This window comes from Proteiniborus sp. DW1 (assembly GCF_900095305.1).
Taxonomy (GTDB): Bacteria; Bacillota; Clostridia; order Tissierellales; family Proteiniboraceae; genus Proteiniborus.
In genome coordinates this window covers 1-57,671 of record NZ_FMDO01000030.1, presented here as the reverse complement: position 1 = coordinate 57,671, position 57,671 = coordinate 1, and the positions used below count along the sequence as shown (strand labels likewise).

The 57,671-nt window shown below is 33.9% G+C and carries 49 protein-coding genes, 1 other RNA gene, 1 pseudogene and 2 riboswitches (1 of these 53 running past the window's edge); of the genes and pseudogenes, 4 read left to right on the top strand and 47 right to left on the bottom strand.

What is annotated here, in order from left to right; all coding sequences use genetic code 11:
* From DW1_RS07250 to DW1_RS07195, 12 genes are all read right to left on the bottom strand, one after another.
* Window positions 1-175, bottom strand: the 5' portion of a protein-coding gene (locus tag DW1_RS07250; RefSeq protein ID WP_074349945.1) for a DUF5714 domain-containing protein. It extends 548 nt beyond the left edge of the window; the window shows 175 of its 723 coding nt (coding positions 1-175); the start codon lies at window positions 173-175; its stop codon lies beyond the left edge, outside the window.
* Window positions 176-769: 594 nt separating this feature from the next.
* Window positions 770-1,426, bottom strand: a complete 657-nt coding sequence (locus tag DW1_RS07245; RefSeq protein WP_074349944.1) for an HAD family hydrolase — start codon at window positions 1,424-1,426, stop codon at window positions 770-772.
* Complete coding sequence (thiE, locus tag DW1_RS07240) at window positions 1,416-2,066, bottom strand: thiamine phosphate synthase (RefSeq protein ID WP_200800486.1); 651 nt, start codon at window positions 2,064-2,066, stop codon at window positions 1,416-1,418. Before thiE ends, DW1_RS07245 begins: the two co-directional genes overlap by 11 nt.
* A gap of 14 nt (window positions 2,067-2,080) precedes the next feature.
* The gene (thiD, locus tag DW1_RS07235) at window positions 2,081-2,881 is read right to left on the bottom strand and encodes a bifunctional hydroxymethylpyrimidine kinase/phosphomethylpyrimidine kinase (RefSeq protein WP_074349943.1); all 801 of its coding nucleotides are present in this window, start codon (window positions 2,879-2,881) and stop codon (window positions 2,081-2,083) included.
* 349 nt (window positions 2,882-3,230) lie between these two features.
* Window positions 3,231-3,878, bottom strand: coding sequence for a TenA family protein (locus DW1_RS07230; RefSeq protein ID WP_074349942.1), 648 nt, complete (start codon window positions 3,876-3,878; stop codon window positions 3,231-3,233).
* Window positions 3,879-4,463: 585 nt separating this feature from the next.
* Window positions 4,464-4,563, bottom strand: a riboswitch (TPP riboswitch).
* 236 nt (window positions 4,564-4,799) lie between these two features.
* Entirely contained in the window at window positions 4,800-5,618 is an 819-nt protein-coding gene (locus DW1_RS07225) for a MerR family transcriptional regulator (protein ID WP_074349941.1), read from the bottom strand.
* Window positions 5,619-6,077: 459 nt separating this feature from the next.
* Window positions 6,078-6,473, bottom strand: a complete 396-nt coding sequence (locus DW1_RS07220) for a DUF3899 domain-containing protein (protein ID WP_074349940.1) — start codon at window positions 6,471-6,473, stop codon at window positions 6,078-6,080.
* Window positions 6,473-7,591: an ABC transporter ATP-binding protein gene (locus DW1_RS07215; RefSeq protein ID WP_278335729.1), complete on the bottom strand. Its 1,119-nt coding sequence runs from the start codon at window positions 7,589-7,591 to the stop codon at window positions 6,473-6,475. Before DW1_RS07215 ends, DW1_RS07220 begins: the two co-directional genes overlap by 1 nt.
* A complete protein-coding gene (locus DW1_RS15155; RefSeq protein WP_083605577.1) occupies window positions 7,569-9,020 on the bottom strand; it encodes an oligopeptide/dipeptide ABC transporter ATP-binding protein in 1,452 nt (483 codons plus the stop codon). Before DW1_RS15155 ends, DW1_RS07215 begins: the two co-directional genes overlap by 23 nt.
* On the bottom strand, window positions 9,020-10,915 hold the full coding sequence (locus tag DW1_RS07205) for an ABC transporter permease (protein WP_074349939.1): 1,896 nt from the start codon (window positions 10,913-10,915) through the stop codon (window positions 9,020-9,022). Before DW1_RS07205 ends, DW1_RS15155 begins: the two co-directional genes overlap by 1 nt.
* Window positions 10,915-11,991, bottom strand: coding sequence for an ABC transporter permease (locus tag DW1_RS07200; RefSeq protein WP_074349938.1), 1,077 nt, complete (start codon window positions 11,989-11,991; stop codon window positions 10,915-10,917). The genes DW1_RS07205 and DW1_RS07200 overlap by 1 nt, the downstream gene beginning before the upstream one ends.
* A gap of 204 nt (window positions 11,992-12,195) precedes the next feature.
* Window positions 12,196-14,463, bottom strand: coding sequence for an ABC transporter substrate-binding protein (locus tag DW1_RS07195; RefSeq protein WP_074349937.1), 2,268 nt, complete (start codon window positions 14,461-14,463; stop codon window positions 12,196-12,198).
* A 418-nt stretch (window positions 14,464-14,881) separates the two neighbouring features.
* Between DW1_RS07195 and DW1_RS07190 the strand changes: the two are divergent.
* Together DW1_RS07190 and DW1_RS07185 are read left to right on the top strand one after the other, a co-directional pair.
* A pseudogene (locus DW1_RS07190) lies at window positions 14,882-15,276 on the top strand (transposase); the annotation flags it as partial.
* Window positions 15,277-16,199: 923 nt separating this feature from the next.
* Window positions 16,200-16,400, top strand: a complete 201-nt coding sequence (locus tag DW1_RS07185) for a hypothetical protein (protein WP_074349936.1) — start codon at window positions 16,200-16,202, stop codon at window positions 16,398-16,400.
* A 42-nt stretch (window positions 16,401-16,442) separates the two neighbouring features.
* On the opposite strand, the gene ssrA is transcribed toward DW1_RS07185, so the two are convergent.
* The 31 genes from ssrA to DW1_RS07020 all read right to left on the bottom strand — a co-directional run bounded on the left by ssrA (window position 16,443) and on the right by DW1_RS07020 (window position 54,260).
* Window positions 16,443-16,791: a transfer-messenger RNA gene (ssrA, locus tag DW1_RS07180) on the bottom strand.
* 133 nt (window positions 16,792-16,924) lie between these two features.
* Window positions 16,925-17,389, bottom strand: a complete 465-nt coding sequence (gene smpB, locus DW1_RS07175) for an SsrA-binding protein SmpB (RefSeq protein ID WP_074349935.1) — start codon at window positions 17,387-17,389, stop codon at window positions 16,925-16,927.
* Window positions 17,390-17,461: 72 nt separating this feature from the next.
* Window positions 17,462-19,573, bottom strand: a complete 2,112-nt coding sequence (rnr, locus tag DW1_RS07170) for a ribonuclease R (protein WP_074349934.1) — start codon at window positions 19,571-19,573, stop codon at window positions 17,462-17,464.
* Between the two features lie 21 nt (window positions 19,574-19,594).
* Entirely contained in the window at window positions 19,595-20,146 is a 552-nt protein-coding gene (locus DW1_RS07165) for an HD domain-containing protein (RefSeq protein WP_074349933.1), read from the bottom strand.
* 153 nt (window positions 20,147-20,299) lie between these two features.
* Window positions 20,300-21,469, bottom strand: a complete 1,170-nt coding sequence (locus tag DW1_RS07160) for a D-alanine--D-alanine ligase family protein (RefSeq protein ID WP_074349932.1) — start codon at window positions 21,467-21,469, stop codon at window positions 20,300-20,302.
* Between the two features lie 102 nt (window positions 21,470-21,571).
* Entirely contained in the window at window positions 21,572-23,221 is a 1,650-nt protein-coding gene (gene murF, locus DW1_RS07155; RefSeq protein WP_074349931.1) for a UDP-N-acetylmuramoyl-tripeptide--D-alanyl-D-alanine ligase, read from the bottom strand.
* A gap of 216 nt (window positions 23,222-23,437) precedes the next feature.
* Entirely contained in the window at window positions 23,438-24,211 is a 774-nt protein-coding gene (locus DW1_RS07150) for an alpha/beta fold hydrolase (protein ID WP_074349930.1), read from the bottom strand.
* A gap of 548 nt (window positions 24,212-24,759) precedes the next feature.
* Window positions 24,760-26,784, bottom strand: coding sequence for a sodium-translocating pyrophosphatase (locus tag DW1_RS07145; protein ID WP_074349929.1), 2,025 nt, complete (start codon window positions 26,782-26,784; stop codon window positions 24,760-24,762).
* 31 nt (window positions 26,785-26,815) lie between these two features.
* A complete protein-coding gene (gene secG, locus DW1_RS07140; RefSeq protein WP_074349928.1) occupies window positions 26,816-27,046 on the bottom strand; it encodes a preprotein translocase subunit SecG in 231 nt (76 codons plus the stop codon).
* A 173-nt stretch (window positions 27,047-27,219) separates the two neighbouring features.
* Window positions 27,220-28,515 carry a phosphopyruvate hydratase gene (gene eno, locus DW1_RS07135; RefSeq protein ID WP_074349927.1) on the bottom strand — a complete coding sequence of 432 codons (1,296 nt, stop codon included), beginning with the start codon at window positions 28,513-28,515 and terminating at the stop codon, window positions 27,220-27,222.
* A 106-nt stretch (window positions 28,516-28,621) separates the two neighbouring features.
* Window positions 28,622-30,154, bottom strand: a complete 1,533-nt coding sequence (gpmI, locus tag DW1_RS07130; RefSeq protein ID WP_074349926.1) for a 2,3-bisphosphoglycerate-independent phosphoglycerate mutase — start codon at window positions 30,152-30,154, stop codon at window positions 28,622-28,624.
* 12 nt (window positions 30,155-30,166) lie between these two features.
* Window positions 30,167-30,910 carry a triose-phosphate isomerase gene (gene tpiA / locus DW1_RS07125; protein WP_074349925.1) on the bottom strand — a complete coding sequence of 248 codons (744 nt, stop codon included), beginning with the start codon at window positions 30,908-30,910 and terminating at the stop codon, window positions 30,167-30,169.
* A gap of 12 nt (window positions 30,911-30,922) precedes the next feature.
* A complete protein-coding gene (locus DW1_RS07120; RefSeq protein WP_278335732.1) occupies window positions 30,923-32,119 on the bottom strand; it encodes a phosphoglycerate kinase in 1,197 nt (398 codons plus the stop codon).
* Between the two features lie 81 nt (window positions 32,120-32,200).
* A complete protein-coding gene (gene gap, locus DW1_RS07115; RefSeq protein WP_074349923.1) occupies window positions 32,201-33,211 on the bottom strand; it encodes a type I glyceraldehyde-3-phosphate dehydrogenase in 1,011 nt (336 codons plus the stop codon).
* A gap of 29 nt (window positions 33,212-33,240) precedes the next feature.
* Complete coding sequence (locus DW1_RS07110) at window positions 33,241-34,278, bottom strand: sugar-binding transcriptional regulator (protein WP_074349922.1); 1,038 nt, start codon at window positions 34,276-34,278, stop codon at window positions 33,241-33,243.
* Between the two features lie 409 nt (window positions 34,279-34,687).
* Complete coding sequence (locus tag DW1_RS07105; RefSeq protein WP_074349921.1) at window positions 34,688-35,524, bottom strand: YjjW family glycine radical enzyme activase; 837 nt, start codon at window positions 35,522-35,524, stop codon at window positions 34,688-34,690.
* Window position 35,525: 1 nt separating this feature from the next.
* Window positions 35,526-37,010: a YjjI family glycine radical enzyme gene (locus DW1_RS07100; protein ID WP_074349920.1), complete on the bottom strand. Its 1,485-nt coding sequence runs from the start codon at window positions 37,008-37,010 to the stop codon at window positions 35,526-35,528.
* Window positions 37,011-37,254: 244 nt separating this feature from the next.
* Window positions 37,255-38,634 carry an RNA polymerase factor sigma-54 gene (rpoN, locus tag DW1_RS07095; RefSeq protein ID WP_074349919.1) on the bottom strand — a complete coding sequence of 460 codons (1,380 nt, stop codon included), beginning with the start codon at window positions 38,632-38,634 and terminating at the stop codon, window positions 37,255-37,257.
* Between the two features lie 241 nt (window positions 38,635-38,875).
* Window positions 38,876-39,808 carry an ABC transporter permease gene (locus DW1_RS07090; protein WP_200800490.1) on the bottom strand — a complete coding sequence of 311 codons (933 nt, stop codon included), beginning with the start codon at window positions 39,806-39,808 and terminating at the stop codon, window positions 38,876-38,878.
* Window positions 39,805-40,911 carry an ABC transporter permease gene (locus tag DW1_RS07085; protein ID WP_074349917.1) on the bottom strand — a complete coding sequence of 369 codons (1,107 nt, stop codon included), beginning with the start codon at window positions 40,909-40,911 and terminating at the stop codon, window positions 39,805-39,807. The genes DW1_RS07090 and DW1_RS07085 overlap by 4 nt, the downstream gene beginning before the upstream one ends.
* A 21-nt stretch (window positions 40,912-40,932) precedes the next feature.
* Window positions 40,933-42,453 carry an ABC transporter ATP-binding protein gene (locus DW1_RS07080; protein ID WP_143474376.1) on the bottom strand — a complete coding sequence of 507 codons (1,521 nt, stop codon included), beginning with the start codon at window positions 42,451-42,453 and terminating at the stop codon, window positions 40,933-40,935.
* A 115-nt stretch (window positions 42,454-42,568) separates the two neighbouring features.
* Window positions 42,569-43,573 carry a BMP family lipoprotein gene (locus DW1_RS07075; protein WP_074349916.1) on the bottom strand — a complete coding sequence of 335 codons (1,005 nt, stop codon included), beginning with the start codon at window positions 43,571-43,573 and terminating at the stop codon, window positions 42,569-42,571.
* Window positions 43,574-43,887: 314 nt separating this feature from the next.
* Window positions 43,888-45,072: a glycine/sarcosine/betaine reductase complex component C subunit alpha gene (gene grdD / locus DW1_RS07070; RefSeq protein ID WP_074349915.1), complete on the bottom strand. Its 1,185-nt coding sequence runs from the start codon at window positions 45,070-45,072 to the stop codon at window positions 43,888-43,890.
* A gap of 12 nt (window positions 45,073-45,084) precedes the next feature.
* Window positions 45,085-46,623, bottom strand: a complete 1,539-nt coding sequence (grdC, locus tag DW1_RS07065) for a glycine/sarcosine/betaine reductase complex component C subunit beta (RefSeq protein ID WP_074349914.1) — start codon at window positions 46,621-46,623, stop codon at window positions 45,085-45,087.
* 167 nt (window positions 46,624-46,790) lie between these two features.
* Window positions 46,791-48,101: a glycine reductase complex selenoprotein B gene (gene grdB / locus DW1_RS07055; RefSeq protein ID WP_083605576.1), complete on the bottom strand. Its 1,311-nt coding sequence runs from the start codon at window positions 48,099-48,101 to the stop codon at window positions 46,791-46,793.
* A gap of 43 nt (window positions 48,102-48,144) precedes the next feature.
* The gene (grdA, locus tag DW1_RS07050; RefSeq protein WP_083605575.1) at window positions 48,145-48,621 is read right to left on the bottom strand and encodes a glycine/sarcosine/betaine reductase complex selenoprotein A; all 477 of its coding nucleotides are present in this window, start codon (window positions 48,619-48,621) and stop codon (window positions 48,145-48,147) included.
* A gap of 50 nt (window positions 48,622-48,671) precedes the next feature.
* Window positions 48,672-49,958, bottom strand: a complete 1,287-nt coding sequence (locus tag DW1_RS07040; protein ID WP_074349909.1) for a glycine/sarcosine/betaine reductase component B subunit — start codon at window positions 49,956-49,958, stop codon at window positions 48,672-48,674.
* A 119-nt stretch (window positions 49,959-50,077) separates the two neighbouring features.
* A complete protein-coding gene (locus DW1_RS07035; RefSeq protein WP_074349908.1) occupies window positions 50,078-50,395 on the bottom strand; it encodes a thioredoxin TrxA in 318 nt (105 codons plus the stop codon).
* Window positions 50,396-50,434: 39 nt separating this feature from the next.
* Window positions 50,435-51,382, bottom strand: coding sequence for a thioredoxin-disulfide reductase (trxB, locus tag DW1_RS07030; protein ID WP_074349907.1), 948 nt, complete (start codon window positions 51,380-51,382; stop codon window positions 50,435-50,437).
* A 152-nt stretch (window positions 51,383-51,534) separates the two neighbouring features.
* Window positions 51,535-52,098: a GrdX family protein gene (locus DW1_RS07025; RefSeq protein WP_242942449.1), complete on the bottom strand. Its 564-nt coding sequence runs from the start codon at window positions 52,096-52,098 to the stop codon at window positions 51,535-51,537.
* Window positions 52,061-52,163, bottom strand: a riboswitch (glycine riboswitch). Its footprint overlaps the gene before it by 38 nt.
* Window positions 52,164-52,616: 453 nt before the next feature.
* Window positions 52,617-54,260 carry an ATP-binding cassette domain-containing protein gene (locus DW1_RS07020; RefSeq protein WP_074349906.1) on the bottom strand — a complete coding sequence of 548 codons (1,644 nt, stop codon included), beginning with the start codon at window positions 54,258-54,260 and terminating at the stop codon, window positions 52,617-52,619.
* A gap of 173 nt (window positions 54,261-54,433) precedes the next feature.
* Between DW1_RS07020 and DW1_RS07015 the strand changes: the two genes are divergently transcribed.
* Both DW1_RS07015 and DW1_RS15280 read left to right on the top strand, forming a co-directional pair.
* Window positions 54,434-55,093, top strand: coding sequence for a transposase (locus DW1_RS07015; RefSeq protein ID WP_074349905.1), 660 nt, complete (start codon window positions 54,434-54,436; stop codon window positions 55,091-55,093).
* A 243-nt stretch (window positions 55,094-55,336) separates the two neighbouring features.
* Window positions 55,337-55,564, top strand: coding sequence for a hypothetical protein (locus tag DW1_RS15280; RefSeq protein WP_143474375.1), 228 nt, complete (start codon window positions 55,337-55,339; stop codon window positions 55,562-55,564).
* Window positions 55,565-55,917: 353 nt separating this feature from the next.
* On the opposite strand, the gene DW1_RS07010 is transcribed toward DW1_RS15280, so the two are convergent.
* The 4 genes from DW1_RS07010 to DW1_RS07005 form a co-directional block, all read right to left on the bottom strand.
* Window positions 55,918-56,268, bottom strand: a complete 351-nt coding sequence (locus DW1_RS07010) for an ATP-binding protein (protein ID WP_278335731.1) — start codon at window positions 56,266-56,268, stop codon at window positions 55,918-55,920.
* Window positions 56,269-56,281: 13 nt separating this feature from the next.
* Window positions 56,282-56,425, bottom strand: a complete 144-nt coding sequence (locus DW1_RS15525; RefSeq protein WP_159433567.1) for a hypothetical protein — start codon at window positions 56,423-56,425, stop codon at window positions 56,282-56,284.
* Between the two features lie 195 nt (window positions 56,426-56,620).
* A complete protein-coding gene (locus tag DW1_RS15520) occupies window positions 56,621-56,758 on the bottom strand; it encodes a hypothetical protein (protein WP_159433566.1) in 138 nt (45 codons plus the stop codon).
* Between the two features lie 72 nt (window positions 56,759-56,830).
* On the bottom strand, window positions 56,831-57,118 hold the full coding sequence (locus DW1_RS07005) for a hypothetical protein (protein WP_074349904.1): 288 nt from the start codon (window positions 57,116-57,118) through the stop codon (window positions 56,831-56,833).
* Between the last annotated feature and the right edge of the window lie 553 nt (window positions 57,119-57,671).

Sequence of the window (57,671 nt, the reverse complement as noted above, 5' to 3'; positions counted from 1 at the left end):
AATCTATTGAATGACATATATCACAAATATAATGCCCATCTAAACAAGTAACATTAGATTTAAATGTTTTATGGCAATATACACATTCTACTTCTTTATAATATTCAAAATACATTAATTCTTTGCCACATATCATGCAATCATTCCTATGTTTCGTCTTATTTACTTTTTCCATATCATTCAATCACCTTTCTATCTCATAGTAAACAAATTTCAAAATAACTTAAATAGCATTATTCTAAGTATTAACTGTAGATTGAAACTTGAAGTTATGGTTTCTTATTATCCTATTTTATTCCTAATTACTTTATTTTGCAGTCAAAAAAACTACAGTAATCCCGGACCAATTTCAGCTATACCTCGATTATATATTAAAGGGATATAATGTTCAAGTTACCCTAATATAGTCCAAGTCAATTACATCTTAAATTTCTCTGTTTGCAGCAGGAGAAACTCACTCATATTTAGAACATCTTAGAGCTCTGGACGAGGTAATTGTAGAAGAAAAAAATTGTGTTTTGTATTATTCTATGAAAGAGTTGAGTTACATATGAAATCTACTGTATTATAAAAGTCTTGACTAGAAAAAATCTAATCAAGACTTTTATGTCTTGTTAACATTCCAAGTTGATCCAAAGTATGCAATTACATCTTTGTTTTTTCATTTTTAACTGCACATCTATTACTTCATCACATTATAATATTAAATCCTTAAACGGTATATCAGAGTGAAAAAGCCATATATCATAGAAATCCCATAGCTCTAACATCATCTCTCCTTTTGAGGCAAAGGCGCATTACGAAAGTCATAAATATAACCATCTGCAATTGCTCTAATTTTCTCCTCATTATGTGCTGAATATTTGTCATATACCCCATATGTAATCATTCCTACTTGTTTGGCGCTTCTAACAGCCGGTAAAACATCTTCAAAAACAATACATTTCTGCGGAGAGACTCCTAATCCATTAGAAACAAACAAAAATATATCAGGGTATTCTTTGCCTCTTTGTACCTGTTCGGTAGAACACAAAAAATCAAACATATTATATATGCCATTATTTATCAGACAGGGCTTGTACAATTCTTCGGGCAATCCAGTTGCAACTGCCAGCTTTATGTGGAGAGCCTTCAATCGCAAAAGATATTCATAAGTATATGGCATTAAACGAACATGGTGAGCATATTCATATGCCGCCATAGCGTTCCATTCTTCAATAATGTCTGGAACAGTTTCATTCAGTTCAAATAGTTCAATTGTGTATTGTGCCGCTTCCTCAAAACTTAGGGCACAGATATCCATTACATAATCAGGATGAACTGGCAGGCCTCGCTTGGATAGAAAAGCAATATCAATTTTTTCCCATACATCCATAGAATTCAGTAAGGTGCCATCCAAATCAAAGATAGCTGCTTCAAAATTCATTGCCACCAGCCCCCCCTTTTTGGAATAAGCGCTTTAATTCCTCGGCGGCAGTTTTTATATCAGGCTGTGAAATAATAGCAGATACTACAGCCAAGCCATCTATACCTGCATCCCGAAAAGAGGTAGCGTTTTCCTTGTTAATACCTCCGATTACAACTATGGGAAGAGATACTGCTTGCCGAATATTCAGCAATTCTTCCATTGAAACAGCTTGTGCATCTGTTTTTGTGCCTGTCGGAAACATGGCTCCCACGCCTAGATAATCAGCTCCATCGCTTTGCGCTTTTAGAGCTTCCTGGACGGTAGAAACTGACACGCCTAAAAGTCTATCTTTGCCAATGATTTTCCGAGCCACCGATGCAGGAATATCACTTTGTCCAAGATGTACCCCTGAAGCGTTTACCGACAAGGCAATATCAATCCGATCGTTGATGATAAGTGGAACTTGATGACTATCCGTAATCTGTTTAATGTCTTTTGCCAATGTAAAAAAGTCTAGGGATCCTATATTCTTTTCTCTTAACTGCACCATTGTACATCCGCCTGCTATTGCTTGTTCAACAGCCTCTTGTAAGGTTTTGGTACTCATCAGACTCCGGTCCGTCACAAGATAAAGTGTATAATCATTTTTCATTTTCATTCGACCTCATTTCTTTATATGCGCAGGCCATGCTGATAAAGCTCATAAAAATGATGTGTTGGACCGTTTCCTTTTCCAATGGCAAGGGAATGTTCAATCGCTGTCGTGACATAAGCCTTTGCCTTTTGAACAGCATCTTTTATCGATAATCCATTTGCAAGCTGCGAAGCTATAGCAGATGAAAAAGTGCATCCTGTACCGTGTGTGTTCTTTGTAGCAATACGTGGAGTTTCAAAATGATATAAATCTTTTCCGTCATATAAAACATCCAATGCGCTGCCAGAAGCGTGCCCCCCCTTTACCACAATAGCTTTACAGCCCATTGCACAGATTTTTTTTGCAGCAGTTTCCATATCTGCCACAGATGTAATTCGCATATTAGCAATTTTTTCGGCTTCAGGGATATTTGGTGTCAACACATCTGCAAGTGGAATAATCACCTTAATTAATGTATCCACTGCGGTAGGTTCCATTAGTGGACAACCATTTTTCGCATACATTACCGGATCAATGACCACATTCGCAGGATGGTATTCTTTAAGCTTTTCAGCAACGGCGTTCATACAGGCCGGAGTAGAAAGCATACCGATTTTTACCCCATCCACCTCAATATCCTCAAATACAGCGTCAATCTGTTTCTTGATCATATCCGGCGTTATATCCTGTATATCTATAACTCTACTCGTATTTTCCGCAACAACAGAAACAATGACACTCATACCAAAAACGCCATGGGCCGAGAATGTCTTTAAATCTGCTTGTATTCCTGCACCACCGCTACAATCAGATCCAGCAATGCTCAAAACTTTTTTCATTATAAAGATTCCTCCTTTATTTTCTTTGAAAAAACAACCAGCCTTGTGCCACTTGTGACGATAATAACACTTTTTTCCTACAAATTCATTGTTCACACCAATAGGGATAGCGGAAAGGATATCCATATCATCTTTTTCTTCGCTTAATGTGATAGTATTAGGGTGATTAGGCTTAAAGTGCAGGGTTCAAGCTCACCAATCACCAAATCAGCTTTGATACCGCTCTACTCTAAATATCTCAGACCTCCATTTGCGGCAATCACATAGTCGCCAGATTACAAAACAAAATCCAAACCATATTTCTCACCTGCGACAAGAAGATAACAAATTCCATTTTTCATATACTTTATTAATTATAAGCCATCTTCCAGAAATCAAGCTCCAACAAACTTGCCTTTTCAAAAATGCCTATGAGTTCTTTCTTTTTATGATTTGGTAAGATAGCACATTTTTCTTCGGCAAAGTCACTCCACAGTTTACAGCTCTCTACAAAGCGTTCGTCAGCATAATCCTCAATGAAATCCCAATACCTTGATTTTTTGGTCTCAGGTTCAGCAGCTATTTTTCTGAATATATAACTGTAACTTAACATACAGGGCAAAACCGCCATCAAGATTTTACATATATTACCTTCCTCGGCCATATCCATCATAAAATCTATATAATTTTGATTCTCAGGAAGCGGCTCAATACCTTCGATATCACTGTCTGTTAATCCAAATCGCTTTAAATAGCTTAGCCGAATAGCTGATTCTGTATCAGTTACAAAGCAGAGTGCAGAATAAAATAGTTGAATATCTTTTAATGTTGTGGAATGGTACATAGCTTTTCCATAGATTCGAGCATAGTGTTTTAAATAAATGCTATCCTGAATCATGTAATTCTTAAATTTCTCCATTGGTAAGATCCCATTTTTTACTTCCTGTACAAAAGGAGTTTCTATGCAGCTATCCCAAATAGGTAAAACACTCTTCAATGTTTCTTCCATAAATGACATTTAATTTCCCCCCTTAAAATAAAAGCTTCCAAATAAACACAGAAGCTCTTTAATACATAATGATGGCGTAAGAAATTGCTTCCCTACGCGGTATTAGCCGACAGTTCTGGAAGCCAGGTCCTACCTTTTTCAACTTGTTCAGTTCCCCCTCAAACATATCAACGATATTTATTTTCAATCGAGTAGAAGGTAAGTAATTATTTTTATTTGCCGTTCTCACTGTATGAGTTGTCATTTAGATATTTCATCTTTTAATGACATATCTATCAGACCTCCCTAGGTAAGAACGTAAACTTTCACTCCATATATCTGCCACATTTACTTTCCCTGTTTCGGATAGTTTAGGACTTTGGTTTGTTGTGCAACCTCATCCACAGGGTTAAGCCTCGAATGTGATTCGTGTACCTCAGACCGGAGTTTTGCCACCGACTTCCTTCAGATTCCACCTCACGATGGACACCCTTGTCTTAAGCTAACGGTTGCACTATCAACCCCCGTATCGGACTTTCACCGACTAGTTTATACTCATGCTGGGCACACCACAAAAAGGACGCTATCCTTTCAGGAAGCGTCCTCATAAAATACAATATCGTATTAAATGCTTCCCTACGTAGGTTTTAACCAACAGGTTCAAAGGGTCAGGTTTTACCTTCTCAACTGCCAAGCAGTCCCCCCGCACGATAAGAGTATATCATTCCGACTTCTAACTGTCAAGATTAATTGATATATACCATCATACACACATACACAGACATTATAGGAGCACTATCTACGTAACATTCCAAATAATGCAGAACAGGTCTGTTTCAATACAAAACAGAAGGGCTTCATCTTCCTTTATATTTTACCTTCTAACATCTAAGAAAAGACATAAAGATGCCGCCTGCTTTTTTAAACAGACGGCACATAAACAAGAAAGAGTTATTTCTTTCTCACTGGGTAGCATACCTCAGTAACTAATTCGTTAGGATTCTGGGTTTCTGCAGGACTGACATGGTAAATACAGAACATTGCTCCGTTGAACTCATAACCGTTATCACGAATCCACTTGGCAACAGCCCTATGAACCGATGTAAGCTGCTCATAGCTTCCTTTAAATATGGCAGAAGCAAACTCCACTGCAGGAACTACTTTGAACACTACATGATCAGTGTTTTCATAGGAGCCTTTAACAGACATCTGTATTTCCACATCTACATCACTTTCTTTATACCCTTCATCATGAAAAATAGCCATTCCATAGCTAGGATCTGCAACCTGCATATTCAAACCAGCAGTTTCCCGCATCATCATTTCCCACAGAATGCCTTCTTGTTCATAGGAAGGTATTATCTGACGAATACTGGCAACATAACGTTCCTGTAAAGTCTTAATGGTAACATTATAATTCATCGCTTTATCATCCTTTCTTAATCGTTCTATGGCTGTATCAAGGAGCAGCAGACGACGATTGACTTCCTCCGATTCGGCCTTCACCTCAGCCCGCTTCACCGACAAATATTCTGCCAAGGCCATGGGGTTGTCATAGTTCTTTAAGATTTCTCCAATGGTAGCAAGGCTGAAACCCATGTTCTTAAGCTCTGTTATTCGGTTAGCAATATAAAGCTGTTCTTCACTGTAGTAACGGTAGCTTGTAAAGCTATCTGTACTTTTAGGCACTAGCAGACCGATTTCATCATAATGCCGTAGCATCCTTATACTGATCCTTGACAGTTTTGAAAAATCACCTATTTTCAGCATGCTTATCTCCTCACATATATGTGTTTTTTTGAGCTCATCTTTATTTTAGAGTATACCATAATGTAAGAGTCAATAGAAATTTTAAAAAAATTTGCCACTTTTTCCAACAGTTTCGAACCATTAAACATCTGCTTGTAACGCTATCTACAGATTAGTAAAGGTATAACACCTTGCTTTAGGTAGCAAATCATACTATATTGGCTCTAAGATAAAATACAGCCTCATCAGGATGTTCACGGCTACTTCTATATTAAATTTGGACAGAACATAGTAATAGGGTGGTAATATCAATTCTTGATATTACCACCCCAACTATTGACAAAGAGCCATATTTTCTTCATCAACCCAGTTGACAAGGAACCAAAATTAAGCTCATTAGGTAACAACCCTTTATAGGTAAAGAAATTGCTTATTTCTATTCGAAAATGTGTAATTTTAATGCTTTAACTTATTTATCTATCAAATAACCATGTTTATAACAATAGATACTAGAATATATACTCCTCCAACAATTAACACATTTAATCCTTTAAATCTAGTGTTATAGTTTGAATTCTTATATTTCTCGTCTCTCCTATTTTCCTTATATTCTTTATAATCATAGAATGACTTGAAATCACTCCCATCACCCTTATCTTTTGAAAAAGCTTTTCTTGATAAATATCCAATGCCACTAAATACCTCAGTTGCATTTGTTATAAAGATTAAACCAAGAAAAAAATATACTACACCCACAAAGAAAAATACATTAGATAAATACATTAATCTCATATCAAAACCATATATGACATACATTAATAGCATCACTATAATAATCGATATAACTATTATGGATAAAAAACTCTTCATATCCATTAAATATCCAGCTCTTTTCTGTATTTTTCTAATTCTTCCGAGTTAGCAAGAACAAAATGACCCTTTGTAATCTCATGCAGCACTGGTTCTTCTTTAGAATAATCATGAGCAGATTTTCCATCATAAACTATTCTTCTTCTGTGTTTTTCATAATATGGATCAGGTAATGGTACTGCAGATAGCAATGACTTAGTATAAGGGTGCAATGGGTTTTTAAATAGCTCATCAGATGATGCAAGTTCGACCATCTTACCGAAATACATAACCCCAATTCTATCACTAATATACTTAACTACAGATAGATCATGAGCAATAAACAATATTGTTAGCCCTAATTCTTTACGCAGATCATTTAAAAGGTTTATAATTTGAGCCTGTATTGATACATCTAAAGCACTTATTGGTTCATCTGCTATTAAGAAACTTGGGTTAATTATTAAAGCTCTTGCAATACCAATTCTTTGACGCTGTCCACCACTGAATTCATGAGGATATCTATTTGCATGTTCAGGTACTAAACCAACAATTTCTAACACCTCATTAACTTTTTCATTTATTACCGAATCCTTCTTTACACCAGAAATTCTTAAGCCTTCAGCAATAATCTCCTTTACAGTCATCCTTGGGTCAAGAGATGCAATAGGATCTTGGAATATCATCTGCATCTTATTCATTAACTCATAATTAGCCCTTGGACTGATACGCTTCTTTCTTTTTATCTCTTTCTTGTTGAATTCAATAACCTGTTTTGCTTCTTGTATCTTTGCAGCATCATTTTCAGTTTTGAGGATTTTTTTTGCATTGCGTATAGCCTGAATATTTGAATCTATACCCTCTGCTATAGGAACACCCATAAACTCGATTGTTCCGTCTGTTGGTTGATTTAGCCCAATTAAAGTTCTCCCCAAAGTTGTTTTTCCACAACCCGATTCACCAACTAAACCAAAAACTTCACCTCTGTAAATATCGAAACTCACATTATCAACAGCCTTAACTACTAGCTTTTGTTTTCCATAACCTGATTTAAAATGCTTTTTTAAATTCTTAACGCTAAGTACTGGCATAGACTCATCGTTACTTATTTCATTCTTATTATTAGTATACAAGCTGTTTCTCATCTTCAACTAACTCCTTTTTCATTTCTTCAGTCATTTCTTTCATTCTAAGTATTCTTTCTTGAAGTATAGCTGGCATTTCAACAGCAGGGGCATTCTTATGCAATAGCCAAGTAGCAGCATAATGTGTATCCGATACCTTAAACATAGGCGGCTGCTCTTCAAAATCTATTTTCATAGCAAAGTTGCTTCTAAGAGCAAAGGCGTCACCTTTAGGAGGAAACCTCATATCTGGAGGTGTTCCTGGTATAGTCAGTAGTTTGTCCTTAGAAGTTAAATCTGGCATTGAACCAAGTAGTGCCCATGTATATGGATGCTTTGGAGTGTAGAATACTTCTTCAGTAGTGCCTATTTCTTGTATCTTACCAGCATACATAACAGCTACTCTATCAGCAATATTAGCAACAACACCTAAATCGTGAGTTATAAAAATAACACTCAGATTACGTTCTTTCTTCAACCTCTTAATAAGCTCTAATATCTGCGATTGGATTGTAACGTCTAAAGCTGTTGTTGGCTCATCACATATAAGTACATCTGGATTAGCAGTTAACACTATAGCAATAACTATACGCTGACGCATTCCTCCAGAAAACTGGAATGGGTACTGTTTAAACCTTTTTTCAGGTTCTGGAATACCAACCTCTTTCATAACTTGTATTGCCTTTTCTTTGGCTTCTTTTTTAGTAACTTTTTTAACACGTCTGAGCTCTTCCTTCTTTTGAGCTATTTTCTCCTTAACTGCCTCTTTATCTAGCCCCTCACTATTTAAGCGAATCTTCTTTATTTCTTCTAAATATTTCGCTTTTTCCTCTTTGTATTCTTTCATAACTACTTTTGTAGCTTCTTTCTTAGCTTCAATCATATTCTTCTTAGCCACTGGAAGCTGGCCTTTTAGTTTACTAATCTGTGCTTTAAGATCTTCATAAGGTAATTTTTTCTTCTTATTCTCCTTAACCTTTTCTTTCAAAATCCCTATCTCTCGCTTAATCACCATATAAGCTATTCTTTCTTTGTTATATAACTTCTCTATTTTGTTTTTAAGGTGATTCCCATTTAGTAATAGTCCTTCAGTAATTTGCTTACCTACTTTCATTATAGGGTTCAAGCTAGACAGAGGATCTTGATAAATCATTCCTATTTTACTACCACGTATTTTATGGAACTGTTCTTCTGTTATCTTTAAGAGATCCTCACCTTCGTAGAGGATTTTCCCATTTTCAACTATACTATTTCCTGCTAATATTCCCATAATTGCTCTAGCAGTTACTGACTTGCCTGAACCAGATTCTCCAACTATTGCCAAAGTTTCACCTTCGTACAAATCAAAGCTAATATCTCTTACTGCCTTAACTTCTCCAGTAACTGTTCTAAATGATATAGATAAGTCTTCTACTATTAATTTTTTCTTTTTATCAATTAGTTTGCTCATTAGTCTTCAACCCCTCTCAGTGATGGGTTAAATGCATCTCTTAATGCATTACCAAATAAATTAAATGTAATCATAAGTAATGAAACTATAATAGCAGGAAATATAGTTAAATATGGTTGTGTCACTAAAAAGTTCCTTGCATCAGATAACAATACACCTATTGATACACCAGAGAACCCTACTCCTAGGATATTAAATGACTGCCCATGTCCAATACCATATCCTAAAAATGATAAAGATGCCTCTGTGAATATAGTACCAGGTATTGAAAGTATGCTTGATGTAATAATTGTACCGATACCATTAGGTAAAATGTGTCTAAATATCAAACGTGAATCTTTTGCACCCAATGTCCTAGATGCTAGAACATATTCTTGTCCTTTGTATCTATAAAACTGCATTCTAGTGGTAGCAGCAGGTCCTGTCCAACCAGATATCACCAATGTCAGTATTAAAGTCTTAAATCCTGGATTATATAAAGTTACTAAAATTGATAAAACAACTAACCATGGAGTATTACCGATAAGCTCTGATAAACGCTGCATTAACAAGTCAACTGTCCCTCCATAATACCCAGAAATAGCTCCATATACTACTCCAATACTTACATTTATAAAAGTTACAACTAAGCCTATAAACAATGATGTTCTAAGTGCTATCCATGTTAATGAGAATAAATCTCTCCCTGCTTGGGTTGTTCCAAATAAAAAGTATGGCAACTCGTCATACCCTAAATATGCGGCATAATCAAGGTAGACCTCATATGAGGAATAGCTTTTCCCATCTACTGTAACTGTATCGTTCTTTCTTACAACTTCACGAATAGGAAATCCTTCACTAAAATACCATCCTTCAGGATTGTCAGGATTTGGGATTATTTCCACATTGTCTCCCCATTCTTCCAACAATCTGTCATACTCAGTTGAAGAAAAAGCCAATTCATGAGTCAAGTCAAAGGCAGCTATATATCTATTGTATCTAAAAGATGCAATCATCATTTCAGAGTTTTGTCTCACATATGAACCTTTACCATCAGCTATTTTATAGATAGATAGTTCATAGCCTTCATCTACTAAAATAGGCTCTTCACTACTATCATCAAATAATGATATGCTAGCAATTGCAGCAGATGAGCCCTTATTATCTGAGCTATAGCGTATGCGTATTTTAGATACAACATCAGTAGCTAAGTCTTTACATAAATCAAACACCATAACTTTGTGCTTACCAGTTTCAGTTATAGTATCAATAACCCTATAATCACTACCAAACTCTGTTTGTAAAAGAACCTCTATTTTCCCATTAGAAGTATTGTCTAACTCAAAAACATCTACTTCAATATAGGCATTATTTGCCATAGATAAACTATAAAACTCATTGGATTCAACAGTAACTGATGTTGAGTCATGATCTAATTTTAATACTGACTGTCCTCCTATTACGTTTGGAGCTTTGTCTAAACTTTCTACACGTGTATTTGTAAGAGTGCTGATATCTACGGCTTTTTCATTATATCCTAAAGGTAAATACAGTCCTGTTTCTTCGTCCATTTTTGACAAATCAACAGGCTTGTCAGTTATGAGCACAGTACCGTCAAAAATACCAAATTTCTCCAATACCGGAACCCTTGGAGGTAAGAAAGAAATCTTCTCATTAAGCTTAATATACTCTTTACCTGATAATCCAGGCATAATGATCGAACATATAATTAAAGTTATTAATATTGTAGTTGCAACCAAGTTTGCTCTATTTTTTTTGAACCTCATCCAAACATCTTGTAAGTAGCCTATGGGCTTACCTTGGATTTTTTGGTCGTATATTTTTTGATCCTGTTGAACAAACTCGAATTGAGTCTCGGAGATATCTCTGTTTATAATGTCTTGTTCGGTATACATTAATATTTACCTCCTATTCGAATTCTTGGGTCAATTAATCCATATGTTAAGTCAACTAATAAAACTGCAAACAGTGTAATAGAAGTATAAAAAGCAGTGGAACACAGCAATAGATTATAATCATATGCATTTTTGGTAAGTGCTCTTATAAAAACTTGTCCAGTACCTGGTATAGAATAAATCATCTCTAATATAACTGAGCCTGACAATATTCCAATAAAGGACCCAATTATACTCGGAACTAGTGGAACCATTGAATTTCTTAGCCCATGTTTTACTATAGCCTGTCTTCTTGTTAAGCCCTTAGTTCTAGCAAGTAACAAAAACTCAGATGTCAATATTTCTGTAAGCTCAGCTCTAGTCAACCTCGTTAATGCTGCAATAGGAGCAAACACAGAAGCTAATACAGGTATGACAAGTCCTCGGATTTTTAATCCTAAATCAGCATCAGCTGAAGGGTAGATTGTTGGTAACCATCCTAATCCATATGCTAAAACCATTACAAGCATAATTATAATAACAAAGCTAGGTATAGATCTCATTACCATTACAGCAACGGAAATGACATTATCCGTTGGTTTATTTTTCTTTAATGCAGCAATGATACCTAGGGCTATTCCTATAGGAAAATATATAAATAAAGCTACTATATTCAGAGTCATAGTTGTGGGTATACGATCTTTAATTATATCAAAAACTGGTCTACCTACCTCAACTCGTGTAGAGAGTCCCCAATCCCACTTTGTTACAATATTTTTTACCCATGAGAAATATTGTTCAGCTATTGGAACCGGTTCAAAAGCTCTAATAAAGTCTCCCTTATCTTCGTAATATGAATTTCTGACTTTTGAACCTGTTGCAACTATATATCTAACCTTTTCCATTTCTTCAGGATCATCAATTATCCTAAAAGTCATATATCCATCGGAAACCTGCTTATTAAAGTATATATCTCTTTGTTCTTCTGTAGTAGGAGGATAAGCAGGTGCCAACTTTAACAAAACAAAATTAACTGTCAAAATCATAGTCAGCATAATAAATATCCAAATTACTCTTATTGATATATATCTAGTCATATACCTGCCTCATTTCATATTTTGATTTGTTTGTAAAAAACCAGATCTATACATGTAGTAGGCGGATAAGCAAGTGTCATCTTTATTAAATGAAATTAACTGTCAAAATCATAACTAGCATTATAAAGATTTAATACATCTAGACGCTTATCCGCCTTTTTCACTTTTAAAATTGTCTGTTAAAAGCTAGATCCTCATAAGCTCTTATTTTGCCTCTTTACCATCAACAACTTTTATTTCCCCGTTTAATGCTGATACAATAGCATCATAGGACCATATCTCTTTAACTGGATTACCATCATCGTCAGTATATAAGACTGTGATTTCTGGTACGCTAGTATCAATACCCCAGTTTAGTGTAAATCCACCTCTGTTGTCTGAACAGAAGTTATCTAGGAATGAAGCTGCATCTAATGTTGAACCAGAGATTCCACCTATTGAAGTATCAAATTCACCAACCATCATGTAATCATAATAGATTCCTGGGAAATCTTTTGCTATAATATCTACATTAACTTTGATATTATGCTTTTCACTGTTGAAGGCTGCTTCTAAAGCATCTTTAATGTAAGAAGCCATCATCTCCTGAGTTTCACTTCCGCTAAAGTAGTTAAACTCAATATTAATCACATCTCCACTCTTATAAGCGCCCTCAGCAACTAAAGTATCAAGTGCTTTTTCAAAATAAGCTTTCGCAGCATCTAGGTTATAACCATGGGTTGAAGGTGAAAGATCTGCTCCTACTGACATACCTTGTGGAGTGTTTCTATAAGGTATCCCCAGCTCAGCATCTACTACATAAGCATCTGTAAATAGATACATCTGTGCTTGAGAAGTTTTCATAACTTCTTCAGCAAGCTTCTTTCTGTCTATTGCATGATACATACCCATTTTAAAGTCTGTATTTGCTAAAATTGGTTCTGGAACCCATTCTCCTTCTGGGAATTTTTCAAGCTGTGCTTCTCTTGTACCTAAACCATTAATCATCATTCTGAAGGTTGTAGCTCCAGGAACATGCTTTAGTCCAGGATGATTTTTATATTCTTCATAATGTGATGCAGGTAAGCCAACAGAATCAAGTTTGCCTGCAATAAATTCTTGGAAACGCATCTCTGCTTCCTTTATGATTGTAAAAACTCTTCCTGTATAAAAATATTTATCAGCATTGTGATATAGGTCATTTTTCTTATATCTTATAACCTTATCAGGTTCATAATAATCAACATAATAAGGTCCATGATATGCTATTGTTTTTTCATCGATACCATATTTATCTCCTAAAGCATTATATAGTTCAATGTTAATTGGAGTAGTTACAAAACCATTTAAGAAATACTTAACATTCCATTCTGACTGCTCGTCAACAAACTCAAATTGAAGAGTCTTATCATCAATTAACTTAATACCTACGTCATCCCACTCTTTTTGTCCGTCTACATATTCTTGTGCGTTAATTACTTTAGATGAACTTGTACAGAAGTCTCCACCACCACTTATAGCTCTAAACCATTTTTCTGTTAATGCAAGCTTATAAGTTTCATAAAAATCAGTAGCATCAATATTAGTCTTAGTTATCATTGAAGTATCAGTTTTTGGGTTGAACTTCCACTGAAGACCATCTTTAATTTTTATTTGCCATTTTTTAGAAACCGTTTTGCCACTTGGTAATTCGCGGCCTTCTATAGGAATTGGATTGCCATCAGCCATGGATGGATTAAGCACATATCCAGTCTTATCAGCATTAAAGTCAAAAGTATACAAGGAATCAAGAAAAAGCACCATAACATCAGATGTTGTACTATCATCATACAACCAGTGATTCCATTGTGTAGGGTTGTTTGCTAGAGCTTGTCTAAGGGTGTACTCACCAGCGTTACCATTTCTACCATCTTCCATAAGTACTTTGCTATCATCAGCACTCATAGTTGAATAGGTCACTCCAAAACCTAAAACAGGTAAATAAGTTTCGCTTGCAAGCTGCATCCTACTAGAGAAAAGTGTAAAACCAGCATCTGCCATTAGTGGAACTCCAGCAAACTGGTTATGTAGCAGATAGTCTTCTGCAGCTGCCATGAAAGTGTGTCTTAGGTCAGATGAAGCAAACTTGAAGTTATAAGTACCATTTGCATAAGTGGCTTCAAGACCTTTAACTGTTACAACTCTAGTAACTGATACATCAGTACCTTTAATAGTATAAGTTAGCCTATAATCACCTGGCTCAAGGGTATTGACTTCACCTTTAACTTCAATATCAGATGTTATATCATTGCCATCCTTGTCCTTTGCTGATACACCTTGAAGAGGATCAAAGTCTGATGCTTCTTCTATAGTTATGTTATCAGCACCTATAATTGTAGCTCCTTCCTTTGAAGATGTTTCTTTGGTTTCAGTGCTTTTGCATGCTGTAAATAAGCCAGCGCACATAACTAAAACCAAAACTAGTGATAAGATCCTACATGATTTGCTTTTCATACCTTTATTTCCCCCTTGTACAATTAATATTGTATTAATCAGTGAATAAAATCACTGTTTAACCTACAATTTCTTAATTAGCATAATATAATAAATTTTTTTATCTTCTAAACATCAAATACTTCTTTTAGCTTCTTACCTTAGCTATTTCGCCAGCACATGTTAGCATGAACCTTGACAATCATGTATAATATTTTCTAGACTTGGAGGGTGAATATATCACCTCCTGGGACGGACCTTTTTAGGACGACTACCCGTAAAAAAGAGTATTTATCCATTCTAGTAAGTCTGCATGTTTTGGCTGGTTGATGTCAGCTCTTTAGCTGGTTCCTCGTGCTACATGCAAGGTTATTTGCTTACATGGAGAGGAATGGATACTTTAAAGTCCTATTGATATCCTTTAAGGAGGTTTTTTTGAATGTCTTTTAGACCTATTGCTAGAATTGATGTAGGCAAATTCTTCAGTGAGATGGCTATTCTTTCTCCTTCTAATGAAGTTATTGCCCGAATGAAAATTAAACATGATTCCTGTTCTGACTTTGAAAGAACACTTGGCTTACTCAAAAAAGTAGAAAAAGACTTTGCTTCAAGAGCTTTCATTGTCATTGAATCCACTGGGCACTATCACAAAACCCTTTTCCACTCACTTTGCAAAAATGGATTTGAGGTTTCCATCATAAACCCCATCCAGTCTAATTCTATCAAAATATTGGAATTAGAAAAGTGAAAAATGACAAAGTGGATACCAGAAATATTGCCCTACTGTATAGATTCCAAGAACTTAAAGCTACTAACATACCTAACGCTGATGTAGTCTTGTTGTTATACAAATTTTTAATTCTCTTATGCAAGATAGCTTTGAAAAAGTTTTAAAAAACTTTTTAAAAACTACTTGACTTTAATTCGCTGGTCTTTTTTTTAAAAAATCTCGTAATGTTCCGAGGTTAATAGCATAGTACTTAGTCATATCATCAATTTAAAAATCTCTCCTGTTTTTCATTGGTATATAAGGATTATTCTACATAAAAAACCAAAACCCTTCTATAAAATAAAGTTTTTTCCTAAACTTAATAATAGTGATAAATCCTAGGAATTTAAGGGGACAAAGTCTCTTTGCTTAACTTTCAAGGTACTATAACTTGCCTTTTTTAGCTGAAACCCTATAACCATATTATTTAATCTCCTGTTTTGCTTGTTTTTAACTAGTTATAGGTTAAATTAATTTGACTTTGTATAGGTAAATAAAATTGCGATATAACAGTTACTAACTTCAAGTATTTTTGTATTAGTTGTAATAAAGGTAATATTCTACATAAAAAAACAAATTCCTCCTATAAAATAAAATCTTACCTTAATTTAATAATTTAATTTAATAATTTTCATATTTTCGCTTCACATCATTAAAGCATTAGACAAGAAACAATTGCAAAAGAACTTCTTGATTAGAATCATCCGAATAAAAAAGCTAGCCCAAATATAAGTCAAAAACACCTTCCATATTAACTATATTCATAGTCTCAACTTTATATACTAATTCTTTTAGCAAATACCATAATGTATTATTGCTTTAGTTAAAATAAATTAGAAGCATTAGAAATATTAAAAATATTAAAAATATTAAAAATATTAAAAATATTAAAAATATTAACAATAAAATAAATAAAGATACTTTTCATTATATTTTATTTCTTATAGCAAATTCTTTCTTTGAAAAACATTTTTCAGCTTTTAGGTTAATGAGACCTATATATAAAGCAATATATGATGATGCTATAATGCTTCTTAGTGAAATTGAACCTTATCTAGTAATTAATGAAAAGAAGCTCTGTAGGCTAATTTTTGATAAATATAAGCAAATTACTCCTAAAAATGAAAGAAAATCCGACGAGTTGAGGTTGATGAAAGAACAGTTTTATAAAGGTTTTATGGCATTATAAAAGCCTTGACTAGAAAATCTAATCAAGGCTTTTATGTCTTTTTGGTGGAGGCGGTGGGAGTCGAACCCACGTCCGAAAGCACTTTATAAAGAGCTTCTCCGAGTGCAGTTACTGATTTGAGCTATCGCCTCATGAAACGCCCAGCAACAGGCTTCTCACTAAACTATCTCCAATTTATCCACTTAAGGTCAGAGCACCCCTTAAGTAGTTCCCTGCTTACTTGGCGCCTAGCATCTAACGGGCAGGACCGTTAGAGTAGACGTAGCTGCGCTTAGGCAGCTAATGCGTAATTATCGTTTGCGTTTAATTTTAGGTGCCACTTTTTACGTTGCTTGGCGACAACGACTCGCTACTCTTTACTCCATACCCCCGTCGAAACCTTTTCGCCCCCATATATTTAATTAAGAATTGAGAGTCGAGAATTGATAATTAATATGCTCAACATCCAACTCAATAAAGCAAAGCTTGGAAATTAGAGATTAATACATCAAGAGATTCCTCACCTTGCTCAAAATGACAACTAGTTAGTATTTTTCACTTAAATGTCTTTGTATTCTTCTCTCTGCATCTTTCTTTGCTATATCTTCTCTTTTATCATATAGCTTTTTACCTTTCGCTATAGCTAACTCTATCTTTACTTTGCCATTCTTAAGATATGCACTTAGAGGTACTAGGGAATATCCTTTTTGAGTAATATAGCCTACTAGTTTTCTGATTTCTCTTTTATGAAGCAATAGCTTTCTTTTTCTTAGAGGATCCACATTGTATATATTGCCTTGTTCATAAGGACTTACATGCATACCATAGATAAAGACCTCACTATTTTCAACCATAGCATAGCTTTCTTTTAAATTAACCTTACCCTGTCTGAAGGATTTAACCTCCGTACCAGTTAGGGCAATTCCTGCTTCTATTGTTTCCTCTATAAAGAAATCATGTCTTGCTTTTCTATTTGTTGCTAATGTTTTAATCTGCGTATTTGTACTCATAGGACCCCCACCATAACCAATTTAGTGCAAATTAAATTATAACAAAAACATATAATTATGTCAACTTCATTTTTAAATGAGTACAAAATCAATTTGTCTATTTGCCATATCCGTTCCTACTACCCTGATTCTTACTTCATCACCAATTCTATAAATCTTTTTAGTCATTTCACCTATGAATCTATAGTTTGGCTGGTCATATTCATAATAGTCATCTACTAGTGTACTAATATGTACTAGTCCTTCTATTGTATTTCCTAGCTCTACAAATATTCCGAAAGGCATAACTCCAGATATGATGCCGTCGAACTCCTGTCCTATTCGGCTTGCCATATATTCTACTTTCTTTAAATCTTCAGTTTCTCTAGATGCTTCATCGGCAGTTCTTTCTGTTTCTGATGCATGCTCTGCCACTCTTGGTAAAAGAGTCCTTAGCTTTTCTATTCTTTGTTCATCTATCTTATTATTGATAAATTCTTTAATGATTCTATGAATTTGAAGATCAGGATATCTTCTAATTGGTGCTGTAAAGTGTGTGTAGTACTTTGCAGCTAATCCAAAATGCCCCTCAGCTTCTGCACTATATTTAGCCTTTCTCAACGACCTAAGCATTAAAGTATTTATAATTGTCTCTTCTCTTGTATTTTCGATTTTTTTAAGAAGTTCTTGAAGCTCCTTTGGATGTACCTCCTGCGAGCCTTTAAGATGATATCCAAAGTTATGAATGAACTTATTGAATTCATTTATCTTCTCCATATCTGGATCCTCGTGTATTCTATATAGGAATGGTATATCAGTCCAATACATGTATTCAGCCACTGTTTCGTTGCTTATTAGCATAAATTCTTCTATTATTCTATTGGCTATTCTTCTGTCATATTTTCTGATATCTATTGGCTTGCCTTTATCATCTAGTATAATTTTAGACTCTGGAAAATCAAAATCTATACTTCCTCTTTCTTCCCTCATTCTAGTCAGTATTCTACAAAGCTCCTCGGCCAGCTTTAAATCTTCTAAAATATGAGCATAACGTTCTTTTTGTACTGGATCATCATTTTCAAGTAAATCTGATATATCATCGTATATAAGTCTTTCCTTACTTTCTATAACAGTTTCTAGTATTTGATGATCAACTACTTTACCGTTATTGTTTATCTCCATAAGAATACTTAATGTCAATCTTGGAACTCCTGGATGCAAACTACATACACCATTTGACAGCTTTTTAGGAAGCATAGGTATAACTCTATCTACTAAATATACGCTTGTGCCTCTTTTTAGGGCTTCTTTATCTAATGGGGATTTTTCCCTTACATAATATGTTACATCAGCTATGTGAACCCCTAACTTATAGTTTCCATTTTCAAGCTTCTCAATTGAAATAGCATCATCTAAATCTTTTGCATCTGCACCGTCTATGGTAAATATATTCTTATCCCTTAAATCTAATCTCCTCTTTATTTCCTCTTCACGTATTTCTTCAGGTATTCTATCAGCCTCTGCATAAACCTCTTCTGGAAAATCCTCTGGTAAACCGTATTTTTTAAGTATAGCTAGAATATCTGTTCCAGTATCATTTTTATGTCCTAGAATTTCAATTACCTTGCCCTCTGGATTTCTTCTTTTTTCTGGCCACTTAGTAATCTCTACTATTACTATTTCGTTAGTCTTTGCACCATTAATTTCAGACTTTGGTATGAATATATCCATATTTATTCGTGTATCACTAGGAACTACAAATCCAAAATTCTTGCTGTTTTCGTATACCCCAACAATTGTCTTATTAACTCTTTCTAGGATTCTAATTACTTCTCCTTCTTGCCTTCTACCTTCACTGTTTTTTGTGATAAGTCTAACTACTACTTTATCTCCATGTAGTGCTCCATTCATATCTTGAGCTGAGACAAATACATCTTTAAGTTCTTTATTATCTGGTATTAAAAAGCCAAATCCTCTCTGATGACATTGCAACCTACCCACCACTAAATTCATTTTTTCAGGAATTCCATATCTATCTTTATGTGTTTTGATGATAAGGCCTTCATTTTCCATTTCGTCCAATAACTTAAAAAAATCTCTATAATCTACTGGTTCAATTTCAAAGGCTCTTGCAAGCTCTTCTCTTAACATAGGCTTGTAGGCTTGTTTTTCCATAAACTCTACTATTTTTCCTTTAGTGTTCATACATATAACTCCTCCATTTTATTAAAGTTCCAATATATCATTAATTTGCCTCATTGAGTCAAGTCCTATACTAATAAATTCTTCTAAAGTAAGACCTAAATCACTACATGCACTTATTTGTTCTCTGTTTGCACCCTTTGCAAATGTCTTTTCGTGAAATCTGTTTATTACAAATTGAGTATCTATAGCGTGGAGCTTTTTTGCTGGAGAAATCAGCGCAGATGCTACAATTAGTCCAGTTAATGGGTCAGTACAAAATAAAGCCTTATCCATTAGTGACTTTCTCTCTAATCCATGTACTTTATTATGGGCTTTAATTGCATAAACAATATCCTTATCATAGCCTAATTCCTCTAGCATTGCTCCACCTACTAGGCTATGTTTTTGTGGATCATCAGCTGTAGTATCATAATCTATATCATGAACTAATCCTGCTATTCCCCATCTATCTTTGTCCTCACCAAATCTCTCTGCAAGCCCCCTCATCACAGCCTCTGTGGCATACATATGTTTCAGTAAGTTTTTATTCTTTATATTTTCTTTTAAATGCTTCAAGGCTTCTTCTCTGTTCATTTTATTTCTCTCCTTTGTATGTACTAACTTTATAACATTAATGAAACTTATTCCAAGACTCTTATTCCATATTATAGCATAGTTTATTACCTGTGGTTATATTTTTTTAATATAAAAGACATGATTATAATCAACCATGTCTCAAATAAAAATTTATATTTTCTTTGCTTTACTTCCACCAAATTCTATTCTTTTAAATAAATCAACATCATATGAATACATGTTTTCATTTTTTTCTTTATGTGCTTCTAATGCTATATCTATTAGCTCAGTGATTAAGTCTTTAAAGCTAATTCCCATTGGTTCCCACAAATAATAAGCAACTGAACCTGGTAGAGTATTGATTTCATTTACAAATACCTTTCCGTCTTGATCTAGTAAGAAGTCTATTCTTGCATTTCCCCTACAGTCAATAGACATAAAAGCTTGCTTTGCTATCTCTTGTATTAGTTTAGTTGTCTCTTCTGGAAGGTCAGCAGGTATGTTTCTTCCTCCACCCTTTGAACCTTTACTATTACTGCTAATATACTTATCTTCATAAGTAAGTAGCTCTTTCCATCCTACTGGCTCTTCACATAATGATGCCTTTACATTATCATCATATCCCATAACAGCGCAGTTTATTTCTCTAGGATTTTCAACGCTTTTTTCTACTATTATTTTTCTATCGTATCTTATTGCTATTTCAATTGCATCTATTAGCTTTTCTCTATCCTTAGCCTTTGTGATGCCTACACTTGAACCGAGGTTTGCAGGCTTAACAAAAACAGGATATCCCAACTTCTTCTCAACATCATTTATTATTGCTTCTCTGTCAGTAGTCCATTTCTTTCTAAAGAACCATATATAGTCTACTATAGGCAGTCCATGTGCCCTAAATACATCCTTCATTGCAACTTTATCCATACCAACTGCAGAAGCCATAACTCCTGCTCCTGTATATGGAATATCTATTAACTCAAGTAATCCTTGAACTGTTCCATCCTCAGCATTAGTTCCGTGAAGTGCTGTAAATATCACATCTACATTTTCTATAAGCTTTTTCCCTAAAAAGCCTATGCTTTCTGGATGAGAATATAATTTCTTGTCATTATATATGGGAGTCAATATAACTTCTTTTAAATTCTTTAAATTATCATCCTTAAAGTTCTTAAAATTCATTAATGACTCGCCAGTAAGCCATTTGCCTTCTTTGCTTATATATATAGGTAATACATCATATTTTGTTTTATCTATATTTTCTATAACTTGCATACCTGTAATAACAGAAACTTCATGTTCCACGCTTCTGCCACCAAAAATAACACCTACTCTTTTTTTCATAAAAATCCCCCAATTCTATATTAATAACTAAAATGTATTGAGTTTTAAAAAGAAAGTTGCTGTAATACAACTTAGAACTTTATACTAACTTATAGGCTAGTATTACTCGTTGTAGTTATCAGGTAAATCATTTTCAAACAAAACTACATCTTTAGGTCTAACGATTTTTTGCAATACTAAGGTAGCTTCATTTAAGCTACTTACAACAAAAACATTGTCCTTATTAAAGTCTTTTTCAAATATGCCTTCATAGATAGGCTTGGTTCTATTCTTTCCTACAAGTATAACATAATCACAGGCGTCGGCTATATATCTTCCAAATTGTCTATTAGCTTCTTCTTCTTCCTGACCTAACTCTATCATTCCAGGGGTTACAATTATCTTTCTACCCTCTTTAAATTGACTGATAACATCTAGGGCTGCTTTTGAACTGACCGGATTAGAGTTAAAAGCATCATCAATTATTATTATCCCTGTGCCTGGATTTATAAGCTGCAATCTATGAGGTACTGGCTCTACATTCTTGATACCTCTTGCAATTTCTTCGAAGGTTAATCCTAATGCTACCCCCACACAAGCACCTGCTAATAGGTTTACTATGTTATGCTCTCCTAATAGCTTTGTTTCACATTTTATAGAGTTCCCATTTTTATCATTTAAAATAAATGTTGAGCCTAATTCTGATACTTCTATATTGGTTGCATATATATCTAGTAGCTCAGTATTTTCAGTTCCATAAAGTAATTTTTCTTTAAATGTCTTATCTGCAAGCTTTCTTAAATACTGATTATCATAGTTAAATATAGCAATCCCATCTGGTGGTAGTGATTCAATCAGCTCATATTTAGTTTTCATTATATTATCAATATTTATAAATGTATCTAAGTGTGTAGGTCCAATTGAAGTAATGACACCTATTTTAGGCCCTGCCAATTCTGCCATTTCCTTGATTTCGCCAATTTTTCTTGCTCCCATCTCTACTACAAATGCATCATATTCATCAGTTAATGTGTTATTAATTACCTTACTAACCCCCATTGGAGTGTTGTAGCTTTCTGGAGTTTTTAATACATTAAATTTTTCTTCTAATATCTTAGCTGTAATAAATTTAGTACTTGTCTTCCCATAGCTACCAGTTATCCCAACTATATTGAGATTTTCAAAACTTCTTACTTTATTTCTTGCCATATCATAATAATACTTGTTTATTGCTCTCTCTATAGGTTTTACTAATATATTAGCTAAGCAAAAAGTATACGGTGCTATGTAATACAATATTGTACCTATTATAAGTAAAATTTCATAGTTATTGAAAAAGTCCGTTGTAGTTAAGCTATATACTATAGTAGAAACTATTAAAACCAATACATTGACTACATACATAGAAGCTAATAACCTTTGTGCTCTCTTAGTGTATACTAAATCTTTTTTTACATTCTCTTTTTTAAATTCGGTTGAGAGAATTGTTAAGGCAGACCAAACTATGATATTAGCCGGAATTAATAGTTTTTTTCCTGTAACTGGAGCTAAAGTAATTAACGCAAAAATTACAGAAGCTATTACAGGTACATTAATCTTAGAGCCAAATACCTTATACTTAAATTCTTTTACCCATCTTAAATAATTTCCATTTGAATACCCTTCTAGCTGCAACATATGTAGCATATATCTACTTCTATAAAAAAAAGATATATTCCAAATGACAATACTAATAACTGCAAGTATTATCATAAGGCTATTACTGTTTAACATCAAATTCACTCTCCTAAATATTACAAATTAACAGCATAACTTTGCCTTTTTATAATCTCACATACTTGTTTTACTTATATATACAAGTACAATGGTATTTGCATAGGTATTATAATATTTTGCATTACCAAATACTTTTTATATTTTATATTGTCAAATATTTTTATACTCTAGTTTTCGCAAAATACTTTATATTTTAGTTTATCATAATAAAACTTAATTAACCTTATCCTTTTCAAGAAAGCTGTCTACTATAACTTTAAATCTAATAAACTGATCAAGATATGAATAATGTCCAGCATTTTCTAAAACCACTAGCCCACTATCCTTAATTTCCTTTTCCATTATCTCTCCCATATAAACAGGTGTTGCATCATCATCCCTACCCCATATCAAGAGTGTTGACGCTTTTATCCCATTTAATAAGGGACGTAAATCCTCATTAACCAGCTTTACTAGTATTTTTCTCATAATTCCATCTGCATCCTTATAGTCATCAGAACCAAATTTCTTGTAAAAGCGTTCCATTGCTTTTTCCTTGTTCATCCAGAAGAAAGCCAGACTATATAGCTTTTTTAATGTTTTAAATGTGTAAACCTTAACATAGTATTTTAGTTTTCTTTTTGGAATTAGGCCAGCACTGTCTATTAAAATCATTTTCTTCACTAACTCCGGGTACTTATTGGCTAAAACTAAGGATACTCTTCCTCCATGAGAGTGACCAATTAGTATTACTTCATTCATTTCCATAATGTCAATAAACCTTTTTATAATTCTAGCATAGTCAAAAGCGCCCAAAACTTCCTTAGGTTTCTGACTCTTGCCACAACCAGGGAAGTCTATGGCATATACCTTAAAATGATTCTTAAGGTAATTAAATATTGGCATTATGGTATCAATACTTGCACCCCAGCCATGAAGGATTAATATGTTCTTTCCTTCTCCCTCGCATATGTAATTTAAGTCCATATTTTCAATGTTTACATTCATACCCTGTTACTCCTGTATAATTATAATTTACTTTATATTTGTCATGACATTTTTATATTTTGTCTTTATATCTAAAAAAAAATCTAATTAGCCTTCATACTTATTATATTTCTTTTTCATCTAGCCTTTACACTTATTTTGCAATTTACTTTTAAAGTACTATATGATTATATCAGAACTTTTGATAATATTCCATAGTCTATATTCTATCGCGTTTTAGCTTTTTTTACCATGTTCGTGTTCTTTCTTCTTAAGTTTGCGAGCGGATACTATTTTCTACATTTACTGACAATTTATCATGTCCTGATTGCACAAAATCTAACAATATTAAAGGCCTAGAATTCACACATTCAGTATGATTCTAAGCCCTTGCATATCTTATTAAATTTTATTTAGATATCCCATCATTTTTTATAATTTACTTTTAAAGTTTACTATAGGTTACTCAATAATTTAATTTTTTCTCTAATTAACATATTAACATCAACTGATAAAGAGCCAAAAAAAGAAGGCAATTCATAGAATCACCTTCTCATATGCTATATTAATTAAAATAACTTGCTTATTAAACCTGCACCTTCATTAATTAATAAGAAAACAGGTCCAAATACTAATGCTACAATTGTCATTAGCTTAATAAGTATGTTGATTGATGGTCCTGATGTGTCTTTGAATGGGTCACCAACAGTATCTCCAACAACTGCTGCCTTGTGAGCCTCACTACCTTTACCACCATGGTTACCTTCTTCGATGTACTTCTTAGCATTATCCCAAGCCCCACCTGCGTTAGCCATAAATATTGCCATTAGAACTCCAGTAACTAACGAACCAGCTAGTAAACCTCCTAATGCATCAGTTCCTAGAATTACCCCTATAGCTATAGGAGCAATAACTGCTAACAGTCCTGGGAAAATCATTTCTCTTAATGCAGCTGCTGTACTGATGTCAACACATTTTCTGTACTCTGGCTTTGCTTTACCTTCCATTAGTCCAGGAATTTCTCTAAACTGTCTTCTAACCTCTTCTATCATACTGAATGCTGCTTTACCAACAGCTTTCATTGTAATAGCTGAGAATAGGAATGGTAGCATACCACCAATTAATAATCCAGCAATTACTGTTGGTTGAGTTAAGTCTATGCTAGAAAGATTTACTGCTTGTGTATAAGATGCAAATAATGCTAATGCTGTAAGTGCTGCTGAACCTATAGCAAATCCTTTTCCAACTGCTGCTGTTGTATTTCCTACAGCGTCAAGTTTATCTGTAACATTACGTACTTCTTTTGGTAATCCACTCATCTCTGCTATACCACCAGCATTATCTGCTATTGGACCATAAGCATCTACAGCTATTGTCATAGCAGCCGTAGATAGCATACCTACTGCAGCAAGTGCTATACCATAAAGACCTTTGGCAGGGTCTGCTATTCCTCCTGTAGCAAAGAAAGCTACAAGTATACCTATAGCAATAACTATTATAGGCCATGCAGTAGACATCATACCTACTGATAATCCACCAATAATATTAGTTGAACTTCCTGTTTCTGATTCATCTGCGATGCTTTGAACAGGCTTGAAATCTCCTGAAGTATAATACTCAGTAATTCTAGCTACGATTAATCCTACTGCTAGTCCAGAAAGTATTGCAATAAAAGGCTGATATGAATCTAACATACTCTTACTTAAGAAGAATGCAACAATAACTGTTAGTACTGAACTTACAAGCGTACCAGTATTAAGAGACTTTTGAGGATCTGAACCTTCTTTAGCTCTTACAAAGAAAGTTCCTATTATAGAAGCAATTACTCCAACTGCTGATAACACTAATGGGAATAATGCTCCATTTGCATCAAATACTACTACACCTAATGTAATAGCTGATATAATTGAACCTACATAAGATTCAAACAAGTCAGCACCCATACCTGCAACGTCACCTACGTTATCTCCTACGTTATCAGCTATAACTGCAGGGTTTCTTGGGTCATCTTCTGGAATACCTGCTTCAACCTTTCCTACAAGGTCTGCTCCTACGTCGGCAGCTTTAGTATATATACCTCCACCAACACGTGCAAAAAGAGCTATTGATGAAGCACCAAGTCCAAAACCTGTTATAGTTGCTGGATTACCTATAGTAGCATATAGAATACCAACACCTAAAAGTCCTAACCCTACAACTGCCATTCCCATAACTGCTCCACCAGAGAATGCTACGCTAAGAGCTTTATTCATTCCACCATCCTTTGCAGCGCTAGCAGTTCTAACATTGGCTTTTGTAGCAACTTTCATTCCAAAAAATCCTGTTAAAGCTGAAAAAATCGCTCCAATTAAGAAGCTTACACCAGTTAATATATCTATCCCTAATGATAAAATTATAAATAATATAACAACAAATATTGCTAAAGTTTTATATTCTCTTGAAAGAAAAGCCATAGCACCATCTGCAATGTAAGATGCTATTTCCTTCATTCTATCATTACCAGGAGATACCTTGTTAATTGTTGATGCTTTATACAAAGCGAATAACAGCGCAATTATCCCAACAACTGGTGCTGAGATTAAAAATATGTCCATATACCCTTTCCTCCTTGACTAAAAATTACTATTACTGCAATGCAGTTAAAACTAATGCTGATATAACGAACACTATTGCAGATATTGTAGTTATTTTACTAAGTATTCCTTCATAGCTTCTTCCTTTGTTTTTACCCCAAATGCTCTCTGCTCCACCGCCTATGCTGCCAGATAATCCAGCACTTTTTCCTGACTGTAATAATACACTAGCAATAAGTGCCAAGCTCGCTATTACAATTAAAATATAAAATAATGTTTGCATCTTTCCACCTCCTGTTCTGTCTCATGAACACAATAATTTTAACACAGTGGCAATATAAAATCAACAAGTATTTAGGTGTTTATGAGCTTTTAAACCTAATTGCCGAATACTATCAATAGTTGACTATTGATAGTATTCGGCAAATTTAGGAAATTCATACCTTCTTGCTTACTTTATTTTCTTTTTATGTTATAAAAGACTTCTCTTCCTCTATACTGGCTAGATTCACCAAGCATATCTTCTATTCTAAGCAATTGATTGTATTTAGCTACTCTATCTGTTCTTGAAGGTGCACCTGTCTTTATTTGTCCAGCATTAACAGCTACTACTAAATCAGCAATAGTAGAGTCTTCAGTCTCACCTGATCTATGTGAAACAACTGCTGTATATCCAGCTCTCTTTGCCATTTCAATAGCATCAAGGGTTTCTGTAATAGTACCAATTTGGTTAAGCTTAATTAATATTGAGTTAGCAACTCCAGTTTGAATGCCTTTCTCTAGTCTTTTTGTATTAGTTACAAATAAATCGTCACCTACTAATTGAACTCTATCTCCTAATCTTTCTGTTAAGGCTTTCCAGCCTTCCCAATCTTCTTCATCTAAACCATCTTCTATTGATATAATAGGATATTTATTAACTAATTCTTCGTAGAAATCAATCATTTCAGCCGAAGTGAACTCTTTTCCTTCACCTGCTAAAGTATAAACTTTAGTTTCTTTGTTGTACATTTCTGTAGCAGCTACGTCTAATGCTAAGAATACTTCTTCTCCTGGTTTATATCCAGCCTTTTTAATTGCTTCTACTATAGTAGCTAGAGCTTCTTCATTAGAGCTTAAGTTTGGAGCAAATCCGCCTTCATCACCTACAGCAGTATTTAATCCTTTATCCTTTAGAACTTTCTTTAAATTGTGGAATATTTCTGCTCCCATTCTAAGAGCTTCTCTAAAAGTAAGTGCCCCAACTGGCATTACCATGAATTCTTGAATATCTACATTATTATCAGCATGCTCTCCACCGTTTAGTATGTTCATCATTGGAACTGGTAGGGTTTTTGAATTTACTCCACCTAAATATTGATATAGTGGTAATCCTAATGTATCAGCTGCTGCTTTTGCAACTGCCATTGACACTCCAAGAATTGCGTTAGCTCCTAGTTTCCCCTTATTATCTGTACCATCAAGCTCTATAAGCCTCATATCTATAGCTACTTGGTCTAGTGCATCCATCCCTATAATTTCAGGAGCTATTATCTCATTGACATTATTTACAGCATTAGTTACTCCTTTGCCTAAATATCTATCTTTGTCATTGTCTCTTAATTCTACAGCTTCAAAAGCACCAGTAGAAGCACCTGAAGGCACTGCTGCTCTTCCATATCCATCACTTTCTGTCCATACCTCAACCTCTACTGTTGGATTTCCTCTCGAGTCAAGTATCTCTCTCGCATAAATGTCTGTTATCATTGTCATGGTTGTTAACCTCCTTGTTTTAATTCGACCAATAGTGAGCAGTAGTTGAACAATTGTTTAGCTATCGCTACACTATCATTAAACTACTGTTCCACTATCGCTAAAACTACTTAATTATCAATGATGTTCCAGTCATTTCCCGGGGAATTGGAACATTCATAATATCTAATAAAGTGGGGGCAATGTCTGCTAAAATTCCTTCCCTCAGCTTTACATTACCTTCGCCTACAATTATACATGGTACTCTATTAGTAGTATGGGCAGTAAGCTTCCCCCCTGTTTCTGTATCTATCATCTCTTCAGCATTCCCATGATCTGCTGTAATAAGCACTTTTCCATTTACTTTATTAATTTCATGAACTATTTCACCAAGACAAGCATCAACTATTTCAATAGCTTTTACAGCTGCATTAAAATCTCCTGTGTGTCCTACCATATCTGTATTAGCAAAGTTAAGTACAATTAGATCATATACTCCACTTTTAATTCTGTTTATTACTTCATTTTTAACTTCTATAGCACTCATTTCAGGCTTTAAATCGTATGTTGCTACCTTTGGAGAGGGTATCAATATCCTGTCTTCACCTTCATTTGGTTTTTCAACACCTCCGTTGAAAAAGAAAGTAACATGAGCGTACTTTTCAGTTTCTGCAATCCTTAGTTGCTTCATGCCTAATGAACTTATATACTCACCTAGTGTATTTGTATAGCTTTGAGGTTTGTAAATTATTTCTACGTTTTCTATGGTCTTATCATACTGAGTCATGCACACATAATGAGTATTGACCTTTTTCTTACGCTCAAAGCCTTCAAAGTCCTCATCTACAAATGCCCTTGTTAATTGTCTTGCCCTATCAGGCCTAAAGTTAAAGAATATAATAGAATCTCCCTCATCTACTACTGCAACAGGCTTATTTTTATTCATTATTACTGAAGGCACAACAAATTCATCTGTTAATTCGTCTGCATAAGATTTATTAATAATCTCTATTGCTGAACCTCCAGTATTGCCTACTCCTAGAGTTAGTGCTTCGTAAGCCAACTGAGTTCTATCCCATCTCTTATCCCTATCCATTGCATAATATCTACCTGCAATTGTAGCTATTTTCCCTACTCCAATTTCTGATATCTTTGCTTCTAATTCCTCTAAGAAACCTTTACCACTTTTAGGAGGAACATCTCTCCCATCTAAGAAGCAGTGGATATATACATCCTCTAGCCCTTTAGACTTAGCAAGTTCTAAAAGCGCATATAGATGACTATTGTGACTATGAACTCCTCCATCTGATAGTAGACCCATTAAATGTAACTTTGATTTATTCTTTTTACAGTTTTCTATAGCATCTAAAAGTTCTTTTTTATTGAAGAACTCTTTATTCTCAATAGACTTTGTTATTCTAGTCAATTCTTGATATATTATCCTTCCAGCACCTATGTTAAGATGTCCAACTTCAGAATTTCCCATTTGTCCCTCTGGCAATCCTACTGAAAGTCCACTAGCCTCTAGGGTAGTGCTTGGATAATTCTCCACTAAAAGTCTATAATTAGGGGTCTTAGCCTTGAGTATCGCATTTCCTTCGTATTCTTTTCCTAATCCCCAACCATCTAGTATTATAATTGCTACTAAGCTTTTTTTCATGTTTGCACCTCTTTAAAAACTAATTAGCTTAATAAACTCCTCTGGTTTTAAGCTAGCTCCCCCTACTAATGCACCATCAATATCTGATTGATTCATTATCTCAGTAATATTGTTTGGTTTAACACTTCCTCCATATTGTATCCTAACCTTGTCTGATACCCCTCTGTCATATTTATCCATTATTGTTGTTCTTATAAATGATATCATATCATTAGCTTCTTCTTTTGTTGCTGTCTTTCCTGTGCCAATTGCCCATATTGGCTCGTATGCAATTACAATCTTGACCATATCTTCCGCAGATATATCCTCAAAAGCTTTTAATACTTGAGATTTTACTACTTCTTTCTCAATATTGTCCTCTCTCTGCTCCAAAGCCTCTCCTACACAGACTATTGGAATAATATTATGCTTTAGGGCTGATTTTATCTTTTTATTCACAGTTTCATCTGTCTCATTGAAATATTGTCTTCTCTCTGAGTGACCAATTATTACATAATCTACTCCTATTTCTTTAAGCATTAAAGGTGATATTTCACCAGTAAAGGCACCGCTTTCCTCCCAGTGCATATTTTGTGCACCAAGCTTAAGCTTTGTACCAGATATGATTTTCTTTACTTCATTTAATGCTGTAAATGGAACACAGACTACAACCTCGACTTCTTCTTTTAAATTGTTCTTAATATCATTAACTAGTTGAATGGCTTCATCTATGGTTTTGTTCATTTTCCAATTACCAGCTATAATGGGTGTCCTCACAACTAGCCCTCCTTATTTATCCTCTATTGCAGCGATACCAGGAAGAACCTTTCCTTCAAAAAATTCTAGTGATGCTCCGCCACCAGTAGAGACATGTGTCATCTTATGATCTAATCCTGCTTGTTCTACTGCAGCAGCACTATCTCCTCCGCCTACAATAGTTATTCCATTTGATTCTGACATTGCCTTCGCAATAGCATTAGTGCCTTTTGCAAAGTTTGACATCTCAAAAACTCCCATAGGACCATTCCATAAAATGGTCTTAGCACTTTTTATTATTTCAGAGAAAGCTTCTATTGTCTTTTCTCCAATATCTAATCCCATCATATCTTCAGGCATTTTATCAACATCAACAGTTCTAAACTCAGTTTCATTCTTAAATTCTTTAGCAACTACCATGTCTAAAGGTAATACTAAGTTTACATTCTTAACTCTTGCTTTTTCCAATAGATTTTTCGCTAATTCAATTTTATCTTCTTCTACTAGTGATTTACCTATTTCCAATCCCTGTGCCTTTAAGAATGTGTATGCCATTCCACCACCAATTAGCAAGCTATCTACCTTATCTAGAAAGTTCTCAATTACGTTAATTTTATCTGACACTTTTGCACCACCTAATATAGCAACAAAAGGTCTCTCTGGATTAGACATTGCTTTGCCCATGATTTCAATTTCTTTTTTCACTAAATATCCTGATGCAGATGGCAATTGACTGCTTAGTCCAACATTTGATGCATGAGCTCTATGTGCAGTGCCAAATGCATCATTTACAAACATATCTCCTAATGAAGCTAGTTGTTTTGCAAATTCTTCTCCATTCTTCTCTTCTTCTTTTCTATATCTTGTATTTTCTAATAGTACTACATCGGAATTTTTCATATTATTTACTATTTCTTTTGTTATTTCACCTGCTACCATATCATCTTTTGCAAATATTACATCCTTATTTAGTAATTCACCTAATCTTTTTGCTACTGGCTCTAGTGTATATTTGGGATTAGGTTCTCCCTTTGGTCTGCCTAAGTGGGACATTACAATAGCTTTTCCACCATTGTTAATTATGTATTCTATAGTCGGTATTGCACTCCTTATTCTTCTATCGTCTGTTATTTCACCTTTATCATTCATAGGAACGTTGAAGTCGCATCTTACTAAGACTCTTTTTCCTGTTACATTTAAATCTTCAATACTCTTTTTGTTTAACATAATATCCCTCCCTAATGGCTATAACATCATAAAAATGTTCAAAATCCGGTTCAATAGCCTATACTATTGAACCGGTTCTAATACTTATTGCCACTTATTTGCCATTAACACTGCTAAATCTACAACTCTTGCAGAATATCCCCATTCATTATCATACCAAGAAACTATTTTCACCATATTGTCTATTACCATTGTCGATAATCCATCTATTATTGATGAACGTGGGTCTTTTCTATAGTCTATTGAAACTAATGGCTCATCTGAGAAACCTAGTATTCCTTTTAATTCGCCTTCTGCTGCTTCTTTCAATGCTTGATTAACTTCTTCAGCTGTTGTAGGTCTTTCTACTTCGAATACAACGTCAACTACTGAAACTGTTGGTGTAGGAACTCTCATTGCCATACCATTAAGCTTTCCTTTAAGCTCAGGAATTACTAATGCAACTGCCTTTGCTGCTCCTGTAGTTGTTGGAATAATAGATTCAGCTGCTGCTCTTGCTCTTCTTAAATCCTTGTGAGAGCCATCAAGAATTCTTTGGTCATTTGTATAGGCATGAACTGTTGTCATTAAGCCTTTTACTACTCCAAATTTCTCTACTATAACCTTTGCAAATGGTGCTAAACAATTAGTTGTACATGATGCATTAGATACTACTACGTGATTTACAGGGTCATAATCTTTTTCATTAACTCCCATAACTATAGTTGCATCTTCATTTTTACCAGGTGCAGTAATTATAACCTTTTTTGCTCCTGCCTTAATGTGCTTCATATTGCTTTCCTTGTCTCTAAACTTACCTGAAGATTCTATTACTAGGTCTACTCCTAGCTCTGCCCATGGAAGCCCTTCTGGATCTCTACTGTTTACTACTTTTATTTCTTTTCCATTTACAACTATTGCATCATCTGTAGAACCTACTTCGCCTTCAAATTTACCAAAACAAGTATCATACTTAAATAGGTGAGCCAAGCTTGCTGGGCTTTGTGAGCTATTTACAGCAACAAACTCTAGCTCTTTTACATTGTCCTCTAAGGCAATTCTTAGAACATTTCTTCCTATTCTTCCAAATCCATTAATAGCAACTTTAATTGACATTTAAATTCCTCCTTTAATATTATTAGCTACTATATTGTAGCATTTTTATTCATAGATAATATTTTTCTAGCTGCAGCTTCATCAATTACAAGTGTCAAATTTCTATGTAGTTTACATACTGCAACAATTGCCTCAGCTTTATCTTTTCCACCTGCTACTCCTATAACTGTGTTTATTTTCTTAAAGTCCTCTAGAGATAAACCAATTGTACTCGTCTCTAGAACAATATCTCCACTAGTATTAAAGTAGTGACCAAATGCTTCTGCTACTGCCCCTGCTTTTTTTATCTCGTCTATCTTATCCTGTTGTAATTCTCTCCTCTTGGCCATAACATCTGCTCTACCTATGCCAAAGACTAATATGTCCATATTCTTAATAATATCCAAAACCTCTTTTACCTCATGAACAGTCATTAGAGCATTTAAAGCTTCAATTCCAACATTATCAGGGACTTGCAGGAGCCTATAGCTTCCTCCTAGTTTTTTTGCAATTTTGGCCGCAATATTATTTGACTGTGTTTCAAGTTCCTTTCCCAGTCCTCCTCTAGCAGGGACTACTGTAATATTCCTTTTAGTCTTTTCAATTGTCATTTCTTCTGCAACTTGGGCCATAGTAGTACCACCTGTAATTCCTATAATATAGCCCTCCTTAGTAACTTGCTTTATAAGATTAGACGCTGTTTTGCCCATTTCTCTGAATGCAATGATATCGTCATCTAAATCCCCTGGTACAATATATACCTTATCTATGCTTAGCATATCCCTAATCTTTTTCTCTAAACTATTAAGCCCCCTTAATCCATGAATGTAATCCTTTAATTTATCAATTATTATTTTTCCTTCTTCTGTAACATTCATTCCATTAGTCTCAATGTCTAGAAGTCCTTGTTCTTTTAAAACACCTACTTCTGTTCTTATAACTCTTTCGCCAAGACCTAAATTATTGGCTAAAGCTCTTCTTCCTATAGGCTGATTATAATAGATATTTCTGAGTATTGAATACCTTTTCTCTAAAATATCAATTATTTCAGGTGTGATTTTTTTCTGAAGTTCAATCAGATCTTTCATCAAAACACACTCCTTGCGGACGAATTGTGTCCAAGATGTCGAAAAATGACCCATTATTATAACTGTATATAAAGCAAATCTAATACAATACTTAGTATTTCTTTTATTCTCTGCCATTATGCTTTATAGTCATTACTATTATTATTTTCTTAATTGTAGGTCATATGTAGTCCCGGAGTTTAAAAATTGTCCCGGTATTGGAATAAAAAAATAATCTCACCTTTATTATACTATATTAATAATAAAATTCAATACCTTTATATATTTTGTTAAGATAAAACTTTTTCATATTTTATCTTTTCAATTATTGTGTCCATTTATGACTAAGCTAATCCAACTAAAAAAGTACACCTACAAAAGTTAGATTTATTGACCAACTTTTGTTGTGTACTTTTAATTAAATGTTCCTTTATAACAATACTATATCTTTAAGCCCATTTTTTTTGGCAATGTCATGAAGTTCGTTCATCATTTCATCGGAAGGAGTATGGCTTTGAATCATGCCTGTTCTAACTCCTAAAGGTCTGTATTTTATAATTTTGTACCTTATATTAGGATCTAATTTTGCTATAAGCTTACTTATTTGATCAACATTATAATAGTTATTCAATACTTCAGGCACTATAACGGTCCTTACCTCAAAAAGCTTGTCTATGCTAGCTAATAGTTTTACATTTTCAAGGACTGTTGAGTTATCTTTTCCAGTAAGCATCTTATGTTCATCACTATCAAAGGATTTAATATCTACCATTGCCTTGTCCATAACATCTAGTAGGTCCTTCTTGTCCTTAAGAGGTATATATCCATTGGTATCAGCAAATGTAGTTAGTCCAAGTTTCTTTGCTTCTTTAAATAATTCTGTTAGAAAGTTTGCCTGTAACGTACATTCACCACCTGATACTGTTATACCAGAAATAAAGGATTTGACTTTTTTTATCTCAGCAATTATCTCTTCTACTGTCATCTCAACTACCTTTGGGGAGCTATTTCTATTACATGCCTTAAGACACTCATCACATTTCTCACAAGCAGATTTATCCCATATAACCTTTCCATCTACTATTGATAATGCATTATAATGACATGCATCTACACATAGTCCACAGTTGTTGCATTGGTTTATAGTCTCTGGATTGTGGCAGTAAAGACAGTTAAAGTTGCAACCTTGAAGAAAAATCGCAGTTCTGTTTCCAGGTCCATCTACAGAGCTAAAGGGAATAATTCTATTTACTAAACCTCTTATCATTTTACCTAACCTTTCTCTCAAGTATCCTAGAATTGTTGGCTGCACCTAATCCCAACACTACTGTATCTTGGAGTACTTGCTCTCCCTTAGCTAGTTTCTCCATATCTGATTTCTTTACAAGATATCCAGTTATTCTAATCACATCACTATCTGATGAGTAGAGAGAGAAATATCTCATTTTTTCTTTAAATGCTCCTTTGATTATGTCTAAGATTGATTCTGGATTTTTCTTTGCAGTTTCCTCAAATGGGAATATATCACCTATTCCAGATGGGAAGAACTTATGGAATAATGCAGTTTGAATTATATGCTCATGAAGTTCAGGTTCTTCACCAATAGGAATTCTACATCCTGGACTAATACCATAATCTGTTTCAATACCTACTTGAGCATGAAGTAAAAATTTATTGTCTGATATTTTACAGTATGGATTATTATGTTTATTTACTTCTTCATTAAGTCTTTCTATAATCTTAACTCCTAGCTCATTAGCCTTATCGCTATGTCCAAATCTATCTGATTGTTTTTCGGAATTAATAAAATGGTTTACACATTCTGCAAGTCCAAACATCCCAAACATTGCTGTAAATCTATCTTTTTGTATCAAACCTTCTTTTACAAGGAAGTGTGTTTCAAAGAATCCACTTTCTTCAACAATAAACCTAATTCTTTCATCCATATATCCTGCCATTTTCTCTACTACATCAGGTAATACATTATCTAAGAAGTCTTGTTCATCCTTTGCCTTCTTTGCCAGTCCTGCTAAGTTTAATCTGACTAAAGTATAGCTTCCCCCGCCTATTGTAAGTCCATTATAACAGCTAACTATTGCATAGTTGTTATTAAATTCTTCTGCGAACATTTCATGGTTTGCAAAGCTAGGTTTAGCAGTCACTAAAGCTGTATCTATTGCTTCAATGGCAAAGTCATCTGGTGTGCTTTCACTGTATTTTAATGTAATATTTGGAATAGCTGTTTCTAACTCTTTTGAAGCTCTTAATATTAATCTGCCTGCCTTTGTGTCTGTTGGTCCAATATTAGCATGACAAAAAGAATCCGTTATTGTTCTATCTATATGCAATAAAAATAATTTTATAGCTTTATATGCTTCCTCTTCGTCTCCTATATATGGCTCTAATAATGTGTCTATATTTCCAATATAGACAGGGAAGGAAGTAATTGATGGTACATGTTTATAAAGAATTAAAAGATTATTTGTAGCCTCCCATATGTCCTTAGCAGGATGTAAGCCTAAGAACTCGCTTCCATTTTTCATAAATTTTTCATAATCAGGAACAATATACCTAGGTCTATATGGTGCATTTCCTTCATTGAGTCCACATATTATTCCTTCATCTCTAAGCCTTTGAACCTCTTCACTAATGTTTAATACATTTAAACTATTTTCTGCTGCTCGTGCAAGTGATAAAACTCTTTGCTCATATGTCAATGTTTTGTCTTTAATAATATCTAAAACTTCACTCATACTTCTCGCTCCTTTTTTATTTTTTATACCCAATAGGATAGTATTAAATTTTCTCTATTTATACTATCCATAAAATGTGTTTCATTAAAGACTTCCTTTGTTTTTTTGCTTGATAAAAACCTTTTTATATTTTTACCCAGTTTTTTGGCTACTAGTATATATATTTAATATTATTTTACACCTTTTATGTTATTTCGACAAATCAAATAAATTTGCCCTATTAAAAGTTATACAATGTAAGGTTTTAATATCTTCTTCTTCCAGATGAGGAAGCTATACCTAATTCGTCACGGTATTTAGCAATTGTTCTTCTAGATATATCTATATTTTTAGTCTTAAGAATCTTTACAATTTGTTGATCACTAAGTGGTTTTTTAGGATTTTCATTTTCAACTATCTCTTTAATAATTGATTTTATGCTCGTAGAAGATATAGTACCATCTCCACTACTTATTCCACTTGAAAAGAAATATTTGAGTTCAAATAATCCCCTAGGTGTTTGAATGTATTTACCATTAGTTGCCCTACTGACTGTAGACTCATGAACACCAATCTCCTCTGCAATGTCTTTCAAGGTTAAAGGCTTTAATGATTTTGTTCCTTTCTCAAAAAAATCAATTTGATACTTTAATATAGATTCAACTACTTTATAAATAGTCATCCTTCTTTGTTCTATACTCTTTATTAGCCACATTGCTGAGTTTAGCCTATCATTGAGAAAGTTCATAGTACTCTCGTCACTTGATTTACTTAATAATTGTCTATAATAATTATTAATAATTAATCTTGGTGAAGAAGAGTCATTTACTTGTATTACATACTCTCCCTCAACATAATATAAATAAACATCAGGTATGATATATTTAACCTCATCACTATCATGAGCAAATCCTCTACCAGGTTTAGGTTCTAATGATTTAATAAAATCGCATATCCACTGTACGCTTTTTAGACTAATATTTAACTCCTTTGATATTTTAGATAATCGATTTTGTGCCACATCTTCTAAATAGTTAATAATTATTTCACGAATGTCAGGATTATTTACCCCTTTTGCTTCAAGCTGTAAAAGTAGACACTCTTTCAGATTTCTTGCACATATGCCTGCTGGTTCAAATGTTTGAATTATCTTGATTACTTTTTCAACAAGATTTACCTCAACACTTAACTGCTCTGCTATCTCTGAAGCAGAGTTAATAAGATATCCATTTCTATCTATACATTCAATAATAAATTCTCCAATTTTCTTAAGTTTTTTGTCAAATATAGATAAATTTAGTTGAAAAAACAAATGTTCCTTTAAAGAGGTTCGTGCAGATACGTAGTTTTCAAATGTATTCTCATTTTCATCTCTATTTATTGTATTTCTATAGCTTATATCATCATATTGCTCTGAATATTCCTTCCAATCTACTTCCTTAAGCTTATTATCGTAAGCTTCAATGTTTTCCTCATTCTCTCTTTTATTTTCCAGCTCTAACAATGGATTATCTTCCATTTGCTTTTCAACGTATTGCCATAGCTCTTGCCCAGTAAATTGAAGTATTTGAATAGCTTGTCTTAGCTCTGGTGTCATAATTAATTTTTGCGCTTGCTCTAATGTCAAATCAAATCCTAGACGCATATGGCTCACTCCTAACATTACATTTTTATCTAATAACATAAAGTAGTTTATTATATTATCTTTAGTCCATCATTCCCTACTACTATTATATCAGATAATTAAAATTTTCGCAGAATTTAATGTTATTTACTAAAGAGTTTAAAAAAAAGATCCGTTCATTACTCTCTAGAATACATTCATCATGAGCAAATGATATGGATCTTTTAAATTCTAAAAAAATATAATTTTCTCTACATAAATTCTACTTTTCACCTTTATCATAAGGCTGACCACCTGCTGCTGGTCCTACTGCTCTTCCAACTACTCCTACTAAAGCTAAGACAGTAGCTACATAAGGTAAAGCTTGTAAAAGTTCTGATGGAACATTTAATCCAAGCATTGATGCTTGAATCTGTATAGCTTCAGTAAGTCCAAAGAAAATACATGCCAACATGGCTCCGATTGGATGCCACTTACCAAATATTACAGCTGCAATAGCAATAAAACCCTTACCAGCAGTCATACCTTCTCTAAATAGGTTTATAGTGCCTAATGATAATGAAGCTCCTGCAAGACCAGCTAAAGCACCACTAATCATTACACAAATATATCTAATCTTATATACATCGATACCAACTGTATCTGCAGCCCTAGGATGTTCTCCTACAGCTCTAACCCTTAACCCAAAAGGTGTCTTCCATAGAACATAGTAAGATATAGCTACTGTAGCAAATGCAATATATACAAATATTGGTATTTGTGCAAAAAATACTCCAATCCCGGGTATCTTTTCTAACACAGGAAATGGGTTCTTTGTTAATGCATTCTTTAACGGGTCAGTTTGACCAGAACGATGCCAAATAATTTCAAGTAGATATGCTGTAAAGCTTGCAGTCAATAGGTTTATAGCAACACCTGTAATAGTTTGATCTGCTTTCAAATGTACAGCTAATACAGCAAGTAACAAAGATGTAAGAATACCTGCTATAATAGCAGCTAATACTCCTAACCAAGGAAGATTAGTAAAATAAGTTGTTAAAACTGCAAAGAAAGCGCCCATTACCATAATACCTTCTAAAGCTATATTAAAAACTCCAGATCTCTCAGAGAATACTCCTCCCATAGCTGAGAAAATTAGAGGTGTAGCTAATCTTAAGCCTGAAGCAAATATGGCTAAAATCACTAGAAGCATTATGCCACCTCCTCAGTATTATTCTTTTTTTCCCTGTGCTTAGTTATGATTTTCACGATTTGTTCTCCTGCAATGAAAATTATAATAACTCCTTGGATTATTCCTACGATTTCCTTTGGAATACCAGCAATTTGCATCTTTCTTTCACCATTACTGAGTATTCCAAAAAGGAGAGCACTTACTAATACTCCAAGCGGATGGTTCTTTCCTACCAGTGCCACTGCTATACCTGTAAATCCATATCCAGGTAATGCAGGTGCCATATCAACCTTATAAGTTAGTCCTGCTACTTGTGCAGTTCCAGCTAAGCCTGCAAAAGCACCTGATATAAGCATTGCTGTTAAAAGATTTTTTGTAATACTAATCCCACCATATTCAGCTGCTAATGGACTTTGTCCAACAGAACGTATTTCATAACCTAAAGCAGTTTTGAATAGAATATAGTATGCAGCTATACAACATAGAACAGCGATTATTAGTGAGGTATTAACACTTGAATGCCCAAAAATTGAAGGCAGTATATCCTTAAATTTTGTAAGTCGCGCTGCCTCTGGCAATAATACAGTATGGGCCTTCTGTGTAGCACCTTCTAGTCTAGAAGGATTTAAAACTGTTCTAATACAATAGTTTCCTACAAACATGGCTGTATAGTTTAGCATTATACTCGTAATAACTTCATGTATCCCTAGTCGTGCCTTTAAGAAGCCTACTATAGAAGCCCATAAAGCTCCACCCAAAGCACCAGCTATCAGAATTACCGGAATTAAAGCAAAATGAGGAAGCCCTCTAAATATATGGGCTGAAGCTACTGTAAATATAGCTCCTGCAATATACTGTCCCTCAGCTCCAATATTGAATAGTCCGCATCTAAATGCAAAGGCAATTGCTAATCCAGTAAATATTAGCGGGGTAGTTTTAAGTAGTGTTTCTCCAAGGGCAGGAATACTACCTAAACTTCCTATTATTAAGGCTTCATATGCAACTAAAGGATTGTTTCCTGATATTATTATGAATATAGCTCCAATAACAAATGATAATAATACAGCTATAACAGGAAATTTTACATTTTCTATAAAAGCTCTGAATTTACTATCCTTCTTGTTCATTTTCTCACCTCTTTATTCTCCTTAGTCATCTATCTTACCTCCAGCCATCATTATTCCTAGTTTTCTTTCAGTAGCATCCTTTGAATCCAATATTCCTACTATTTTTCCATCATAAATAACAGCTATTCTATCTGCTAATGCCATAACTTCATCTAACTCTAATGAGACAAGTAAAACCGCTTTCCCGCTATTTCTTTGTTCTACAATTCTTCTGTGGACAAATTCTATAGCTCCAACATCAAGTCCTCTTGTAGGCTGTGAAGCAATTAGCAAAACAGGATCTCTATAAATCTCCCTTGCAATAATAACTTTTTGTTGGTTTCCACCTGATAGCGATTTTGCTGCTACTAACTCATTTGGAGTCCTAACATCAAATTCTTCTATTAGTTCTAAAGCATGTTCGTGAATTTTCTTATAGTCCATAATTCCATTTATGCTGAAAGGTTTTTCTCTGTGGTTTCCTAGAATGAAGTTTTCTGCTAGAGAATGATTTAACACTAAACCTCTTTTATGTCTATCCTCGGGAATATGACCTACACCATTTTCTATAATTTCTTTTGTACTAGCTTTTGTAATATCTTTACCATTTAACCTTATAGTTCCTGATTTCACTTTTCTAAGACTAGTTAAAACTTCTACTAGTTCAGTTTGTCCATTACCATCTACACCAGCTATGGCAAGTATTTCTCCTGCATGTACTTCGAAACTAACTTTTTTTAGGGCAGGTAGTTCTCTATTGTCCAATGCCTCTAGGTCCTTAACCTCTAATATCACACTACCCTTTTTTTGCTCTTCTTTCTCTACCACAAGGTTTACTTTTCTCCCAACCATTAGTTCAGCTAATTCATCAGTGTTAGTATCTGCAGTGTTAAGTGTATTAGTTACTTTGCCTCTTCTAATAACAGTCACCCTGTCACTCATAGACATAACTTCTTTGAGTTTATGAGTAATCAATATAATAGACTTTCCTTGCTTCTTAAGATTATCTAATATTACCCCCAACTCATCTATTTCTTGAGGAGTAAGAACAGCTGTTGGCTCGTCTAATATTAGAATGTCGGCTCCCCTGTAAAGGGCTTTTAATATTTCAACTCTTTGTTGCATACCTACACTTATATCCTGAATTTTTGCATTAGGATCTACTGCTAGTCCGTATTTATCTGATATCTCTATAACGTCGTTGATGGCTTTTTTCATGTCTAAATTTAAACCATTAATTTTTGAAGGTTCTCTTCCAAGAACTATATTTTCAGCAATAGTAAAAGGTGGTACAAGCATAAAATGTTGATGAACCATACCAATTCCCTTTTCAATAGCTATATTAGGATTACTTATAACTGTTTTTTCTCCATGAATATATATTTCTCCTGATGTAGGCATGTACAAGCCATATAAAATATTCATAAGTGTAGTCTTTCCCGCACCATTTTCACCTAATAGAACATGAGTTTCACCTTTTTTTAAAGTAAAGTTAACATTATCATTGGCTACTACACCGGGAAATATTTTAGTTATATTTTTCATTTCCACTACACATGCCAAACTTAATCCCTCCTTAAATAGAAAATAAAGGTCAGATGGTTTAACACCTGACCCAGTATAATTATACTCTTTTATTTAGGATATTTCAATATCTGTTATAATTTAGATATTGAAATTATAGTTGTGGAATTTGGAAAGCATTAAACTCTTCTTCAGTGTTAGGTACAACTATTTTACCATCAATTATAGCTTGCTTATGTTCTTCCATTACAGCTTTAATATCCTCAGGTAGGTTGCCAGCATTGTCACTGTAGCCTATAGCTCCATCAGTTACATCATATTTCTTCAATCCACCTTCAAATTTACCATCTACTATATCTTTAGAAATTGAATAAGTTGCTGCATCTACTCTTTTTATCATTGAGCAAAGTACATTCTTTGGAGCAAGTTCAGATTGGTCTCGGTCAACTCCGATTGCCCAGAACCCTTTCTCTTCAGCTGCTTGCATTAAACCAACTCCAACTCCACCAGCAGCATGGTATATAACATCTGCACCCTTGTTATGTTGAGCAAGTGCAATTTCTTTTCCTTTACCTGCGTCTTCAAAAGAATCTGCATATTGAACAAATACTTCTGCATCTGGATTAACTGCTTTAACTCCTGCTCTAAATCCAAACTCAAATTCTTGAATTGTAGGGTACTGCATTCCACCGATAAATCCAATTTTGTTTGTTTCTGTAGCTAATCCAGCTGCTACTCCTACTAGATAAGACCCTTGATTTGCTGCAAATGTAAGAGAAGCTACGTTTGGAGCATCAATAACTGTATCAACTACTGCAAATTTTTGTTCTGGAAACTGTTCTGCAGCCGCTTTCATACTTTCTTCAAAAAGGAATCCAACACCAATTATTAAATCCGCTTTTTCTTCTGCAAAGCTAGTTAGGTTTGGACCATAGTCGTCAGCTGATTGTGACTCTAAAACTTTAGGAGCAATTTTTAACTCTTTTTTAGCTTTCTCAAGTCCAGCCCATGCTGAATCGTTAAATGATTGATCTCCTAATCCACCTGTATCTGTTATCATACCAACTACAATTTCACTATCCCCACCTGTAGTACATCCTACTGCTAAGGATAACACTAAAATAGCCACAAAAGTTAACGATAAAACTTTTTTTCTCATTTTAAATCCTCCTTGTAATGTGTTATGAATTGTGTTTTACCTACCACTCATATTATATTCTACAAACTTATTAATAATCCTTCTTTTAAAATATGAAAAGTATAAAATCATAGAAAATTTGTCCAATATATTCTTCTAATATATATTCAGCCAGAATCAATATAGAAGTAAAAAATTAATCTTGAAGCATTATTAAAGTGCATTTCTTAAATACATCTGTGCCATAAAAAATCCGGACTAAGTCCGGATTTTTTATGGATTTATCTTAAACTACTATATGTGATCTGTATAAAATAAGAGAGTTCTGCAATCTGTTAACAAGGAGTAGATTCTCCAGCAATATATCCTGCTTTTGCTAAAACTTCAACTGCCTGATCTACTTTTGCTTCATTAACCATTACTATAGGTCCTGTACAGCCCATTCCACTTTCTGCATAAATACCATTTTTCCAAAGTGTTACGACTGCATCTTCTAGTTCCATAATATCAACACCAGAAATTGAACCAGTAACTACCTCTTTAGCAGGCGCCACTACTTCACCTGAATCTTCTGTACTTTCTTTCTTTGTATCTTTCTTTAAGCCCTTCAATATATCGTCAAACTTTGCTTTCTTAGCCTTAGCAAATTCTTCTTTTGAAATATCTATAACTTTACCTTGAGCAAGGCCAGCAGCGAATTCGATTGCATTAGCAACAACAGGAACTCCTGAAGCTCTAGATAGGATAAGGATAGTTCTTTCATAGTCTTCTCCTATTCCAGGTCCATATCCAAAGCCCATAGCTTCATAGTCTCCACCTGTAGTGTATGATGAGAATATTTTCATTAAAAGGTTTCCAGTTAATGAGTCCGTTACCATTACATCTGGTGTTCCAGTTAACAAGTCATTTCCCCTCATCACTGAGCCACCATCTGACCTCATAGACTCAGCAAAATCAAAGTCATAGCCATTGGATTTTAATTCATTTAATGCTCTTTCAACTTGTCTTACACCATCTACATTTAGAAGCCCAACTGTTGGTTTTTTAATTCCCATTGCTTTAGCTGTGATTATTCCGTATAGTGCATTTTTTACCATACCTTCAACTCTATGTGCAGATGATGTTCCTGTTGTTGTTGCTATAAACATTTCTTTACCTTTTCCAGGGGTTACCACCCTACCTACAGTAGATACTCCTAGTGGGAAAGTATAATGCATTGTTACAGCACTATTTATTTCGCCACTATCTAAAAGTTCTTCCATTCTTTTATGTTGCTCATCTTCTGTGTTAGCTTCATATATTTTAAGCTCAGTATCTACTTTTGGCCCAATTAGGACAACTTCTACAGAAGAGTTTCTCTTTTGAGCTAATTCAGCTCCTCTGACAATGTTTTCCACTCCATGCTCGCTTCCTAATACTGTGATACCAACTCTTACTTTTTGTCCAAATTGCCCAGTTTCCATAGCGTCTGCTATGTCATTAAATACCTTGCCTATCATGTTTTTTATATTATCTGACATTTTATATCACCTCTAATTTCCTAATAGATGTGACGCGAATTCTCTCATAGCCTCTGCTACTAATTTCTTAACTTCTTCTTCTGATACGCCTTTACCGTCGTCAACTTTTCCACTGTTTCTCTCTAAAACTATAGAAACACCATCAAATAGGTTTGTCATACGTCCTAAGAACAAGCTTCCTTTACCTACTATCATAGCTCTGTTTACGTCGCCTTTAGTTAAATCATCAATAGCAAATCCTACATATGGAACTCCTGAAGGAATATGTCCTTGAGTTGGAGCCCATCCTGGTAAACCGTATTTATCTCCAAATGTAGCCACATCTGCTCTTTCAAGCTCTCCTCTCTTAACTCCAAGGGCAGCTATCATCTTATAGTTTGCTGCTGGAACATCTCCTGCTCCTGCTGGTTTAGTTATGTCTGGATTTTGCATTTCAACAGAGTATTTGTCTATGTCAGTAATCTTTAAGTTTCCTTTATCTAATGGAGTAGTAATAAGTGATGTTATAACTGCTTGTGGTGATGAACCAGTTCCTACTGTGTGACGACCTACTAGGTCAGTTCTTAAAATAGGATTAACTCCATCATTTTCACTTACTAATACAGCAAATCCTGCTACAGCATCTTCTAGTATAGGTAAGCCTTTTTTAACATGGTCCTTACCGTTCATACCTAATTTCGCTGAAGCTCCACCTGCTACTAAAACAACATTTTTATATACTCCCGCTTGTACTAATGCAGCTGCTTCTATTAATGCATGAGTAGGGGCAGCACAGAATCCTCTTGTATCTGAACCTGTAGCATTGTTACAGCCCGCCATTTCAGCTATTGCCTTAGCAAAGTTTCCTCCACCTCTTTGGTTCATATCTCCACAAGCTTCTTCTGAACATTCAACTACATATTCTATACTATTTGGATCAATTCCATTTTTATCTAATAAGTTTAACATCGCTAGAACACCTGATGCTTTAACAACTAAATTTTCAAATAAAACATGTGCATTTAAGTTCACATCTATTTCATGTGCTCTTTTTACACAGCCTACAAGCTCGTTGTTGTTGTAGATTGCTTCAGCATGATGCTCATCAATTAATTTCTTAATATCTTCTATTGTTTCGCCTTCTTTTATCTTAGCAACTAGCTCTTCTTTCATTAAAGGATGCTTAGTTAATTTTTCTTTTACATCAGCTGCAAAGCTTTTTTCTAATTTAACAAGATCAAAAGCATCACATATTTGCATTAAGCCTATAAATTCATCTTGTGGCATGATTTCGCCTAGTTTACCAAATCTATTAGCACCTTCTACTTTTTTGTCGTACCATGGCTGTTCAAATTGTCCTAACTCTTGTGGAGTAATGGATCCTATATATGTTTGATTTGGTGGATAGCTTACTACTTCTTCAAAGCTACGTAAATGCTTTGGAAGCTCTTTTAAGTACTCTGAGTTAGGGTTAATAACTCTTTCTGAAGTTTGTGTTGTACCATTGTGTATCACCATGTCTGGTGTATGGGCTAGAATATATCCAGCACCTTTTATTACTGGGAATGACATATACTTCACCTCCAAAATAATTAAAAAACATATATTGTTAAACTCGCAGCTGGCAGCTACAGACTATTTACTAGTCATAGCCGCTTTTGCTTTTTATAAAAGGGTGATAAATTTATCACCCTTCTATGCTATTTGCAGCTGCTAGCTGCGAATGCAGCCAGCAAATATTATTTGTCAAATACTGTTTGACCTTCAACTTCAGTAGTTAAAGCCACTAATGCTTTTTCAACTAAGCCTCTTCTTAGTGCTTTCTCTTGCTCTTTGTCTAGAGCTGGATTTCCAAGTGGGTGAGGAATAGCAATTGTTGGAACTATTCTGTTAGCACCTACTGTTAATGAAATAGGAACTACTGTACACATATGAACAACAGGAATACCTGCTCTCTCAACTTCTTTAACCATCGTTGCACCGCAACGTGTACAAGTACCTCAGGTAGATGTTAGTATAACTGCATCTACTCCATCAGCTTTAAGTTCTTTAGCAAACTCTGCAGCAAATGCTTTAGAACTTGCAACTGCTGTACCATTACCAACTGTAGTATAGAAGTATCTGTGTAGTTCTCCAATTTTACCCTCTTTTTCCATCTCTCTTAAAACATCTACAGGAAGAACTCTATCAGCATCAGTGTTTGCATATACTGGGTCATATCCTCCGTGAGCTGTTTCATAAGTTGCTTCTGTTAAATCTTGTACTCCATCAATATCATACTTACCATATTTAGAAGCACTTGAAGACTCAATGTGGTCTGGATTTCCTTTTGGAACTATACCACCAGAAGTAACTAATGCAATCTTAGCTTTAGTAATATCCTTAACTGCTGGGTTAGGATCCACTCTATCAAAGTCAGGCATTGGGAATTCAGTAACGAATTCTTCTCCCTTAAGTTTCTTAATGAGCATTTCAACAGCTCTTTCAGAGCCTCTTTTATCAACAAATAGGTTCTTTCTTATTCCTCTTGGAATATATCCTTCTTCAGCTGGTGTACCTATTTCTTCACCTTTAGCTAATTTAAGAGCTAATTTACCCATAGTTTTCACTGCATCTCTCATTCCTGCAGCACTATTCTTTGTTGAAACTATATATACACTTTTCTTGAACATGTCTGCTCCAGGGTTTTCAATGTACATACCAGTTAAAACAGGGATTCCTAGCTCGTTTTTAACAGCATCAGTAATTGTACCACATGCAACACCATATCTACCTGCGTTAAATGCTGGTCCAGCAATGAATAAATCTGGGTTGTATTTTTTGATCATTTCAATTACTTCTGCTTTTGCTTCTTCTAAATTTTCGTTAAAGTAAGAGTCTCCACAGATAATTGTAGCAACTATTTCTGCTTCACCACCAAAGCTTTGGGACAAAGCCATACCTGGTCCTACAACTCCTTCTCTTACTTCTGGTTTATGGTCAGCTTTTTCTTCTCCACCGATTCCACCGTAGAATTGATTTATATAATGAACAACTTTAATTTTACTCATTAGTTTCCCCCCTCTCGTATTTTTGGGTAATTAAATTTATTAATTAATCATTAAATTTGCAATATTCTTTTCTTATTGAGCTTACTTCATTGATTATATCATCAACATCAAGAACCATTTCCATCATACCAATTTGCTCGTCATATACATCTGCATCAAATTCTTCTTTGATTTCTGGCTCTACAACGTGATATACTCTAAGTCCTAACTGGACTCCTGCTAATGGACCTGCAAAAGTTGGATCTCCTGCTGTAACTGTTTCAGCTGCTAAACCTGCAGCCTCTCCTTCAGCAGCACCTAAAAGAACAAGTATGTTCTCTGCTCCGTGCTTTTCAGTTAAATCCTTAACTCTTTGTTGATTTTCTAGGTCCATAGCGCCTGCAGCCGTTCAGACAAAACACTCTGTAGATGCGAAAACTACTTCTGCACTAGTGCCTTTTAGACATTCTTCTACTGCTGGAGCTGGTATACCGTCTCTATCGCCTATTACGATAACTTTTTTACCGTCTAATAGTCCCATCATCACACTTCCTTTCATTTTTTATTCATATCATCTTAATTTATATTATCTTAGAATCCTCTTGCTGTTAGCTTATTGAAACCTAGTTCATTTGTAGCTCCTGTTATAGCTTGAAGCTCTACTACTATAGAACCATCTTCCTTTAAGCTTCCATCGAATCCACCTGCAATAGTGTTAACTGGATCAAGATATCCAATAACCTTATCAAGTGCTGGTAATTCGATTACTTCATTGGCATTTCCACCTGTTACAACTGCATCTGCTAGTGGGTCAGCATCTGCTAATGATTGAGATGCACCATCTCTACCAGCATATTCATCAGTAACAATTACAGTCTTAACGCCTTTTCTTTCAATCTTCTTACAGTTCATAATTAGGTCAGTATCTGGATTACCAAAACCTTCTTGTGATATGACAACACCATCAACACCTAAATATTCTGCTAATTTAGCAGCCCAGTTTGATGATCTTTCTTTGTCTGCTAGATAAACATTCTCGTTTGTAATGATTACGCCAACAAAGTTTAACTCTTTTCCATGTTTCTCGAATAAATCGTGTACTACTGGATTGTTTTGGTGATGATAAGTTGTGTTTTTGTCACAAGCAGAAACACAGTTACCACTTATAATAGCACCATCCATTATCTCTGTTGGGTATATTAGTGTTGGTAATGTTTGTTTAGCGTCAACACCATAAACATAAGTGTCATGCATTAAACCTTGGCTTTGAAGCATTTGAACATATGCTACCTTTGGAAGTTCTGGATATTTTTGAATACCTTGTAGTAAAGGTAGTGTTTCATAAACCTTCACTTCATCAGCTTCAACATTTCTTCCAGCTTCTCCTAGATAAGCAGCTGCTTTTAAGCCTGCAAATCTAACAGTTCTTTCATGGTCATGTTGTTTTAGACCATCTTTAGGTTGAATAACTAAAACAATATTATTTGTTTTTGAAAATGGAGTATAGTCTGCACCTGGTCCAGTCATGTCAATGATACCTTCTTGGAATGCAACCACCTTACCTGTTGTAACAACTGCTGCACCCTTTAGAACATGTGTTCTTCCTGAACCAACTTCATCAACTTTTGATAGTACTCCAGGGAACAATCCGCCAGATCCTTCAACCTTAACTCTTGGCTCTATTACGTCCTTAACTGGCGTAATTCTAACACTTTCACCTGGTCTTGCTAACTCTACATCTACACTTTTTATGTTTTCGTCATCGCTTATTGCTGCGATTAGTTCTTCCTTGTTGACAAAAAGTATTCCATTATCTACTTTTGTTTTGTCTCCAAACTGTACATCTTTAATGATAATATTACCTATTTCTAGGCGCATAGAGTTCACCTCCTCTTAATATTTCACTTGTGACATATATATTGTAACCCTACAGAATAGGTTTTATAACCCATTCTATAGGTTGGTTACCTAAATCAAACTAAAGTAAATTTATATAGTTATATATATTTTTGAATCATTGCTTCAACATTTGCTGGTGTAGCATCATCTTTAACTAATTCATCAATTTTTTGTCCATCTTTGTAAATTGCTATAACTGGCAAGCCTAATATTTTTTGTGAAATTGCAAGTCTTCTAGCTTTACCAGTATCTAAGCTAGTAAATTTCATTTTTCCTGCATACTTTTCTGCAAGTTCATGAACATGTGGCATTAATGCTTTACATGGTTCACAACCTTCACTCCAAAAATCAACTAAAACATAACCTTCTGCCTTGAGCACTTCCACTTCAAAAGTATCCTTATCAACTGCTAACATAGATATCCCTCCTATAATTTTTGTTTTATATTTAAAATTTTACTCTTCAAAAGCATTCTCAATATATTTTTCAGCTTGAGTAGCGGCTATAGCGCCATCTGCAGTTGCAGTAACTACTTGTCTTAATGATTTTACCCTACAATCACCTGCTGCAAACACCCCAGGTATATTTGTTTTCATGTTGTCATCTGTTATTATGTATCCATTTTCCATTTCTACCATGCCTTCAAACAATGAAGTCACTGGGTCATATCCTACGAAAACAAATACTCCGAATGTACCGTCATCTTCATCTGCAACTATTTCTGTAATTTCTCCTGTTACTCTGTTTTCAAGCACCATGGATTCCAGTATTCCTTCACCTTTTACTTCTTTAACTACTGAGTTCCATATAAAATGTAACTTTTCATTTTTAAATGCTTTTTCTTGAATTGATTTAGCTGCTCTTAACTCATCTCTTCTATGAACTATAGTAACTTTTCTAGCAAACTTAGTTAAGTACATTGCTTCTTCAACAGCTGAATCTCCACCACCTATAACATAAACTTCTAAGTCAGTAAAGAAATCAGCATCACATGTTGCACAGTATGAAACACCTTTACCAGTAAGTTCTTTTTCACCTGGACATCCCATTAATCTTGGCTTAGCTCCAGTTGCAATTATTACTGATTTTGCATGGTATTCCCCTTTTGCTCCTTTAATAACTTTAATCTTGTCTTGTAATTGTACTTCTTTTACTTCGTCTAGTACTCTTTCTGCACCAAACTCATCACATTGCTCTACCATTCTTGCAATTAGAGATGGTCCTGAAGCATTTTCAACTGAACCTGGATAGTTAGCCACTTCTTCAGTAGTAACTATTTGTCCACCAGCTTTTTCTTTTTCTAATATAAGTGTTTTCATTTTAGCTCTTGCTGCGTATAAACCTGCTGCTAAACCTGCAGGGCCTGAACCGATAATTATTGTATCGTATAAATTATTTGTCATGTGCTTCACTCCTTTATTTTATAATAAATTATATCCACTAAGGTTTAATGGCTAACATTTGTAAAGTGTAATACATGAATCTATAATAAGTATAAAAATACATATTGTCATTGTCAAATAAATTTACCCAAACCTTTATATTTTATGCAAGTCTAAATCAAGTTGCTTAGTACATTTTCAATTAAAGATAAATCTACTGTTTGAAAATCAAAAAGTGCAATATCTTTCCAATCTGGTGTTGGTCTATTAGCTATAAACTTTTTAGTAGTCTCTATGGCACTTTCAATAATAGTCAGAGACTTCATATCTAATTGCTTTTTATTTTTCGAAATTAATATAGTTCTGTACGGAGTTTCATTAGGTTTTATGCTACCTGCTAAAGGATGGGACAAAAGCTCATGCCCTAAATGAATTTTATCTCTAACGGTTTCTAAAACTCCGAGGTAATCCTTATGATACAACTCTACTTCATAGGTAGATGCAAACTTTTCTTTTATCAAGGGATTGTTTGTAATAATTACTTTCTCCATTATCTCACTCCCTACAATCCTGAAAATTTTAGCACAAAAAAACAGAATAGAAGTAACATTATTATGTGCCCCTCTACTCTGTTCTAAACCTGAGAGATTCTTCTTTTTCAAGAATTGCTCCTTCGGTGCCATAGGCTTTCCAGAGAACTGTCCAAATACGGTCCTTTTGCCTGAGAGATTCTCCATAAATGGCAAACTTATGACTTACTCCTTCGGCGCCAATTGATATTGGTCTCTTCCGCATTTCTCATCCAGCTTTATTTTTTTAATTATAGAATTGTTAAATACAAATCAGTTTTCCTATTCAAGAACATTATAATACATAAAAATTTTGTATACAATACTTTTTTAAATAATTTTATAATAAAATTTCTTAAATAACCTTAACAATTGTTATTAATTAATGAACAGAGCATACAAATATAGATTGGAAAATTTCATATTTCTTAACCATTGATTTGTCTAAATTTAAATAGAAAAAACTGTCTACGCTTAACAGCATGGGTTGTCCAAAACTTGCTATGAATGGTTTTTTAGACCTTGCTCAGTGAAATTCCCACTCACTATATGATATGCCCTTATCTTGACCCACAGCCTGACTCCCCATGTTTGCTACATCTCTGAATTTAACCGAAAAGAAATACTATTTGATAAAGCTTTTCTCCCATCAAAACTATGTGTAGGTGTCTAATGGTATACATATTTTAAAGTCCGGGTATAGTCCCCAATCCATTATGTACATGCTGAAGCTGGATTACTTTTGTACATTTTTTCAAAAAGTCATCACTAAATTTATGTGAAACTATTATAGTACATGTGTCTTCTAATTCAAGTAATGTCTCTTCAATAATCTGCTGATTATAATCATCTAATGAAGCAAAGGGCTCATCTAACAATATATATTTACATCCGCTGTACAGTAATCTGGCAAGGGCGATTCTTTGTAGTTCACCTAAACTGACGTTAGTCTGTTCCGAATCCAAAATTGTATCTTTTCCGTGCAGCGACCTGGATAACATAGTGTCAAGCCTGAGTAATTTTATATATTTATTGAATTTTTCCTCATCATATTCATGATTCATGATGATATTATTTTTTATGGTATCCTCGAAATAAGTAGGAGTCTGAGTCAATAATTTCAACTTTGAAAAATATGATTCATCTGAAATACTATTCAGCTCCAAATTGTCAATTAAAACTCGCCCCGTATATTTATCCAATTGCTTATTAAGTATTTTTAATAGGGTTGATTTTCCTGTGCCCGATTCACCAATAACTGCTATAATATCACCTCTTCGGGCCGTAAAACTTATATTGTCTAAAATCTTTTTGCTTTCCTTGTATTCATATGATAAATTTTCTACCCTGATTTCACTTAATTTAACATCTAGTCCCTTAGGTGTACTATAGTCCAGAATTTTTTTTACTTTATCTCTTATTCCCTTAGTTGAATTTATAGAATTAGTAAACCATCCTAGCATGAATATTGGAGCCATAATTGAATTAGAAATTTGAATTATAAAGACGATATCACCTGCAGTCATATGACCATGAATACTCAAATAGATTGACACTAGATATATTAAAATAAAAAGCGTAGTGCCTAAAAGATTATTGATTTTTTCAATTATGCCATTAGTGTTGGAGTAAGAAGTTAAGCTATTATTATAATCAGAGTAATATCTTTTAAAGTCGTTGCGTATTACATCGTTGTATGCAAATGACTTGATAATGACTATGTTTTTACTGTAATTTTTAATCTTTCTGATTAAAATATTCAGTTTTTCCATTGTTTTCATCCACTCATTATTTACTCTGTTTTTTGTAGCCACAATCATAATTATCATTGTTATCACTGTAAATAAAAGTGGTATGATATAAATAACATTTAACATTGTTATATAATATAGGGCAAGTAAAAAGGAAACACCAACAGTCACAATCTTCATTATTATAAAATAATAGTTGTTGAATAGGCTCGACAATTCATTTGTTATGAGATTTATATCTGAGGATTCGTTATTTTCCTCTGTCAGATATTTTAAGTCTCTGCTGTAAAGACTGGATAATACATCTGAAGTCAGTTCATTACTAATCTTCTTCTTTAGAGAATTGGTTGAAAGAACATACAGAAAGCTTACTATAAACTGTAATATTACAAACCCCACTCCTATATACGCTAAAGTGTATAAAGAATAGTCATTTTCCCCTGTTACACGATTTAAAAAAATCTTAAAAAGAAAGCCCAATGCGATTTCCAAAAACGAAAATAAAATTATGATTACAGCAACCAATACTGTCTTTAAAGCGTATGTATTATTTTTGCTCTTAAAAAAATAGATTAGCATAAATATATTCCCCCTTCTTCACATAGTACATAGCTCGTTGAGAACTCTACAACTCGCACAAATACTGCATTTAAATATATTGAAATGGCTAAGTTCCCCCCGTTTTGGGTATATATACAATGACCAAATTGTGTATAACTCAAAACTTATAAAAATAAAGAAAGGAGAAACTTATGCCAATTTCAGCTAAACAATTAAACTTTTGTGATATTTCTACTGACTTCGATAAGTTTTATCATAAAAATCAAAATAATTTACTTTCTTTACTTGAACAGTTCGTTGATATTAGTACCTTTATCCCTTTTTCTTTTTATCAAAGGTATTATGCTCATTTTGGTAAAAAGAGAGATTTCTCTTTAGAATCTATGTTAAGATTTTTTATCTTAAAAAACATTTTATCCATTCCTACTGTTGACCTTCTAATTACTTTACTTAATATTTCTCCTGATTTACGTAAGTTTTGTGGCTTTTTAACTGTGCCTGATAAATCTCAATTTTCTAGGTTTAAATCTAATTTTCAAGAAGATTTAAATCTTCTATTTCACGGCTTGGTTGATGTAACTGAGGAGCTTTGCCAAAAAGCTAACCCTTTTTTAGCTTCTATCTTAATCTCGGATACTACTGGCTTTGAAGCCTATGTTTCTGAGAATAATCCTAAGTTTTATCAATCTCAACTTCGTAAGGCTAAGGCTTTTGCTAAAAAGATTGCTAAAGATGACCCTAACTCTACTCTTGATGTTGAAAAATATGCTCAAAGCCAAATGCCTAAGTTTGCTGCTTCTAATCCAGATGCTAAACTTACTTATCTTAATGGTCATTTCGGGTATTTCTAAAAATGTATCATTTCTACTAACGCCCTTGGTGTTGTTAGAGACGTTAATTTTTATGATACTGATAACAATATTGACCTTGATTTAAGACCTCAAGATATTAAAGATCTATATGACTCTAAATCTTTAATTCCTTCTCTTGAAACATTTTTTCAGTTACATCCTGATCTTACTTTTAAATATTTTTTAGGTGATTCTGGTTTTGATGCTGATGATAATTACGCTTATCTGCATAAAAGAAACATTATGCCTATTATCAGCTTAAATCCTCGTAATTCTTCAGATTTACCACAGCCAGGCTTTAATGAAGTTGGTGTGCCTCTTTGTCCTAATGATCATTCTTTGCCAATGGTCTATGATGGTATCACTCGTGAAAAAGACCGTGCTGACAGGATAAAATATATCTGCCCTAAAGCTAAAAAAACTAATATTAATGGCAGAACCACTTACATTCTAAGTTGTGATAATCCTTGACTAGTTCAAAGTGTGGTCGAGTTAAGCAAGTTACTATTCACAACAACTATCGATTCAATACCTCAATGCCTCGTGATAGTTTAAAATGGCAAAAGCTTTATCGATTAAGGACTATTTGTGAGAGGTCTATTTCGCAAATTAAAAACTTTATTCAAATTAAATCTTCAAAAGTTAGAAAAGTCATTTATTTACCTGTTTTCTGTGGATAACTTTAAAATTACATTTTGCAACTACCTATGGTATTGTAATTAAATACATAAAGCGTTTATTCCGGAAGAGCATCTTTATATGATGACACTCTTGCAAGTTCCTTATGATCCGTAATAACTTTGATGCCTACTTTTATAATATTTTTAAATATTTGGTCCTGATAGAATGACTTCCTTAATCACTATTGGAGCACCTAGCAAGGTAAGATTATATATTCTATCTATCCACTCCATTTCTAATAGCCTGTTAACTTGCTTCTTTGGTATAGATTTTTGAAAATCTAAGTCAAAGTCTTCTATTTTCTTTATCACTGGAAATCCTGTGTTTTTTAGTCTTCTTTCCTGTGCTTTTTTATCTCTTAATTCTATTTCATTCTCAAGTATTATTATTAATATATCTTGATATGAATAGTCTTTTAAATCAGCTTCTTCAATAATTTTATCTGCATTAATTCTTAAGTAATTTAGATTAAGCTCTTTTGCATGATCTTTAATTTGTTCTAGTTTATCATGTCTTTTTATCTCCCTTCAAAGCATTTATATACTCATCAATGTTTCTAATCTCTGGTTTTACATCTTGGTACTTTGAAGAGATGGATAGATTTGCTTTATCATATTTCTTTTCTGAACCTGTTTCTTTTTTTATACTCAAATATTCTAGTGTATCTTTAAACATTCCTGCACTAAATAGCTTTCGTTTTACACAGTATTCTACTGCTTGTCTTACTAGCTTTTCGTCATAATCCTTTACTACCGATATTATTAATCCAAACTGTTCTCTACAATATCTCTCTTTTTCTTATGTTATCTAATAGCTCCTTTGCTTCATCTGTCATTCCAAGAGATTTTAGGGCTTTATTATACATTTCATCTTTGGTTTTCTTTTTTCTCTTTCTGGGTGATATATTTGAATTAACTTACCCTTTTGATTACTGATACTGTGAGTTGCTATAACTAATTCGGTATCTAAATCAACTATACTCATTTTATTATCTTTTATTATTAGCTTAACTTCTTTAACCGGTCTATATGCGCCTTTTGGAACCTGACATCTATTCTATTTGCATGATATGGTATTGTTTTTTCTGACAGAATAGGTTAAACTATCATTAGGTTGAATATTTTTAAATAGACTAGGTACTTTCTGTAAGTGTTCCTTTTCCAGAGTAAACACTTCTTTAGGTACCTTTCTTGTTATTTCATGTACTTTAGCATTACCTATTCCATCTAGCCATTTAAACGAGTCCTCATTTTGTATATCAATATCTACAAAGGTCCTATGTTTTGCAAAGTTATATTTTGCATATTTAACTACCACTTCTATTTTACCTTTTTTGCTTGCCAAAATTTTTCATTTTATTATACCAGTCACACATATTTATAATTATAAGTTTGCTATTAAAAAGAGCATATTTACGTGTATCAAGAACAACAGGAATTTCAAAAATATCGCACTTAACACATAGCATGAATACCGGTTAATTATCACGATGAAGTAAAGCCAATTTTTTATGGGTCTATGAGTATACTACCTGTACACCCTTTCCTTTTTATATCTCTATATTACTTTTCATTTACCTATTTCTTACTATAAAATTATGCTATTATACGCTTGTATGAAAATTTAGGTTAATCTACATATAAATGCCTATAATAGCCTAAATTCTCATATGATAGTCAAACGGTTTTTCAATTCTATATTAAAAGGATGTTGTTGATGTCAAGAATTTACTGTTACCCATTTCTACTGTGTTATCATATTGGGACATCTTCATTTGAAAGCTCAGTTAGGCTAAAGTTTTTTACCACGTAAAGTTTCTATAACTAATTTTTAAGTTTAGGATTGGAATTTTCTGTAGTCTAGCTCCTCTTATTAGGATATTTTAACATTGTTGTAA

Excerpts from the sequence above, each read along its gene's own strand:
- DW1_RS07185 (WP_074349936.1), top strand. The coding sequence starts at position 16,200 with ATGAGACCTATATATAAAGCAATATATGATGATGCTATAATGCTTCTT.
- secG (WP_074349928.1), bottom strand. The coding sequence starts at position 27,046 with ATGCAAACATTATTTTATATTTTAATTGTAATAGCGAGCTTGGCACTT.
- rpoN (WP_074349919.1), bottom strand. The coding sequence starts at position 38,634 with ATGCGTCTAGGATTTGATTTGACATTAGAGCAAGCGCAAAAATTAATT.
- DW1_RS07085 (WP_074349917.1), bottom strand. The coding sequence starts at position 40,911 with ATGAACAAGAAGGATAGTAAATTCAGAGCTTTTATAGAAAATGTAAAA.
- DW1_RS07015 (WP_074349905.1), top strand. The coding sequence starts at position 54,434 with ATGCCAATTTCAGCTAAACAATTAAACTTTTGTGATATTTCTACTGAC.
- gap (WP_074349923.1), bottom strand. The coding sequence starts at position 33,211 with ATGTCAATTAAAGTTGCTATTAATGGATTTGGAAGAATAGGAAGAAAT.
- DW1_RS07025 (WP_242942449.1), bottom strand. The coding sequence starts at position 52,098 with ATGGAGAATCTCTCAGGCAAAAGGACCGTATTTGGACAGTTCTCTGGA.
- DW1_RS07245 (WP_074349944.1), bottom strand. The coding sequence starts at position 1,426 with ATGAATTTTGAAGCAGCTATCTTTGATTTGGATGGCACCTTACTGAAT.
- smpB (WP_074349935.1), bottom strand. The coding sequence starts at position 17,389 with ATGAGTACAAATACGCAGATTAAAACATTAGCAACAAATAGAAAAGCA.
- murF (WP_074349931.1), bottom strand. The coding sequence starts at position 23,221 with ATGTTAAACAGTAATAGCCTTATGATAATACTTGCAGTTATTAGTATT.
- eno (WP_074349927.1), bottom strand. The coding sequence starts at position 28,515 with ATGACAATGATAACAGACATTTATGCGAGAGAGATACTTGACTCGAGA.
- DW1_RS07225 (WP_074349941.1), bottom strand. The coding sequence starts at position 5,618 with ATGCTGAAAATAGGTGATTTTTCAAAACTGTCAAGGATCAGTATAAGG.
- DW1_RS07195 (WP_074349937.1), bottom strand. The coding sequence starts at position 14,463 with ATGAAAAGCAAATCATGTAGGATCTTATCACTAGTTTTGGTTTTAGTT.
- rnr (WP_074349934.1), bottom strand. The coding sequence starts at position 19,573 with ATGAACACTAAAGGAAAAATAGTAGAGTTTATGGAAAAACAAGCCTAC.
- DW1_RS07020 (WP_074349906.1), bottom strand. The coding sequence starts at position 54,260 with ATGCTAATCTATTTTTTTAAGAGCAAAAATAATACATACGCTTTAAAG.
- DW1_RS07035 (WP_074349908.1), bottom strand. The coding sequence starts at position 50,395 with ATGTTAGCAGTTGATAAGGATACTTTTGAAGTGGAAGTGCTCAAGGCA.
- DW1_RS07200 (WP_074349938.1), bottom strand. The coding sequence starts at position 11,991 with ATGACTAGATATATATCAATAAGAGTAATTTGGATATTTATTATGCTG.
- DW1_RS07075 (WP_074349916.1), bottom strand. The coding sequence starts at position 43,573 with ATGAGAAAAAAAGTTTTATCGTTAACTTTTGTGGCTATTTTAGTGTTA.
- DW1_RS07160 (WP_074349932.1), bottom strand. The coding sequence starts at position 21,469 with ATGAAAAAAAGAGTAGGTGTTATTTTTGGTGGCAGAAGCGTGGAACAT.
- thiE (WP_200800486.1), bottom strand. The coding sequence starts at position 2,066 with ATGAAAATGAAAAATGATTATACACTTTATCTTGTGACGGACCGGAGT.
- DW1_RS07150 (WP_074349930.1), bottom strand. The coding sequence starts at position 24,211 with ATGAATGTAAACATTGAAAATATGGACTTAAATTACATATGCGAGGGA.
- DW1_RS07215 (WP_278335729.1), bottom strand. The coding sequence starts at position 7,591 with ATGAGAAACAGCTTGTATACTAATAATAAGAATGAAATAAGTAACGAT.
- DW1_RS15280 (WP_143474375.1), top strand. The coding sequence starts at position 55,337 with ATGCCTATTATCAGCTTAAATCCTCGTAATTCTTCAGATTTACCACAG.
- DW1_RS07100 (WP_074349920.1), bottom strand. The coding sequence starts at position 37,010 with ATGAGTGAAGTTTTAGATATTATTAAAGACAAAACATTGACATATGAG.
- DW1_RS15155 (WP_083605577.1), bottom strand. The coding sequence starts at position 9,020 with ATGAGCAAACTAATTGATAAAAAGAAAAAATTAATAGTAGAAGACTTA.
- DW1_RS07105 (WP_074349921.1), bottom strand. The coding sequence starts at position 35,524 with ATGATAAGAGGTTTAGTAAATAGAATTATTCCCTTTAGCTCTGTAGAT.
- gpmI (WP_074349926.1), bottom strand. The coding sequence starts at position 30,154 with ATGAAAAAAAGCTTAGTAGCAATTATAATACTAGATGGTTGGGGATTA.
- DW1_RS07040 (WP_074349909.1), bottom strand. The coding sequence starts at position 49,958 with ATGCGCCTAGAAATAGGTAATATTATCATTAAAGATGTACAGTTTGGA.
- thiD (WP_074349943.1), bottom strand. The coding sequence starts at position 2,881 with ATGAAAAAAGTTTTGAGCATTGCTGGATCTGATTGTAGCGGTGGTGCA.
- DW1_RS07165 (WP_074349933.1), bottom strand. The coding sequence starts at position 20,146 with ATGAACAGAGAAGAAGCCTTGAAGCATTTAAAAGAAAATATAAAGAAT.
- grdD (WP_074349915.1), bottom strand. The coding sequence starts at position 45,072 with ATGTCAGATAATATAAAAAACATGATAGGCAAGGTATTTAATGACATA.
- DW1_RS07220 (WP_074349940.1), bottom strand. The coding sequence starts at position 6,473 with ATGGATATGAAGAGTTTTTTATCCATAATAGTTATATCGATTATTATA.
- DW1_RS07230 (WP_074349942.1), bottom strand. The coding sequence starts at position 3,878 with ATGTCATTTATGGAAGAAACATTGAAGAGTGTTTTACCTATTTGGGAT.
- DW1_RS15520 (WP_159433566.1), bottom strand. The coding sequence starts at position 56,758 with ATGAGTATAGTTGATTTAGATACCGAATTAGTTATAGCAACTCACAGT.
- grdC (WP_074349914.1), bottom strand. The coding sequence starts at position 46,623 with ATGTCATTCCCAGTAATAAAAGGTGCTGGATATATTCTAGCCCATACA.
- DW1_RS07145 (WP_074349929.1), bottom strand. The coding sequence starts at position 26,784 with ATGGACATATTTTTAATCTCAGCACCAGTTGTTGGGATAATTGCGCTG.
- trxB (WP_074349907.1), bottom strand. The coding sequence starts at position 51,382 with ATGACAAATAATTTATACGATACAATAATTATCGGTTCAGGCCCTGCA.
- DW1_RS07205 (WP_074349939.1), bottom strand. The coding sequence starts at position 10,915 with ATGTATACCGAACAAGACATTATAAACAGAGATATCTCCGAGACTCAA.
- DW1_RS07110 (WP_074349922.1), bottom strand. The coding sequence starts at position 34,278 with ATGAAAGATCTGATTGAACTTCAGAAAAAAATCACACCTGAAATAATT.